This window comes from Paenibacillus sp. NPDC055715 (assembly GCF_053617595.1).
The window spans coordinates 57672-115342 of the sequence record NZ_JBSHGA010000010.1; the positions used below are offsets into that span (position 1 = coordinate 57672).

At 48.8% G+C, this 57671-nt stretch carries 40 protein-coding genes and 3 pseudogenes (2 of these 43 cut by a window edge); 40 read left to right on the forward strand and 3 right to left on the reverse strand.

The genetic code is table 11. The features are described 5' to 3' along the window. From ACWGOO_RS17220 to ACWGOO_RS17325, 22 genes and pseudogenes are all read left to right on the forward strand, one after another. Positions 1-2287: the 3' portion of a transcription initiation factor TFIID gene (locus ACWGOO_RS17220; protein ID WP_452485379.1), read on the forward strand. It extends 80 nt beyond the left edge of the window; only the last 2287 of its 2367 coding nucleotides appear in the window; its start codon lies beyond the left edge, outside the window; the stop codon is at positions 2285-2287. Positions 2288-2333: 46 nt separating this feature from the next. Continuing rightward, positions 2334-3623 carry a vWA domain-containing protein gene (locus ACWGOO_RS17225; protein ID WP_452485380.1) on the forward strand — a complete coding sequence of 430 codons (1290 nt, stop codon included), beginning with the start codon at positions 2334-2336 and terminating at the stop codon, positions 3621-3623. A gap of 17 nt (positions 3624-3640) precedes the next feature. Continuing rightward, on the forward strand, positions 3641-4294 hold the full coding sequence (locus tag ACWGOO_RS17230) for a beta-mannanase (RefSeq protein ID WP_452485381.1): 654 nt from the start codon (positions 3641-3643) through the stop codon (positions 4292-4294). A gap of 16 nt (positions 4295-4310) precedes the next feature. After that, entirely contained in the window at positions 4311-5576 is a 1266-nt protein-coding gene (locus tag ACWGOO_RS17235) for a TRAFAC clade GTPase domain-containing protein (RefSeq protein ID WP_452485383.1), read from the forward strand. Further along, entirely contained in the window at positions 5573-8383 is a 2811-nt protein-coding gene (locus ACWGOO_RS17240) for a GAP1-N2 domain-containing protein (RefSeq protein WP_452485385.1), read from the forward strand. The genes ACWGOO_RS17235 and ACWGOO_RS17240 overlap by 4 nt, the downstream gene beginning before the upstream one ends. Positions 8384-8612: 229 nt before the next feature. Next, on the forward strand, positions 8613-9080 hold the full coding sequence (locus ACWGOO_RS17245; protein ID WP_452485387.1) for a MarR family winged helix-turn-helix transcriptional regulator: 468 nt from the start codon (positions 8613-8615) through the stop codon (positions 9078-9080). 91 nt (positions 9081-9171) lie between these two features. Next, positions 9172-10554: an MFS transporter gene (locus ACWGOO_RS17250; protein ID WP_452485389.1), complete on the forward strand. Its 1383-nt coding sequence runs from the start codon at positions 9172-9174 to the stop codon at positions 10552-10554. A gap of 80 nt (positions 10555-10634) precedes the next feature. Then, positions 10635-11204: a hypothetical protein gene (locus ACWGOO_RS17255; protein WP_452485391.1), complete on the forward strand. Its 570-nt coding sequence runs from the start codon at positions 10635-10637 to the stop codon at positions 11202-11204. Between the two features lie 68 nt (positions 11205-11272). Next, positions 11273-11422 carry a 50S ribosomal protein L33 gene (rpmG, locus tag ACWGOO_RS17260; protein ID WP_007430271.1) on the forward strand — a complete coding sequence of 50 codons (150 nt, stop codon included), beginning with the start codon at positions 11273-11275 and terminating at the stop codon, positions 11420-11422. Between the two features lie 275 nt (positions 11423-11697). Beyond that, entirely contained in the window at positions 11698-11982 is a 285-nt protein-coding gene (locus tag ACWGOO_RS17265; RefSeq protein ID WP_452485394.1) for a hypothetical protein, read from the forward strand. A gap of 22 nt (positions 11983-12004) precedes the next feature. Next, entirely contained in the window at positions 12005-12247 is a 243-nt protein-coding gene (locus ACWGOO_RS17270) for a type B 50S ribosomal protein L31 (protein WP_452485396.1), read from the forward strand. A 160-nt stretch (positions 12248-12407) separates the two neighbouring features. Then, positions 12408-12680, forward strand: coding sequence for a hypothetical protein (locus ACWGOO_RS17275; protein ID WP_452485398.1), 273 nt, complete (start codon positions 12408-12410; stop codon positions 12678-12680). A gap of 238 nt (positions 12681-12918) precedes the next feature. Then, positions 12919-13626, forward strand: a complete 708-nt coding sequence (locus tag ACWGOO_RS17280) for a metal ABC transporter ATP-binding protein (RefSeq protein WP_452485400.1) — start codon at positions 12919-12921, stop codon at positions 13624-13626. After that, on the forward strand, positions 13572-14420 hold the full coding sequence (locus tag ACWGOO_RS17285; protein WP_452485402.1) for a metal ABC transporter permease: 849 nt from the start codon (positions 13572-13574) through the stop codon (positions 14418-14420). Before ACWGOO_RS17280 ends, ACWGOO_RS17285 begins: the two co-directional genes overlap by 55 nt. 50 nt (positions 14421-14470) lie before the next feature. Continuing rightward, complete coding sequence (locus ACWGOO_RS17290) at positions 14471-15460, forward strand: metal ABC transporter substrate-binding protein (protein WP_452485404.1); 990 nt, start codon at positions 14471-14473, stop codon at positions 15458-15460. 684 nt (positions 15461-16144) lie between these two features. Continuing rightward, on the forward strand, positions 16145-16507 hold the full coding sequence (locus tag ACWGOO_RS17295; RefSeq protein WP_452485406.1) for a response regulator: 363 nt from the start codon (positions 16145-16147) through the stop codon (positions 16505-16507). Between the two features lie 136 nt (positions 16508-16643). Then, complete coding sequence (locus tag ACWGOO_RS17300; protein ID WP_452485408.1) at positions 16644-16781, forward strand: hypothetical protein; 138 nt, start codon at positions 16644-16646, stop codon at positions 16779-16781. Positions 16782-16908: 127 nt separating this feature from the next. Continuing rightward, complete coding sequence (locus ACWGOO_RS17305; RefSeq protein WP_014281351.1) at positions 16909-17103, forward strand: hypothetical protein; 195 nt, start codon at positions 16909-16911, stop codon at positions 17101-17103. A gap of 12 nt (positions 17104-17115) precedes the next feature. Next, complete coding sequence (locus ACWGOO_RS17310) at positions 17116-17451, forward strand: YolD-like family protein (protein ID WP_452485410.1); 336 nt, start codon at positions 17116-17118, stop codon at positions 17449-17451. A 117-nt stretch (positions 17452-17568) separates the two neighbouring features. After that, a pseudogene (locus tag ACWGOO_RS17315) lies at positions 17569-17843 on the forward strand (cupin domain-containing protein). A gap of 64 nt (positions 17844-17907) precedes the next feature. After that, positions 17908-18489 (forward strand): TetR/AcrR family transcriptional regulator, encoded by a 582-nt coding sequence (locus ACWGOO_RS17320; protein WP_354451057.1) that lies wholly within the window; start codon positions 17908-17910, stop codon positions 18487-18489. Between the two features lie 58 nt (positions 18490-18547). Next, the gene (locus ACWGOO_RS17325; protein ID WP_452485412.1) at positions 18548-20404 is read left to right on the forward strand and encodes an alpha/beta fold hydrolase; all 1857 of its coding nucleotides are present in this window, start codon (positions 18548-18550) and stop codon (positions 20402-20404) included. A 23-nt stretch (positions 20405-20427) separates the two neighbouring features. Here the strand turns inward: ACWGOO_RS17325 and ACWGOO_RS17330 are convergent, their stop codons facing one another. Then, the gene (locus tag ACWGOO_RS17330) at positions 20428-20994 is read right to left on the reverse strand and encodes an aminoglycoside 6-adenylyltransferase (RefSeq protein ID WP_452485465.1); all 567 of its coding nucleotides are present in this window, start codon (positions 20992-20994) and stop codon (positions 20428-20430) included. A 67-nt stretch (positions 20995-21061) separates the two neighbouring features. Here ACWGOO_RS17330 and ACWGOO_RS17335 point away from each other — a divergent pair, with 67 nt between their 5' ends. The 4 genes from ACWGOO_RS17335 (at position 21062) to ACWGOO_RS17350 (ending at position 22121) form a co-directional block, all read left to right on the forward strand. Then, entirely contained in the window at positions 21062-21223 is a 162-nt protein-coding gene (locus ACWGOO_RS17335) for a hypothetical protein (RefSeq protein WP_452485414.1), read from the forward strand. A gap of 106 nt (positions 21224-21329) precedes the next feature. After that, positions 21330-21668, forward strand: coding sequence for an aminotransferase class III-fold pyridoxal phosphate-dependent enzyme (locus tag ACWGOO_RS17340; RefSeq protein WP_452485416.1), 339 nt, complete (start codon positions 21330-21332; stop codon positions 21666-21668). A 40-nt stretch (positions 21669-21708) separates the two neighbouring features. After that, positions 21709-22023 (forward strand): hypothetical protein, encoded by a 315-nt coding sequence (locus tag ACWGOO_RS17345; RefSeq protein WP_452485418.1) that lies wholly within the window; start codon positions 21709-21711, stop codon positions 22021-22023. A 41-nt stretch (positions 22024-22064) separates the two neighbouring features. Then, the gene (locus tag ACWGOO_RS17350; protein ID WP_452485467.1) at positions 22065-22121 is read left to right on the forward strand and encodes a hypothetical protein; all 57 of its coding nucleotides are present in this window, start codon (positions 22065-22067) and stop codon (positions 22119-22121) included. A 215-nt stretch (positions 22122-22336) separates the two neighbouring features. Here the strand turns inward: ACWGOO_RS17350 and ACWGOO_RS17355 are convergent, their stop codons facing one another. After that, positions 22337-22744, reverse strand: coding sequence for a CHRD domain-containing protein (locus ACWGOO_RS17355; protein WP_452485420.1), 408 nt, complete (start codon positions 22742-22744; stop codon positions 22337-22339). Between the two features lie 166 nt (positions 22745-22910). Between ACWGOO_RS17355 and ACWGOO_RS17360 the strand changes: the two are divergent. Continuing rightward, positions 22911-23310: pseudogene (locus tag ACWGOO_RS17360) on the forward strand (hypothetical protein). 175 nt (positions 23311-23485) lie between these two features. Further along, entirely contained in the window at positions 23486-23812 is a 327-nt protein-coding gene (locus ACWGOO_RS17365) for an MGMT family protein (protein WP_452485422.1), read from the forward strand. Between the two features lie 97 nt (positions 23813-23909). Here ACWGOO_RS17365 and ACWGOO_RS17370 read toward each other — a convergent pair whose 3' ends face one another. Further along, positions 23910-24098, reverse strand: a complete 189-nt coding sequence (locus ACWGOO_RS17370) for a hypothetical protein (RefSeq protein WP_452485424.1) — start codon at positions 24096-24098, stop codon at positions 23910-23912. Between the two features lie 319 nt (positions 24099-24417). Between ACWGOO_RS17370 and ACWGOO_RS17375 the strand changes: the two genes are divergently transcribed. The 12 genes and pseudogenes from ACWGOO_RS17375 to ACWGOO_RS17430 all read left to right on the forward strand — a co-directional run. Beyond that, entirely contained in the window at positions 24418-25581 is a 1164-nt protein-coding gene (locus ACWGOO_RS17375; protein WP_452485426.1) for a TolC family protein, read from the forward strand. Positions 25582-25594: 13 nt separating this feature from the next. Then, positions 25595-27055, forward strand: a complete 1461-nt coding sequence (locus ACWGOO_RS17380; protein WP_452485428.1) for an efflux RND transporter periplasmic adaptor subunit — start codon at positions 25595-25597, stop codon at positions 27053-27055. 6 nt (positions 27056-27061) lie between these two features. Continuing rightward, complete coding sequence (locus tag ACWGOO_RS17385; RefSeq protein WP_452485430.1) at positions 27062-27781, forward strand: ABC transporter ATP-binding protein; 720 nt, start codon at positions 27062-27064, stop codon at positions 27779-27781. Next, a complete protein-coding gene (locus ACWGOO_RS17390; RefSeq protein WP_452485432.1) occupies positions 27778-28989 on the forward strand; it encodes an ABC transporter permease in 1212 nt (403 codons plus the stop codon). Before ACWGOO_RS17385 ends, ACWGOO_RS17390 begins: the two co-directional genes overlap by 4 nt. Positions 28990-29223: 234 nt before the next feature. After that, on the forward strand, positions 29224-29844 hold the full coding sequence (locus ACWGOO_RS17395) for a helix-turn-helix transcriptional regulator (RefSeq protein WP_452485434.1): 621 nt from the start codon (positions 29224-29226) through the stop codon (positions 29842-29844). Between the two features lie 13 nt (positions 29845-29857). Beyond that, entirely contained in the window at positions 29858-30661 is an 804-nt protein-coding gene (locus tag ACWGOO_RS17400; protein WP_452485436.1) for a pyruvate, water dikinase regulatory protein, read from the forward strand. 140 nt (positions 30662-30801) lie between these two features. Then, the gene (gene glpX / locus ACWGOO_RS17405) at positions 30802-31779 is read left to right on the forward strand and encodes a class II fructose-bisphosphatase (RefSeq protein ID WP_452485437.1); all 978 of its coding nucleotides are present in this window, start codon (positions 30802-30804) and stop codon (positions 31777-31779) included. Positions 31780-32565: 786 nt separating this feature from the next. Beyond that, positions 32566-33390, forward strand: a complete 825-nt coding sequence (locus ACWGOO_RS17410; RefSeq protein WP_452485439.1) for a thioesterase II family protein — start codon at positions 32566-32568, stop codon at positions 33388-33390. Positions 33391-33676: 286 nt separating this feature from the next. Further along, positions 33677-34078 (forward strand): annotated as a pseudogene (locus ACWGOO_RS17415) (thioesterase II family protein); the annotation flags it as partial. A gap of 226 nt (positions 34079-34304) precedes the next feature. Then, a complete protein-coding gene (locus ACWGOO_RS17420; RefSeq protein ID WP_452485441.1) occupies positions 34305-36155 on the forward strand; it encodes an ABC transporter ATP-binding protein in 1851 nt (616 codons plus the stop codon). Beyond that, a complete protein-coding gene (locus ACWGOO_RS17425) occupies positions 36130-37995 on the forward strand; it encodes an ABC transporter ATP-binding protein (protein ID WP_452485469.1) in 1866 nt (621 codons plus the stop codon). The genes ACWGOO_RS17420 and ACWGOO_RS17425 overlap by 26 nt, the downstream gene beginning before the upstream one ends. 50 nt (positions 37996-38045) lie before the next feature. Beyond that, positions 38046-57671, forward strand: partial view of a non-ribosomal peptide synthase/polyketide synthase gene (locus ACWGOO_RS17430; protein ID WP_452485443.1) — the start only. It continues 22359 nt past the right edge of the window; the window shows 19626 of its 41985 coding nt (coding positions 1-19626); its start codon is at positions 38046-38048; the stop codon falls past the right edge of the window.

The window sequence follows — 57671 nt, forward strand, 5'->3', positions numbered from 1 at the left end:
CAGCATCCATTTCCCGTCCGTGTTTCTTTTTATCGGTGACCGTATGGGCCCGGTGATGAACACCATTGCAAATATCAACCGGACCAAGTGGGATAACAGTACGGGGGTAACGTACATCCACATCCGGTCGCAGGAGGATCATGCCGCTGTAGATCGTTCGGTGGATGCCATTGTCCATGCAGTAGCGGTACCGGAGGAAAGCAGCCACAAAACCGGACGCCGTGATTTGCATCAGGCTTTTTATACACATGAAGCGCAGTTGATTGAGCTTAATACCGCGTTGCGTCGGGCTAGTGGGAACTTGGCGGATTACGGTCGTTTGTATTCCTCGTTCGAGCGTGTCCATCTGTCCATCCTGACGACAGCCGATGATCCCATGAATGTATTGGTTCCCGAGATTACGTTGTTGGCGGAATACATTTTTGCGCAGTCCTTTAAGTCGGTACAGATGGATCTGTACGTATTGGTCAGCGAAAGCGATCAGACAGCCCAATTTGGCTATAGCAGCGCAGCGTCAGTTGCCTTTATGAGAGAGCTGGACTATATCCAAAGTCCGGATTATACGTTCACGGCGCCACTGCATATGACTGAGGACAAACTGACCATTCCAGTATCTCATGCTCCGTCGCCGTTGTTCGATCTCGTCTATGTGCTGTCCGACAAGAACGAACGTGGTGTAACGGTGATAAATAGCCTGCGAGAGAGCTGTGATATCATTTGCCATATTCAGCTTCTCAAAAACCGTTATCAGGCGGGAGATTCCTATCGGTCACAAGATGGGGGATACAACAATACATCGTTTAAAAACAACATTATGACGGAATCCGGGCGGCAGGGCTATGTGTCGGCTGGATTTTCCCGGGTCAAGCGCCCTAATGAGTCGATTGCGCTTACGGTGCTGCATCACTTTTATGTGAAACTGCTGGCGCGTATGAGAACAGAGCAGGAATGGGATATACGCGATAAGCTGGATTATTTCGGTTTGGATGCTGCCGGGCGTAGCCGTACACGAAATGACCTCGTTCCTGGTCATGAGGCCATTATAGACATGAGCAGTCTCATGACCAGCGGCGCCAGCTACGGCTCATTGAAGCGAATGACACTGCACGAGGCGGAGGAAGCCTTGTTCGGACAGGGCTGTGAAGCCTTTTTCCACGATAACTGTGAACGGGTCGTACACAAACGGTTGGCGGATTTTCAGGCGGAATTACGTCTGCAAACGGCTGTGAACGAAGCTGCCAAGGAGCACCCCGAGATCGGTTTGTTCGAGCTTACGGACTGGACGGATGAGAATAAGACTGGGAATGTGCTTACCGCTATTCGGGGACTGATTCGTGATTCGTCCAATGATTTGCAGATCAGCGCTGCTGAGATGGATGCCCTGTATAGCGGACGCGTGGAAGACCAGCCCTTTCAACGATTGCCGCTGATGGATAAACATAATGTGCGCAGCTTGATCCGTTACCTGACCGAGACGGTCTATGGGCACAAGCTGCACATGCTGCGGATTCAAACGGACCTGGAGCTACTTCGCCGTTATGAGCTGGCTCTTGAAAAATGGCATATGCAGGCGAAGCATATTACCGTACAGCTTGCCAATCTGGAGCGTGATCTGCATCAGGCTGCAACGGACAGCGTCCGTCAGGCCGACAGCTACACAGGTCAAAACCTGTTTGAGTATTACGAGCGTGTGACGGAAGATGTTATGCGGGAGCTGGAAACCAAGCGGGGAAAAGCTGTATTTTTTGATGCCCGGCATATGGGCCCTGTGTCCAGTTTGCTAGATGGAGGTCCGTCCAAGCTGGTGGATCGACTCACACAGACTTGTCGCACCCTGATCCTTAGCGCACAGCCGTTTAACCAGACATTCGAGGAAGAATTGCTGCGTCGGGCGAATGTGGCTGCTGCCTATGAAAATCGGCTGGTCGTTCCGAAGGATGAGCTGTTTAAAAAACTGTACCAGACGCTGGAGGAAAACGGAGGCATTAACGTGCGTTTGCTGGATTACACTCATGAGCATCGGTATGAGGAAAAGTATTTCTTTGGTGACTACGAAGGCGAATTTCTTCCTTATGCGGTGGACGTGGATATTACCTCACGCATTTACAAGCTGGGGTTTGTGCATGAGCGCCGCAGCAGCGGGGTAGAAAAGCTACATTTGATGGGTGGTTTCCATCTGGAGGATCTGATGGTCTACCGTAACGGCAAGACGTATTATGAGACATACATCGCGAATGGTTTCGTGTTTCACGGGATCAACGCGGATCGGCTGCCGGAACTGCGGTAGCAGCATGTTTATCCTACTTTAATTATGGAAGGAAGCAACGATTCTTATGAAGCAGCGTAAATTTAATGTTCTCCTGCTGCTGTTCGGCTTGCTGGGCGCTGTAGTGGGCTTCATCATTGGAGAGCTGGTTCTCAACAAACTGATAGGGCACTGGCCGCATATCATCGTGGTTGGGCTGTATTTTGGCATCATGGCGCTGTGTATTGGTCTGGGATGCCTGATCGGCGAATGGATTTCTCCACAACTGAACGGGCCTTCATGGAGGCAGCGGTACTCCGGGCTGTCCTGGAAGCTGCTGGTGCCTGCTACGCTGGTGATGCTGTTCGTGGCAGGGCTGCTGCTGGAGCTGGGCTATCAGGTGAACCCGGAAGGTCGCAAAAGCGTACAGGACCTCGTGCTGGTCATTGATAATTCCGGAAGTATGCAGCAAACAGATCCCGATAATGAACGCCTGACGGCCGCCAAGAGTCTGATCGGCCAAATGGATGGAGACAAGCGGGTAGCCATTGTTTCCTTTGAGTCCACTGCGCAGTTGGTTCAGCCGTTTACCCCGATTGGCACAGATGCGGAGAAGCAAGCCGTTTATGCCAAAATCGACAGCATGCAGACCTTAATGACAGGCGGCACAGAAATCGGTCTTGCTTTGGATGAAACCATCAAGGAAATCGAAACTCAGGGAAATGCAGAAAAGGGCTCTCTCGTTATTATGCTGTCTGACGGCTTTAGTGAGCTGGATACTCAGACGGTATTGGCTCCTTACATCGCCCGGCAGATTCCGATTAATACGATCGGTCTGAAGCTCGCTGAATCCGATGGTATAGCATTATTGCAAAATATTGCCCAAATGACGGGTGGAACTTACTCCAATGTAGCGAATGCACAAGGTCTTACTCAGGCGTTTGGTAAAATTTATGACAAAATCGGCGACCGTACACTGGTAACGGAGCGAACAGGTGAGTATGAGGATAGTGTGTATTTTGCCATTTACCGTGTAACCGCTCTGGTAATTATTGGGGTCCTGCTGGGATTGGCGCTCGGACTGATGTTCGATAACCGTTTTCTGGCGCGGAATTTCGCGATTGGCGGGGTTCCTGCCGGATTGCTGGCTGGCTTTATTTTGGAAAAGGGCCTGTCCGGCTCGCCCATCGGTGATTTGATGATTCGTTTGGTGGCAGCGCTCGTATTAGCGGCCCTGATCGCGGTCTTCTCGCTCGTGCTGCCGATTGCGGAAAATACTCGCCGTTCTTCCGGCGGAGGAAACCCCGGTGCGCCATCAGGTCGCAGGACAAGAGCGCCGGAAGGCCCGCCGCGTAATCGACGCAGCAGTGGATTTTAGAACGGGAGGCGGAACTTATGCAGTATAGGGATGCACAGCCCGGTGATCCTGTTATTTCGGAGCTGAGCCACAAAATTGACGACAACCGGGTTGTGCTTCGCTGGCAATGGCCGGAAGGAGCCGCCGTGGTATATATTGCGAAACAATTAGCCGATCCGGGTGTGAACGGGCAGGAAAATGCCGAAGCTTTGCCACCTTTTTCAAGCCTTAAACTCTTCACACGTGAGGAATACAAGGCTGCTGGCAGCTACCGTGACCGGATCGATGGCATTGGACGCGTTCGGTATACCGTGTATCCGGCTGTACGGGAGGAAGGAGATACTTTTGTGATCCGTCAGCAGGATGGAGCTAACCGACTGGAGCTGAGCACGGGTAAAGCTAGAATCAGATATGCGGTTCACCACAAAAAAAGCTGGCTTCGTAGCCGCAAAACGGTGCAGATTCAAGTGACGGCTGAAGTCCCTGTTCCGCAGGAGGCGCTTTGCTACGTGAAAAAGCGTGGTGGCTATCCGGCGAACCGGGAGGACGGAACCTTGTACCCGTTCACGGCACCATTTGCTGCGGGACGGAATGTGTTGCCCGCTGTCGAAGTAGGCGGAGATGAATATGTGCGGCTGTTTTTTACGGACGGCCAGAAATATGGCACGGTATATGAATTAGTCCCTGAATGAAAGGAGGCCACAACCGATGAGTTTTCTTAGCAATTTATTCAGAAGAAAGCCGCAGGCAGCGCCAAGGCCGTTATTTTATGATATTGTGTGCCCTTATTGCTTTAGTAAATTTTCCCCGGAGGAAGTTGTATTCCGTGCTTCTCATCACCGTGAGGATGACGAGAATTACGCTTTGGGCGAGGATGAGCTGCTGAACAAATACCGGGAGCGCTTTGGTTTGGACAGTGTGCATGATATGGAGGCCATTCTTCACCCCCTTGATGTTCCTGAGGAACATCGTTTGTACTCGGATCATGTACTGACAGGTCTGACGGATCGCTACGGCGAGCTGACACGTCGCAGATTGTGTCCGCATTGCCATAATGAGTTGCCTGTGACCGCAGGCAAGGTGCCGAGTAATATTATTTCAATTATTGGAGCTTCGCAGGCGGGGAAATCCGTCTATATGACCTCCCTGATCCATACGTTGCAGCATGTTACGGCCGATCATTTTGATGCGGCTTGCATGCCGCTCAATGCAGAGATCAGCCGCAAGTTCCGTACGATGTATGAGGAACCGTTGTTTGAGCGTGGGGATCTGCTGACCTCCACACAGAAAGAAAAGATGCAGGAGCCTTTTATCTTCCAGTTTGTGTTTAAGGATGAGGAAAAGCCGCCACTGACGCTGGTGTTTTTTGATGTCGCCGGTGAGGGGATGGTCGATCAGGACTATCTGGGTCTGCACGGGCAGCATATTAAAAACTCGGCGGGCATTTTGTTTATGGTTGATCCGCTGCAAATTCGCTCTATTCGGGAGCGTATCAAGATCAACATCGGCGACAAGCCGGGCGAATGGGTTTCGCAATATGATGAGCCGCGTGATGTCGTGCTTACGATGTTCGGTGATTTTATCGCGTATCAGGAAAAAGGGAAGACGGACATTCCAACCGCCATTGTCTTGACCAAAAGCGACATGCTCACTGCGCTGGCAGATGAAGAAGGCACGTACATCAAGACAAACAGCAATATTTTTAATCCAATGGAGCACCGGAAGTATATGGATTTGGATGAGTTTTCCAACATTGATGGCGAAGTTCGACGGTTCATTGAAAAGGTGGATAAGCCGTTTAAGGGCACGATGGATGTGTATTTTACAGATACGGCCTATTTTGCGGTTTCCGCCTTGGGTAGCAATCCGGTAGAGCAAAAGCTTCAAGGACTAGTTAGTCCGATCCGTGTAGATGAGCCATTCATCTGGTTGCTTTACAAGCTGAAGTACATTGAGGGGAGAGAATCACAGTGAGTTATTCTACCTCTCATTTGATACAACAGCAGATGTACACACGGGAACGGCGCGGTATTTTCCGTTCAACAGAAGGTTTCGATACGGTAGCCAATTCCAAGGGGCTGGACGCTTCTTTTATTAAAAAGGTGCTACATCCCTTGTGTGTGTATGATGCGCCTGCTGCTATAACAGCACGTGGTGAGAAGCAGGAGAGCGTCTACCCGGAAGCCATGCATCTGGTACGGACGGAGTCAGGGGACGTGGTGCTGGGACGCAGTATCTACAAGGCAGCGGATTTTACCGGGCTGCGGAGTGCCTTTTTTACGCACAATTATATGATTCCAGCTGGGCAGAGTGAATCTCCGTCTGATTATAAGCAGTGGCTGAACACTTCGTTTGTCGATGCTTATGATATTGAGCAAGGAACGGAATTGCCGGAATTGGAGCGTCTGCCGGGTGGGAGCATATTTCCATCTGTTGACCCGTCTGCGGTGCTGTCTCAATTGCAGATCGGCGAAGAAACGTTCAAGCAGCTTCTATATGCAGTCATGATGTCGGCCACGGGCCGTAAAAAGGTATATGTGGCATTGAATGTTCCCGCAGAAGGGGTAGCATCTTCAGCTAGGATGCTGCTGGGTGTGTTGTATGCGGCGCTGCCTTATGCATTTCGCAACAGGCTCGGATTTCTTACATATGCGAAGGAGCCACACAGCAGAAAAGGCATTCATTTGATGTTTGTTGAGCCTTTCAGTTTGCGTCCCGGTGATCGGAATGTGGAAAAGGATTTTGTATTTGACCTTACTAACAGTGGGCGGGTACTCAATGTGGATGCAGAGCAGGTGAGACAGCCATATTTTGACTGGATTGCTCGTACGCTGCTGAATGGTGGGACGCCGGACGATTTTTTCAAATTTGCCGAGCAAATGCTGACAGGCATGGAGGCGGGGCGTGATCTGACGCTATCTAGCTATCACGAGCTAATTACGTTGTACAAAATAGAGCAGGGAGAGCGCGGGCTATATAACGAACGGCGAATTTCCGTGCTAAGAAGCTTGACCGACTATTTGTCTTCTCCCGATGCGTTGCCACGTAAAATGCTGCTGAATGACTTGTTTCTGTCGTTTTTTGATCATGAATTTGATCGGGTGAAGGATGGATATATTCCTGACGTGGGTCTGGTCGACTGCTTCAAGGATTACTATAAAGTTCACGCGCGTAGCAGCGAGAATCGGTTGGTGGAGTATTTGATCCGCTCGCTGAATAACGCCTATACCGCCAAAAATACGGAAGCTGTCACTTATATTTATCATACAATTGAAGAAAATCCTTCATTGGGCAAGGCGTATTTCACGAAGGTGCTGGGTAATCCGGCGCTCACGAAGATGCTGTTTATTCCCTACATGGACAGTCAGATGAAAAGAACACCGGATGTGAAGGGTTTGTTGGCTGTCGTGCATGAATGGGGCAGCCGATATATTGAAGTATCGTCGAATGCTGATTTTCAGCTTTTGTCTGAGTCCGCATTAATGGGCAGACTGCGTGCCGAAAGAAATCCGGTAGAGGCTGTGGCTGCTATTCATCAAAGGTTGCAACAATGGAAAATTAGCTCTACGGGGGGCAAACTCTCTCCACTGGAGCAATCCAGGTTAACGGAACGCTTACAAGAAGCGTCGGATCGGTATTTGCTTACCGAAGTGGAGTTAAAGGAAATCTCACCTGATCAGGTCGTACAGATTCCGTTCTTTACTCGGTCTGATTTGGTGCAGTGGGTCGGGAAGCTGCCGGCTCCGCTCAAGGGACAAGCGGTGCGATTGATTGCGGCTTACGATTGGTTTAGCACGGAGAACCCAGAACCGTCAGTGCTGGAGGGTCTGGAGCCGGGCGAAGTGGAAAAGGTGCAGGACTGGGCTTACAGCTGGCTGCCCCAGCAGCTTGCGGAGGGCCATTTTGCCCGTCTGCTGCCTGCCTTCTATCGTTCTGACGGCACAGGCGAAGGAATATTGGATTTTGCCCGTCTGGTCAGCTCGATCCGTAAATGGGTGAAGGATAACGATACGATGTATCGTTTTATCCGCTGGTCGGAGGGACAGGCTGAATTTGCTACGCCACGGGGCGGTTATGAACCAGCCTACCGACGTGCGTTGCTTTTGTTCTTTCAAAATGAAGGACGCGAGGGGCTGCATAAAAAAACGCTGTGGCGTCAATATTTTGAACCCGCAAAGCCTGTCTTTAAAAATTTTTATCTGACAGCAAAGCGTGATACGGATACGTCTTTGGTCAAAACGCTTCGTCGTTTCCGCAAGGGTGGGGTGATTTCTGGGATCGTACTTGTCGTCATTGCTGGCACGCTAGGCGGCCTGAAGGCAGCAGGGATTATCGGCTCTGATGCCGCCGCACCTGTCACCACACCCAAGCCAGTGCAGCAGCCTGTAGTGAAGCCTAAAGTGCCCGTAAAGGAAGAGCCTGCGGCGATTGTGACTCATGTACCTAACACCAAGACGACTACGAAAATGATCAAGCTGTTGTTTGCTTTTCAAACATCGGCGGAGCAGGCAGCGTTTAAGCCTAAAAAGCTCGTCATTGTCGGTGCGGATCAACAGGAGCATTCATACGAAATTTTTACGCTTGCTGAACAGAACGACAAGGAAGCAGCCAGTAAAGCTAACACTAGACAGTCCGGTGACGCGCCAACCGAGTATGACTTGAAGCAGTATCCTTATCGCACACTGCTGACTATTTGGCAACGACTGGAGCTAGATGATGCTAGTACAGTTACGGTGGATGGAGAAGAGTACCCGCTGGTTCAAGTGAAAACTGCTGACTAAGTTGTTTTTCAATGCTTTTTCATGTACAAGCAATTATACTTGAACCAACAAGCAAAGAGACGGGCTTCCCTTACTGGGCTCGTCTTTTGCTATACATAAGATTTTAAATAAGCTTAACTAGAAAATGTACTTAAAAACGACTAAAGTATTGACATTAGTTAGGTGACTGTTTAAAATTAGTTGGAATTCAAACCAAAAAAAATAAATGATTATGGAGGTTAGTAACGACATGGGAAGTGAAGTGTATCCCGTTTGTCTTCCCTGGGAGGAAGAGAACATGATGTATTTAATTAAATGGATTTTCACTACAGTCCGGCGCGAAATTGAGACGGCGTTGCGTCCTTTGGGGCTTACCTCCTCGCAATCGCAGACGCTTTATGTACTGGCAATGTCGCCTGGAGTGACCAATACGGATTTGGAGAAGTTGCTGCTTATTGATAAATCAAGCGTGACCAGTCTGGTGAACGGGATCGTTAAGAAAAACTGGGCAGTACGCAAAAGTCACCCGCAAGATGCGCGCATGAAGCAGATTTATTTGACTGAGGAAGGTTTGAAAATTCACAAGGTAGTTGAGCATACAGTTGAGCAGATTAAAAGCTCGGTAGGCGAAACCTTATCTGTGGGGGAGTCAGAGACTCTTCGGGGTCTGTTGAAAAAAATACTTCACGATTACCGTCCTGCGACTGAACACGTTTGAACAGATATATATAAGTTTGCCCGGATAGGGGTACTCAAAACTTGAGTTATTGCAGCATAGATAAGATTTTTACAGGAGAGGGAGAGACCAGATGATAAAAGGACAAACTTATTCCAATGCGGATAAGCTTATGCGTGTGTTGGCCTTCACACTTGTTTTTTCAGTAATGAACGCCTTTATGTTTAATGTAGTCATGCCTGTGATTCGTGAGGAGTTTCATATTAGTGCTTCCGATGTGAGCTGGCTGCTGACTGGTTATATGATTGTGTATGCGGTTGGCTCCGTGACCTACGGTAAGCTGGCGGACAAATACCGTCTCAAGGATTTATTGACGTTTGGGATTATCTTTTTTGCGTTAGGTTCGCTTATTGGTCTGTTGTCCAATCAATTTTGGATACTGATTGTAGCCCGCTTGCTTCAGGCCGCAGGGGCTGCTGTTATTCCGGCGACAGCTATGATCATTCCTGTCCGCTATTTCTCTGCTGAAAAAAGAGGACGCGCCTTGGGCATTACTGCAATCGGATTGGCACTGGGTACGGCGCTGGCTCCGATTGTTTCCGGTTTGATTACAGGCTTTGCAAGCTGGCGTTTTCTGTTCGTTATTTCCATGCTGCCGCTTATCGCCTTGCCGTTCTTTCGCAAATATTTGGACGACCAGCGTGGAGAGAATCAGAAATTTGATTTTCTCGGTGGATTGCTGCTGGGCGGAACGGTAGCATTCTTACTGCTTTCCATTTCGCAAAGCAATATTATATTTTTTCTAGTTGGTATTGTGCTGTTTGCTCTGTTTATATGGCGGATCACTACTGCTAAAGATCCATTCATTCAGCCCAAGCTGTTCCGGAACAAGCAATATTCTTACGGATTGTTTATAGCCTTTTTGGGAGCAGGGGTCAGCTTTGGGCTGCCGTACCTGGCGCCGCAGTTTCTGAACAGTCTCAATCAGCTTACGCCTGCAATGATTGGATTGATTATGTTCCCGGCTGCCATTGCGTCGGCGTTGCTTGGTAAAAGCGGTGGGCGTTTGGCCGATAGCAAAGGAAATTCATTTCTAGTCTACACGGCAGTTACGCTTATGTTTATCTGCTTTATCAGCTTGTCTACCTTTGTGGGCGCGTCTCCGTATCTCATTTTATTTTTGCTCATTTTCGGCAACGTAGGTCAAACCTTTATGCAGATTGCCATGTCTAACACGATTTCCCGTACCTTGTCGAGGGATCAGATTGGTGTTGGAATGGGGCTGCTGTCTCTGCTGAATTTTATTTCCGGTGCAGTGACGACAAATATTTTGGGTAAAACGCTAGACACCTCGTCCAGCTTTCATCTGAATCCTGTCGTATCCAACGTGCAAGTGTTCAATTTTAGCAATATATTTACGGTTCTTGCGCTGATTGCGCTCGCGACCATAGGTCTTTACGCTTTGCAGTTTCGCCGGGGCCCACGCCGCAATACGACTGCTGCCCAGCAAGGATAAACATTTTATGCAAACTCATGCTAAAACAAGGGTATAATATAGAAGGAAAAGTTCATCTATGGAAGGATGGAGTGTCCGGCATGACAAGAAACCTTCAATATGTACCCTATGGCTATGAGCCTCCAGTCGAGACGCATAAAGGCACTGTGATCTATTATGATACGTTTGAGCAGATTACAGCTGGAGAGCTGGAGCTTTTTGCTGAAACGGGAGCTGCGTTATCTTTTAAAAAACGGGTACTATACCCGTTACATGAGGAAACAGTCAGAAGAATGTGGAAGCAGCCGGTTCGCTCGTATTACAAGCGGGTGGACGACCTTGGGGAGTGGCAGCGGGAGCAGGCTTTGAGTACTGTTGTAATCGAGAGCTGGGAAGGTAAACGCAAAAAGTATACGCCGATTGAAGCAGCAATCCGTTTTCTGGCCGAAAAATATCCTCCCCCGCTTTTTCTGTATATGAGTCCTGAAACTGCAAATTTGTGTGCATCCTATGCCTCGTTCGATGAATGGATCAGAAACGTCAGATTGGTGCTTTCCACCGAGCCATTGGAACTTCATCCGAAGCTGGCACAGTACCGTAATCGCTGGAATACAGTAGAAGAAGCGATAAACCGTCAGTCAAAGGTTGACAAAGAGCACCATGAATTATAAAATAGAACTAATCGTAAAAATTACTATTGTAATTGTATACCATGTATTCCATTTAAGGAGGAAGAGAAATGCGCGTAATTGTTACCTTGGCATGCACTGAATCTGGTGACCGCAACTATACAACAACCAAGAACAAAAGAAACCACCCGGAGCGTCTTGAAATGAAAAAATACTCTCCGCGTCTGAAAAAGTATACGATCCATCGTGAAACTAGATAATTTAGGTTTGCTACATAGCAACCTGAATTGTTTTGCATCTTGAACGGAGCCTGTATTCTAATGAATTTAGGGCTTCATGAAAGGAACTGCGGCATGATCTCTCCAGTGAACGATGAAGAAATCGTGTTAAGTTTGCGAAAGCCTGCGTTATGGAACCGGCGAAAACTTGAATTAGTCCAGTGGACAGAGCGTCCAAAGTTAAAGCTTGCATCTAAGCGAACGGCCTTTTTTCATGGCTCACGATAGATGCGGAGCTGCATGGTACGCTTTGCCTTTTGAATCGAAAGCACGTGGCTACCGAGTTCTCCTGTGCTGGTGTCAGCATTTGGGACGAGCCGGAGGACCATTTACTATATGCTTATATAACGATGAAGGCTGACGAAAGATCCGGAGCGTTCGTGCAATGGGCGATGCGATATATGCGGCATCGTTTGCTTGTCGTTTACGAACCTGAGCGCAACCGTTACGATCTGTCGTCTTTTTTTCTGGGACATAACCGTTTCTTTTGCCAACTGATGGAGTATTGCGCCAGCACGTTTGAGTTTGAACCAATAAAATGATATGAAAGCTTAGGTGAATAATATGAAAAAAGATCTTCATCCAACATTGAACAAAGTTATCTTTTTGGACCCTAGCTGTGGATTCTCTTTCCTGAGTGCTACCACTAAGTATTCCCAAGAAACGATGGAATGGGAAGACGGCAACACATACCCGGTTATCCGTGTAGATACCAGCTCTGCTTCCCACCCGTTCTTCACTGGTAAACAAAGAAACGTGGATATCGGTGGACGTGTGGATCGCTTTAACAAAAAATATAACCTTTAAAACAAGACAAGCGTTATGTTCACGGATTATACAAATAATTCGTGAACATCGCTTTTTTATTATCTACAGATAGATACATCCACAAATAAGAACAACAAACCATTTTTCACAAGTCTCATACAGGACACTATAACTATAGCGTTAGATACAAATAGATTTCATGGTTGAAGCATCAAGTGAACATGAAAACGATATGCTTTTTATGCGGGAGGGATATTTATCGCCCCCTGTTCAGCATTTCATCATAAATCAGGAAGAGTGTACAAGAATACATATCGCCTCCGGTCAATCAAAGAATCGTCGAAGAGTTCATTCTGCTTTCGAGATCGAAGAACGGTTGAGAAAGCTGGAAGCGGCCGGAAAGCCTGCTTTCGGTACTGTAGAAAAGGCCAAAATATTTTTAATGACATTGACAAAAGCTTTGCTGAGGTAAGCTGGGAAAAAAGTTGTGAAGCCAAACAAAAGAGTTGCCAATGCATTGACGAACCTTGCCTAAACTGTTAAACTTGCTAATGCGTAAAGGTTACGTTTATCAAACGCTTGTTTTTTTATTATCAAATCGTAATAATTACGGTAGATGGTTTAATGAGAATAAACGACCTGGAGAATCTGCGCGGAGGTATATCGTTTAGATGGCTCCAGGCTTTTTAAAGGAAAGGAAGATTTGCGTCATGTTATTAGCCTCACTGGAACAAGTTACATTTGGCTACGGGGACGTTCCTAATCTGGTGGATGCCAATGTTGAAATTTTTTCTGGCGAATTTGTGGCCATTACCGGGCCGAATGGGGCTTCCAAATCAACAATGCTCAAGTTGTTGCTCGGTTTGCTTCAACCTTGGAAGGGCAAAGTGTTTATGTCCGACCGCACAGGTGAGGGCAAGAAGCTTGTTGTTGGATTCGTATCGCAGCAAATTGCTGCTTTTAATGGCGGATTTCCAAGTACCATCCTGGAATTTGTCCGTTCAGGAAGATACACTCATGGCTCGTGGTTGCGCCGTATGCGGCACGAGGATCATGATCGGACAGAGCAGGCGCTTCGTCAGGTAGATATGTGGGATTTGCGTCATCGTAAAATTGGCGAGCTGTCCGGTGGACAGAAGCAGCGCATTTGTGTGGCGCGAGCGCTCGCTCAGGAATCGGATTTGCTCATTTTGGATGAGCCCACGACCGGAATGGACCAGGAAAGCCGCCATCACTTCTACGATCTGATGAATCAGCAGGTTAAGGAATATGGAAGAACCGTAGTCATGGTTACCCATGGACTATCGGAAGTGCAACATTATCTGGATCGTATTATTGAGCTTGAGAGAAAGGAAGATGGCGGATGGAAATGCTGCACTACGACTTCATGCAGCGGGCATTTTGTGCCGGTGGGGTAATTGCACTGCTGGCCTCGGTGCTTGGAGTGTACCTGATGCTGCGGCGTCAGGCTCTGATGGCGGACATGCTGTCGCATGTATCGCTGGCAGGGGTAGCAGCGGGTGCCTATCTGGGCATTAATCCGACGATAACTGGTTTTATCGTAGCTATAATCGGAGCGATTATCGTTGAATACGTCCGCAGGTCTTATAAAACGTACAGTGAGATTTCTGTGGCCATTATTATGGTCGGCGGCCTGTCGACGGCTGTGATTTTAATGAACCTGAATCAGAGTATTAATAAAGGATTTTCCGCTTATTTGTTCGGTTCAGTGGTGGCGGTCAATCAGACAGAGCTGATGTTGATGATCGCAGTCGCTGTGATCGGGGGTATTTTCTTTTTCGTATTTCGGCGTCCTTTGTATCAGATTACCTTTGATGAAGAGACGGCGAAGACAAACGGTCTTCCTGTCAAATCCATTTCATTTGCGTTTAGCATTTTGACAGGAATGATTGTAGCCGCTGCCATGCCGATTGTCGGTGTGTTGCTCGTCTCCTCGCTGATCGTGTTGCCGGCTGCATTGGCGATTCGAATTGCACCGAGCTTTGCCGCAGCCATCTGGATATCTATGGTGACCGCATTGGTCGGGGTATTTTCGGGTTTAACTGCATCGTATGAACTGAGTACACCCCCAGGGGGGACGATTGCCATGGTGCTGTTATTATTCCTGATCGTGGGAATCGGTATTCAAAAGCTGGTCCGCAAGCTGGGTAAGCAGCAGGCTTCCCGGCAGAAGAATGCAGCACGTCAGTAAATGAAACAGTTCGTATTCTGAAAAACCAAACAAATAAAGGAGTTATGAATATGAATACGTGGTTCAAAAAATCATTCGTATTGTCTGCGGGGCTGGCACTTATTTTGTCCGGCTGCGGAGCCAAATCTGATAATACAGCTACAAACACTCCCCAAACCGAGCCGAATCAGGCACAAACGACGGACAGCGGCAAGAAGCTGAACGTGGTTACCACTTTTTATTCGATGTATGAATTTACAAAGCAGGTCGCTGGAGATCATGCTGATGTAACCGCGTTGATTCCTGCTGGTGCGGAGCCGCATGACTGGGAGCCAAGCGCCAAAGATATGGCACAGGTGAAGGATGCTGACGTTTTTGTATATAACGGTATCGTCGAGGGCTGGGTAGAGCAGGCTTTGAGCAGTGCGTCTAACGACAAGCGTGTTGTGGTTGAAGCAAGCAAAGGGCTAAACCTGATGGAAGGTACTGCTGAGGAGAAAGAAGGAGAAGCACACACAGAGGAAGGTCACGATCATGTGTTGGACCCTCACGTATGGCTTGATCCGGTATTGGCCCAAAAGGAAGTAGAGTCCATTAAAGCGGGTCTTATCTCTGCAGATTCTGCGAACAAAGCAGATTATGAAAAAAATGCTGATGCTTACATCGCTAAATTGAAAGAGCTGGATACCGAGTTTAAAACAGGTCTTAAAGATGTAAAACGTAAAGACTTTATTACCCAGCATACTGCTTTTGGTTACTTGGCCAAGCAATATGGCCTGACCCAAATGCCGATTGCCGGACTATCTCCGGAGCAAGAGCCTACACCGGACAAGCTGGCGGGTATTATCAAATTTGCCAAAGAGAATAATGTTAAAACGATTTTCTTTGAAACCCTTGTTGATCCAAAGGTCGCTGAGACCGTAGCTACTGAAATCGGTGCAAAAACCGATGTACTGAATCCGCTCGAAGGACTGACGGATGAAGACAAGCAGAAGAACCTCGACTACCTTGGCGTTATGAAAAACAACCTAGAGGCTTTGAAAAAGGCTCTAAATGAATAAGATTGTAAACTGACATTGGAACGACTCCGGTGTCAGTTTTTTATGTCTATATAAGCTGAACTCAAAAGCGTGCCACTGCGCATCTGGATGGTGCTTCCCATCACTCCCGCCCCTCGATTTCTTGAATAAAACTATAATTAGGGGAGAAATCCGGGGACAAAAGCGACCGCTTTGCTTGTATAGCATCATAAAGAAAGAAAGGACTACCACCATTTAATCGAGGAATTAACTGCACGTCTGTATTTTTTACAAGCTTATTCCGACTTGAACTTTGAGTAGGAGTAAGTTTTTTGTGCCAAAATCACCAGTCAGATCATGTTTGACGATCAGCATCTTATGTAACAGGAGACATATCTGTAATGATACAAGAAATCGAATGGTACGATAGGTACCTTTTAAGTTCTGCTTAATAGTGCTAAGGTTCCAGCGGATACCTAGTACTTTATGATCTTCACCCTACAGAAATAATTTACGTCATTATGAAAACCTGTTTTGAAAACTAATTCAATAGTATCTAGTTTGAAATTCCGTTTGTAATCCAATGGTAGTGTTTTTGTTTTTACAGATTTTTTCTATTAACTTCAGTTATTATTTCACCGATATTGAAACTTGAATATGCATTTTGTTCAGCAGTCAGCATCTGAATGAAGAAGTACGATATATAAAACGACAGGAGAGATTAACTTGGCAACAATTATAATCGTCGACGATTCTTTGTTTATGCGATCTGTGCTTAAGGACATTTTTTTGGATTTGGGCCACTCTGTTATTGCGGAGGCGGAAAATGGGTATGACGCTGTTTTGAAATACTCGAACCTTCGTCCTGATCTAATCACCATGGATATCAATATGCCCAAGATGGATGGACTTGAGGCTGTTGGAAAGATTATAGGACTTGATCCCGAGGCTAAAATTTTAATGTGCTCTGCTTTGGGTCAGCAAGAAGCGATTATCAAAGCATTTCAGGCAGGTGCAAAGGATTTCATTGTTAAACCATTTGAAATGGAGAGAGTTGTGAATGCAATCACAAAAATATTTGGTAGTTGATTAATCGGGTTAACCGTACCTATTCATGATGATGGCTGCAATCCATAAGTTGAACAAGAGAGCACTTCTATCATAAGATTTTAATTTACATAAATATGAAGCATCTTGAAAAAGCTCATACCAGCTTCCGCATTTGTTGCCTGAATTATCTCTTATTTTACAAGAGCATAGTGCTAACGAGCCTGTTGATTTTCTGACTTATTGGAATGGCCCAGCCTATCCGCTAAAAGATTTGAATAAAAAGGATATCAAGCTGTCCAGCTACGAATTTTAAAGTGAGATCGGGTGCATGTGAAAATCCCTTGAGAAATCCAAATCTTCTCAGGGGATTTTTTTACATTGATAATCAAACGCATGTTCGCATATAATACAAACAAACGTTCTGACAAGGAGTGAGGAGCATGCTGGAAAAATACGTGGGACAGATCGTGGAAATCGTGTATATGGACCGGAAGGGCAAGCTGTCTCAGCGGCGCATTGAGGTGCATCGTGTGCGGAATGGTTTGATACGGGCCACCTGTTTACAAACAGGCCAGCCACGCGTTTTTCGATTAGATCAGGTACTGGCATGGCATCCGGTAACGAGAACAGCATAGGAGGCGTTTACGATGGGGAAAAAGCTTGAAGGGAACGGCATATGGGAAAGCTCGCGCATGATCTTACCTGAGCATCGGGATGCTTATTTGCGACTGATGAAGGAGCAGGGGAGACGCGGCAAGCCGACACTGGACGATCAGGAAATGCAGCAGATTGAGCGGGCGATCATTGTTTCCTATAACGAGCGGAAGCCCATTGCGCTGCGGGTATTCAATCCATTTGATGACGAGGAGTTGTACGGGTTTGTGACGGTGATTAACACGAGTCGGCGGGAAGTGAAGCTGTCCCGTGGGGAAGAGGATTTTAGCTGGATTAGGCTGGAGGAAATTATAGAGGCAGATATATAAAAAATAGCCCGATAAGTCGGACTTTTTTTTACGTCGCCCTGTTGGATGAAAATAAGATTGTAGCCGTAGAAATACAGGCTTAAAATGAATCAGTAATCGCAAAAGGAGGGGTTCATTTTGAAAATAAGTAAAAACAATGCCGAACATTACATATGGGGAGATCAATGTGATGGTTGGCGTTTGGTGAAAAATAAAGATTTGAGTATTATTTTTTATCAGGTACAGCCATACTTGAAGTGGATGGTGAACGAATCCAATTAGGATCTCAGGAAGGCTGTGAGGTTCCTCCTTTGGTTCCTCATCAAATGTTTAACGAAACGAATGAGGATGTTGAATTTTTGATGATCTCTCAGCCTGCGAGCAGAGGTGACCGGGTCTTGACTGAAAAATAATATTTCGGCAGACCTATTCAAGCGAAGTTTGACAAGTATGCATTAGTACTGTATAGTGCTAAATATGATAAAAAAAAATAAAACGACTAATCGGGATGTTGTTCTGCACACTGCCACTTCATTGTTCCTGACCCAAGGCTATCATACAACAAGTATGGATGAAATCGTGGCTGTAAGCAACGTATCCAAAACGAACATTTACTACTATTTTAATAGTAAGGAAGAGTTGCTTTCAGCCATTCTGGATCAACTCATTCAAACGTATAACGAGATGATTTATGAGGTTGTTTCGCGTAAGAATCAGTCTGTTCAGGAACGTTTTGAAATCCTTCTTCAACTGCTGACGCAACAAGAGACAGATTATTTGGGCGGCTGTCCATTTATTACTCTTTATACGCAGATGCCCCAGGATAACCCCTTGTTTCGGGATAAAGTCAGCCCATTTTTCCAAAGCCAAATCACCACCGTAGAGATGTTGCTGAACGAGGGAATGGAGAAATCAGAGATTCAGACTGAACTCCCTGCCAGGCCGACTGCCCAATTCATCGTCTCGGCCATCGAGGGGGCACTTTTTCTGCAACATGCAAGCCAGGACCCGAGCATACTAGAAAATTTAAAATTTACTTTAGCGTTTCTGCTAAAGTGATTTTTTTAATCATCATTAGCACTGATTGGTACTAAATTATAGAAAGCAGGTTATATTCATGGCACATATTTTCATCACGGGTGGTACGGGGTTTATTGGCATGCATACGCTACAGCAGCTTTCCCGGGAGGAACATACCGTTACCGTCCTTGTTCGTTCGCAGCAGAAGTGGGAACGAGTGTGCAGGCAAATGGGTTTGGAGACAGCGTGGCATACCGGGAAATTAACGCCGGTTATTGGTGATTTAAGCATACCCGCTCTGGGGCTGAATCCTTCTGACAGAAAGCGGGTTGAGACCGCAGATGTGGTGATTCACGCAGGAGGTCCGATGGATATTTTGCTGGGAGAGGAAGAAGCGAGAGCGGCTTTTCTACAAGCGGCAGAAGAAATGCTAACTTTGGCTACACATATTCATGCGAGCAAGGGGCTGCAACATTTTATCCATTTGGTTGGGTTCAAAAGCCCTTTTAATGATCATAACTGGAATGCCCCGGAGCCTGTCATCGCTCAATTGGAACAAGTACCTCCATACGAGCGTATGAAGTTTCTGGCTGATTTGCATATTCGGCAGGGGGCGCACAGGGAAGGGTTTCCGCTTTCGGTTATCCATTTGAGCACTGTCATTGGTGACTCTGAGCATGGGGATACGCCTCAAACCGTTGGAATCGGCATTCTCGTGGCTTCTACAGCACGCAAGCTCACGGGTCTCGTTCCCGGGGGGAAGTCTCATTGGCTTCCACAGGTTCACGTAGATCATGCGGCCGAATTTATCAGCGCTCTTGCGAAGGAACCGCGCCCTGCCAATGAGACATACTACTTGATGGATGAAAGGCAACAGAGCCCGACGATGCTAGAGCTGGGAACGAATATGGCGAAGGAGCTTCGAGTCCGTAAACCGTTAGGTTCGATTTCACCCGCTTGGCTATCCAAGATACTGGGTACTCGACTTGGTCGAAAGTTGGGTATCCCGAAGGAATCACTCGATTTTATCGTGGACGTGGACTACCCATTAGATACAACGCGGCGGATTCATCATAAATACGGGCTGACACATGCGGTGAATACCAGCACTTTCCCATTTGTTATTACCGATCTTGATTTTAGAATTATCCATTCCCATGCCGAAACAGATGGATATGTCCGCAGTAGGCGCGGGCCTTTAGCTACACTGGAGCGAAAGGTGGAAAAGGTGAGAAATGAAAATCCAACGATAGTGTTTGTTCACGGTACTTTAAGCGGGGCGGATTGCTTGATACCGCTGGCTGAACAATTTCCTGAATCCTCGGTTTGCCTGGTGGATCTTCCCGGCTTTGGACGCTCTCCATACCATCATAAGGAGGATGTACTGGAAGGCCATATTGAATCGTTAGTACAAGCCATTCAGGCTTTTGAAACGCCGATCCGCCTTGTAGGTCATTCTTTCGGCGGACTGCTGGCTGCTAAAGTATGGGAACGCGTACCTGAGCGCATCAGCAGCTTGCATCTGTTGCAGCCTGTATTGCATACCGCTCCGCCTAGATATCGGAGTGCACGAATGACGGAGAGTGTGCTGGGCAGGCTCAGCGATCCAGGCTTACGAAAGCAATTGCTTTCGCAGACATGTTTTGAAAGCATGGGAGATATCCCGCCAGCATACGTCACGTATGTTCTTGAAGAAATGCGTTCCCCGCGCGTAAGAAAGACGACTGCGGAAACGATGGCCATGTTAACGAGGTCGGATAGCTTCCAATTCGCTCCCCAAATATACGAAGCACGGTCCAAGGAGAAGGTTTCGATTCTGTGGGGGATGAAGGATCAGATTTATACGCTGCCTGAGCCATTCCGTTCCTTGCACACGCTGGATATTCCCGCAGCCCATCATTTTCCGATCTCGCAACCGGAACGAACAGCGCAATTGCTAAAGCAGCACATATAAATTATGTCTGACTGGTCTTTTCATTAAAAGATATCCTTCGCCTTTGCTGGCAGAGCTTTTACGTGGTAGGGAAGCTCCTGTCGCCATAATCCTTTAGCCACATAAGTACTGACCCACCAGAACTCGTTACAGGAGTTTGCAAAGGTTTGGAATGTTGGAGGTAATGTCATATAGTCTTGAAGGCTTGGCGGCGGGAAAGGCTCTACAAGTCCGTCTTTATCCAGCAGCAGCACACTTAAGCTGTCTCGCTCCAAATTGGCGATGTTATCCGCAGGATAGAGTGTAAGATCAATACGGTTGCCGTCCGTGAATAACATGAGGAAAGCAAAGCGATCATGAGAAATCGGAACGGGCTTCATGTTTTCATCGGTCGTTTGCATAATGATCAATTCTCCAAAACTGTTGATCCAGCGACGATCCTGAACAAAGCTGTCTACGGAGGATACGAGAAAGACGACGTCATAATCCTGAAATATATCCTGTGGAGCATGTGGATTGGCACGTGAACCATTCATAATCACGGCACGTACCTGTTCGTCCTCTTGGGCAAATTGGAGAATGGTATGAAGCATTTCATGTTCACTTCTCAGGGAAACAACCTCCTGTAGGTTCGTTTTTTATCCGGAAAAAAAGTTCTACCCTCACATTAGCTCATGAATGAGCGCTATTCAACTGTGTTGCCGTGAGGGGGGCCAGTCAATTGCTGGAGCAGTTTACCTCCATGATCAAGGAGGGACAGAGCCGGATGAAGATGTGCTGGAGGATGCCGTTTCCTTGTCGGGTGTTCACAGCTCAGAGGACGTCATAACTGTGCCTTGATGGGCTGGCAGGCTTTGCAAAAATCGCTAGGAGTCATTAATGTAAGAGAAGAGAGAGTAACCCCGGAACTGCCTTCCAAGGCAGATATCATCGGCCGTTCGGCTCAGTGGACCCTATCCCGGGAGATAAAGCGCCACTGTCGGTTGTCATTTATAACGAAGCGCTGGATGTATGGAATTCAGGCGCGTATATTGGTACTTTTCGTGGCAATCAGATGGCCATGGCTGCCGGGCTTGCCACGCTGAAATATATCAAGGAGCACCGTATACCCGACCATATCACCGCCAGAGGCGAACAACTAATGGGACGACTGAACGTCTTGAAGCAGCAGGCAGGCTGCATCGGAGATGTCCACGGCCGGGGGCTTATGATCGGAGTAGAAATTGTGGACGACCGACAGCCTGTAGATCCGTTGGGGCATCATCCGGTCTATAAGCAGTGGTGAACAAGCTCCAATCAAACAGTATGATCTACCTGCGGTCGATTTGCTGAATGCAGCTCAATGCGCCATGTATCTGGATCGGCTGGCAGGGCTGCATAATTTTTCTTCACGTAAGGTAACGGCCTCTGTCTTGACCAAGCGGTACGGTTTTTTGATCGTGTCCCCGGCTTTGTATGCCATGTCGGTGTATAACGAAATGCTGGAAGTTCAGATTGCTGATTGTACAATTCAATCTGCTTTTGTCAAGGATACCTGGCTTCCAAGGTTGCACTTGAACAGACTGCTGGTTAAGGAATGTCACAGCGGAAAGGGGTGTCTGCGATGGCATCGCTATCTGCCGCGTCCACTGCGGCTGTGAAAGCTGTACGTGTTCGCAAAACATGTTGCTATTTTTATCAGATGAAGGAAAAGGGTAGCTATTGTCCTACCTGCCCGAAGATACATTGTACGAGCTAAGTATGAGCTACGAAGTTTGGGCTACAGAAGGAACTGCTGAAGCTCTATCAGCATGTTAGTGCTTCTACCCTTGGGCATTTCACGGATTTTGGATGTATTTGTTAAGAAGTGAGGGGGAATAGAAAAAAAGAACTCTCAATCCACATGAAAGGTGCATGTAAGCACTTCAAGGTGGCTATGAAAGTTCTTCTTATTTAATTGTCGTCATACGAAGGCTACTTGCAACGTCTGATCTGTCCGCGAATGGCTCCATCTGGATGCCGAACGGTGTGGACATTAACGTAAGCATTGCCTTCTCTGATTTGGCAAACTAAATCATAAATGGTTCTGCCTCTGAGTGGACCGACGAGGTCACATGCACGCAGTATGCCGCTAACAACGCCTCTTTTGACCGTGATTCCAAATTTTGAAGGGCCGAACAAGACAGCTACGACCGGACCATTTTCACCTCTGCGTCCCAGATGAATATCTGCTTGGGTTACCCGTGAAATATTGCGTACAGTAAGTTCGAATTTTAATTGCCGCCGTTCCTTATGGTAATGAAACTCCGCGTTTCCCGTGGCATTTGTTCTGACAGGAGGTACTTCATGACTCCCCCTTAAAGTGGCTTTAAACGTAGACATTACATCGCTCCTTTTCCCAGTGTTGGTTTAGTGTATTCATGGGGCCAGGGAAAGGGTTGTATATTTGCCTATAAAGAAAGTTGTGTGTTTAGCAAATTATTTAGTCCAAGCATATAAGTCATCTTTTCATAGACGATGAGTATCTGGTAGAGAAAAGGGGGAAAACATGGGAACCTTTATAGATGGAAGAACATCTCAAAATGCTTCGACCGCTAACTCTATCTCCATTCCAATTACCGTTTTGAATACGCCGCAGTTGTTTGGGCAGATCGGATTAAACACACTAGGAATTACAGGCACGCCGCGGGTTCTACTTAAGGGTGCTCTGTCGGTTCAACTGCCACTGGCTTTAGTAGGAATTACGGTCAGTATTGTAAGAGGTTCCTTGCCAACTGATCCTATCGTTTACTCGGCAACGTCTACGTTTAGCTTAAGTTTATTGGCTCCGCAGGTCATCGCGTTCTCTGAAGATGATTTCAATCCGCCGATTACGTCACAACTGGAACCTGCTGAGTAGGATACGAGTAGGTCCAGAGAGCTTTGACGGTATTTTGGTTGGAGATTGATGTAATGTTATAACGGGGCTAAGCGGATTCTAGCCTTCGCCAACCGAAGACTGTGGGTGCTATAATGATAGAAAAACAGCACGAGAGCCGGAATGGTTTTGTTGTATAGTGTCAGCACTGTTCTGAGACGTGAAGGCCACAGTTTACGGCTAGGGAAAGGAGATCCGACGATAACATGCAGCCTTTTACAGCTTGTGTATTAAAAATAATCCAGCTCATTCCTGAGGGGAAAATCATGACCTACGGACAAATTGCATCGGAAGCAGGAAGTCCGAGAGGGGCGCGTCAGGTGGTGCGTATTTTGTATACGCTTAGCAGCAAGCACCGCTTGCCCTGGCACAGGGTCGTAAATCGATTGGGAGAAATTGCGCTACAGGACGATGAAGGAGCTTCTTTACAAAGGCTGCTTTTGGAAGCGGAAGGTATACAGTTTATGGAGAACGGACGAATTCCGCTAAAAAAATATCTGTATGATTCTCAAGCGATGACAGAAGATGAATAGATAGAAACAACCTAAAAATGCCGATCACGTACGCATCCAAGCGACGTTGATCGGCATTTTAGGTTAGAAGCGAGATTCATCTCTATTAAAATCATCCCTAGCTGATCACATGCTGCTGATTCCGTTGGGCAAGGTGGAAAGAAATACTGTTTATAAGCGGTATATCGTTATTTTTCTGGGCTTCCCGAACCAGTTGTTTCTTTTTTTGTTCTGATTCACGTAAAAATCGGGTCATCCATAAATCAGACGGTTCGTTCATAGTTGTCATGCGAGATTCTTTTATCATCTATTAACCCTCCCAGTGAGCGGCTGTTATTCTTTTTCTAGTATATATTCCAAACCTTAATAGATGCTGTTGGTTTCCTTAAAATTAGCTGAAAATTAGGTAAAGTTCAGGTAAAAACAGATTAAATCTATATCTAGTTGGCCGAAAAGTAATAAAGAATGAGTCATCTGGTAGTAAAGGTTACAAAAATGTATTGTTTTGACACCTTGTACCAAACTAAGCCGAAAAGTACAATTAGATTGCGAATAGATAGTGGAAATTTATGTCGAAAAGGGTGGAAATGATTCGAAGAATGCACCGAAAAGGGAGAGATTCATCTATGAAGCAAAAAGCGGCTGCCGTGCTGCTTGTGTTGTCCTTATCATTAGGCTTGGTCTCGATTGTACAGGCTGACAGTTCATCAGGAAGTGCAGCAGCAAGTACGTCAGTTACTTCATCTGCTGCGGCTACATCGAAGACCGCCTCCGTAACGGGTCAGGCTTTACCTCCATTAACGCTCAAGCAGGCAGCGGAATGGGCACAGACGAATAGCTACAACAAGCGTACCGCCGAGCGGGACGTGGAGCGTCGTAGAATAGAACTGAAAAATGCGGAAAAGGATCTGGGAAATGAATTCGTCGATTTTATAGATGGTAAATATGTTGGCAGTGAATCATCCTGGAGAAATTATAACTCTTCGACGTTATCCTATTTAGCCAGCAAAAAGCAGGCCCAGTTCGCCAAAGATCAGATTTATTTTAACGTGATGAAAAGCTATCAGAGCGTGTTTGTAGCAGAGAATAAGGTGGAAAATGATCTGGAAGCGCTTGGAATTGCACAAGCGGAGGAAAAGATTGCACTCGCCAAATTTGCGCGCGGCAAGCTGTCTGGGTATGCGAAAAACGAGAGTACACAGGCCAGAAGCCAGGCGGAGCAGACGGTCGAGCAGGGGAAAATTGCTCTGCAAAAATCGCGTGACGCTCTTAATTTTCTGATGGGCCAGCCTAACGGAACAGCCTATGAAATGGTGGATCGACCAGTGTACAAGGAACCGAAGAATCTGGATATCGAAATACATATACAACAGCTGATGGATATGAATCCGAACTTGTGGAAGCTGGAGGATGGCATCAAGACTTCAGAACTCAATGTGAGGAATTTCGATTTTAACAGCGGTCCAGGTGCTTACGATCTAGCCAAAATGGACGTGGATACAGCCAAGGAGGAACTGGGTAAGGCTCAGCAGGATTTTGCCGAATCGCTCCGCAATTTATATGCCACGGTCAAGGAAAACCAAAAAAAATACGCTCAGCTCGAAGAAAGCCTGCGCACGGCGAAAGAGGGGCTGGAGCTGTCCCGCAAAAAGTGGGCTAGAGGCTTAATTATCGAGCTGGAGCTGAAAAACAGTCAGTTGAAGGTAGACCAAATTGAACGGCAAATGGAAGAACTGGCGATTGAGCTGAGTCAGAATCAATACACGTTGAGCAAGCCATGGAGCACATAAGGAGGAAACAAAGTTGGCAGAAGCGGTTTTAAACGATGCCTTGTTAAAGTTACGAAGAAAACGGAGAAAAAAGTGGATCTGGACTGCGGTTGTGCTACTGGTTATAGGCGGGGGCGGAACAGCAGTATATTGGAAGCTGCCCAAAGAGCAGGCTGTACCATTAGTTCAAGACGAGACGCTTAAAGTGGAGCGCGGGGATGTGAGCGAGAAGCTGGATATGTCTGGTACCGTGCAGGCTTCCAAGGAAGTAAAGCTGAATTTCACAAGTGCAGGCGAAAATAAGCTGGCGGTGGTAAATGTGAAGGCCGGAGACAAGGTGAAAAAAGGACAAGTCCTGGCTCTTCTGGACAGTTCTGAAATTAAGTTGCAAATCCAGAGCGCATCCGATAATTTGGAAATATCCAAATCCAAGCTGATTGAATTGGAGAAGGGGCCAAAGGCGGAGGATATTGAAATTCAGAAGACGAACGTGCTTCGGGCTAAAATGGCTGTCGATAGAGCGCAGGAATCATTTGAGCTGGAAGAAGCGGAAAGTCAGAAGAAGGCTTCCAAAAAGCAGCTGGAGCAGGCGCAAAAGGCATATGAAGATCAAAAGTTTTTACATGATGCCGGGGCGGTGTCCAACAGTGAAATGGAGCAGGCAGAGCAAGCACTGGATAAGGTACAGACAGATTATAACGGTTTGGATTTACAATTTCGCAAAATCATGTCTCAAAAACGTCATGCCATCGCAGACGCTGAAATTGGCTATCAATCGGCTATGGCTGAGCTTCGCAAAACTGAGATTCCGGCCGATGCCTCCAATATCCAATCCGCACGGATTGAGGTTAGAAGACTGACCACCGAGCTGGAGCAGAAAAAAAATGACCTGAACAAACTTCAGGTCACGGCACCGTGGGACGGAGTCATTTTAAAGGTGGACGGGGATGTCGGAACCAGTCCGACAGCTCCTTTTATCGTCATGAATAACTCGGATTCCAACGATCTTAAGGTGGTTGTGAAGGTTAGTCAGACCGACATTGTCAAGGTGAAAAAAGGACTTTCAGCGGTGTTATCCACCAATGCTTATCCGGGTGAGTCGTTCCCTGGGAAGGTGCAATTCGTCTCGCCGGAAGCCTCCACAGATGAAGGCATGACGACTTATCTGATGGAGCTGTCCGTTCATGATCCGAAGGGCAAATTGAAAACGGGCATGATTATGAATGTCGCTGTTATTATGGGGGTACACAAAAATGTGTTGTTCGTACCAGCGACTGCGCTAAGATCAGAGGGGGGACAGGACGGCGTGTATGTTCCCTCTAATAACTCTGCAAATCCAGGGGCGCGCACATTCAAGCCCGTAGAACTCGGATTTTACACGCCAGATCGAGTCGAGCTCAAGTCGGGTGTAAAGGAGAGTGACACTATTATTGTGCCTGCTCCTGAACCTCCGCCGGACCCTTCCGCTATGGGCGACATGCAGGGAGGCTTTTAAACGGGTATGAGATACGTCATTCAGATTGAGGATTTGAAAAAAGTGTACCAGGTCGGAGATCAGGAAATTCATGCCCTGCGTGAGGTACAACTTGATATTGCTGACGGTGATTTTGTTGCGATCATGGGACCGTCTGGATCAGGCAAGTCCACGATGATGAATGTCATCGGTTGTCTGGATCTGCCTACCTCGGGACAATTTTATTTGGACGGTTATTCCATACTGGATGCACGTGAGGATGAGCTGGCTATTATCCGTAATCAGAAAATCGGATTTGTATTTCAAAAATTTCATTTGCTTCCGAGGGCAACGGCATTGGATAATGTAGAGTTGCCCATGATCTATGCCGGGATATCAGCCAAGGAGCGGCGCCTGCGGGCCATTGAGGCGCTAACCCGTGTGGGGCTGGGCGATCGGATGAACAACAAGCCGAACGAGCTGTCAGGCGGTCAGCAGCAGCGGGTATCTATTGCGCGCGCACTTGTGAACAATCCGGTCATCCTTTTGGCGGATGAACCGACAGGCTCATTGGACTCCAAAACAAGCATTGAAATTATGGGGATTTTTCAGCGTCTGAACGACCAGGGCAAAACGGTTGTGCTCGTTACTCATGATCAGGAGATTGCAGAATACGCCAAGCGTCTGATTCATTTTCGCGATGGGCAGATTGAAGAGGATCAGCCTGTTGGGAAACGAAGGATGGCGGCAGAGGAAGTGAAGGCATGAAATTTCGGGAAATTATCCGGGTATCGCTCAACAGTTTGCGAACCAATATGCTGCGATCCTTGCTGACCATGGTGGGCATTATTATCGGAGTGGCCGCTGTGATCATGATTGTAGCCATCGGTAAAGGATCAACGGCTACGATTACGTCGCAGATCAACAGTATGGGAAATAATCTGCTAATAATCTATCCTTATGCCCCATATGATGGGTCCAGCTCCATATCGTTCAGTCAGGAGAAGGGAATATCTCTGGAGGATATCGGTGTGCTAGAGCAGCAAAAAGCCGTAGCCGAGGTAGCTCCAAGTGCCATGACCAGTGCGGGTATTACGTGGAGTCGCAATAAGGTCGACGGGCAAATTGAGGGGACTTCGCTGGCATTCGTTCATGTGAGAAAGCTGTCGCTCGCTCAGGGCAGGTCGTTTACCCACTATGAAGTAGATAAACGAATGAATGTGGCCGTACTTGGGAGTGATGCGGCCCGTAATATTTTTGGCCCGGATGCTTCCAGGGCGGTCGGTGAGACGATCATGATCAAGCAGCTTCCTTTTAAAGTGGTCGGTGTGCTGACAAATTCCAATACCAATATGAGTAACAGCGGGCAGCAGGTGTATGTGCCGATTACAACGGGGATGGAACAGCTGGGCGATATGAGCATTCAGCAGGTGAATGCCTCTGCAACAACGGAGGAGAAGATTGATCAGGCAAGTGCTGAAATCCGGCAGGTGCTGCGTGCCAGGCATGAGCTGAAGCCATCAGAGGGCGATGATTTTCAGATCATGACCCAGACGGGAATCTTAAAAACAGTGTCCGGGGTTGATCGGATTATGAATATGCTGCTGGCCGGTGTAGCTGCAATTGCGCTTGGCGTTGGTGGTGTTGGCATAATGAATATTATGCTGGTGTCCGTCACGGAACGGACGAGGGAGATCGGGATTCGCAAGGCGATTGGCGCGCAGCGCAGTGATATTATGCTGCAATTTCTGACCGAGGCTGTTTTTCTCAGTCTGATGGGCGGACTGGTTGGCGTTATGGCGGGTCTTGGGGGCGCGAAGCTGCTGGAGAAATTTGTCCATATGCCGATTGTGTATACGATGGAACCGGTGCTGTACTCTTTTCTGTGCTGCATGGGGGTTGGTGTGCTGTTTGGAGTGTACCCGGCGCGGAAGGCGTCCAAGCTGCATCCGATTGATGCTTTAAGATTCGAATAAAGGAGCGGATACTTCATCTAACTCGAAATAGCAGGGTGTGAAGTATCCGTTTTTTGTGTGTGGTATAAGTGCTTTAAACGATAAAAAACTATCAATAACCGTTTTAATTTTATATATGTGATGTTTTATATGCTTTTATAGGTTGATTTATAATCATATATGACGTATTATATTTAATATCAGATAGCAAGGAAAAAAGGAGGGGCGTTCATCATCGATCTTACGGCGAGACAAGTGGAAATTTTAAACATTGTACAAAAGCATGCCCCGATTACCGGTGATCAGATTGCGGAAATGCTCAATCTCAGCAAGGCGACCATTCGGACCGATCTGTCCAAGCTGGGCATTCTGAATTATATAGATGCGAAACCCAAGGTTGGTTACTTTGTCGGAAAATGGGGCACGCCGAATCGGGAGGAAAAATTCCGACTCATGCAAATGAAGGTCGGCGATCTTCACGGGGTTCCAGTCATCGTACGTGAAACAACAACGATTCAGGAAGCTGTGGTTGCTCTTTTTCTGGAGAATGTGAGTAACCTGATCGTTACCGATGAAGATGGGGATTTGGCGGGGATAGCTTCCCGCAAGGATCTGCTCAAGGTTACGTTAGGCAATCCGAATGCGGCGACCATCCCTGTTAGCCTCGTGATGACCCGTCAGGCAAATATCGTCACCGTTTCCCCGGAGGACACGGTTCTTAAGGCAGCGCGCAAAATTATTGCCCGTCAAATCGACAGCTTGCCTGTCGTCGTCCCTTCCGATTCCGACAAACCAGGGGAGCACTGGAAAGTCGTGGGACGCATTACGAAAACGAATATTATTAAAATGTTGCTCGATATGGTAGCAGAGGATTAGTGGGAGGAATCGAATGGTTCAGGCGCGCAGTTATTTTATAGCGATCTGTTCAGACTCGATTGGCGAGACGGCGGAAGCCGTCGTTCAGGCGACCATGCGCCAATTTGAGCTACCGGACACAGAGATCAAGAGATTTATGAATGTAAGAGATGAAGACGAATTGAGCCGGGTGATGGAAGAGGTGGCCGAGCGTAAAGGTTTTGTAGCCTATACATTGGTACAGCCGGAGTTGAGAGAAGCAATGAAAGAGGAAGCTGTCCGGCTGAATGTGCGGGCCGTCGATATCATGGGCCCGATGATGCAAGCGTTTGCCGATACGTTCCATGATGATCCGAAGGAAAAACCCGGTCTGCTGCATCGGATGGACGAAAATTATTTCCGCCGTGTGGAAGCCATGGATTTTGCGGTTCAATATGATGATGGCAAAGATGTGAGCGCCATTCTCAAAGCAGATATTGTACTGCTTGGCGTATCCCGTATTTCCAAAACCCCTTTGTCGATGTTTCTGGCCCATAAAGGCTTTAAAACGGTCAACATTCCCATTGTACCGGAGCTGACCCCACCCGCACAGTTAAAGGATGTACAGCATGGTCGGGTGTTTGGGTTGACGATCCAGCCGGAGTTGCTGTTAAAAATACGCAGTGAGCGACTCAAGGTGATGGGATTGCCCAACAATGTGCAATATGCTACAGCGACGCGGGTGGAGGAAGAGATTGCGTATGCGCAATCCCTGTTTACGGAATTAGGTTGCCCGATCATTGATGTCACGGATAAAGCGATTGAAGAAACAGCGGGTTTGATTATCAAGATGGTATAGAAGCGTAACTGCTTTATAGATAATAGTTGCCGTAGGATATAGGAGATTAATAGATAAATAAAGATAGAAGTAAAGCTGCTCTAAAAATAATGATTTGCCTAAGGGTAACAATAATTTTTAGAAGAGGTGGAGGGATAGGTATGGAGAGTCAACTGGCATTGGAATTCGTTCGGGTTACAGAGGCAGCAGCGTTGCAATCGGCGCAATGGATAGGACGTGGAGATAAGAACAGCGCGGACGAGGCGGCTACGGTAGCCATCCGCACTCATTTTAACACAGTATCTATGGACGGTACGGTCGTCATTGGCGAAGGAGAAATGGATGAGGCTCCGATGCTGTATATCGGGGAAAGAGTAGGCAATCGCAGAGGGCCGGCCATAGACATCGCTGTCGACCCGCTGGAGGGAACCGAAGCGGTGGCGAATGGATTGAACAACTCCCTCTCGGTCATTGCTGCTGCCCCCCGTGGCAGTCTGCTCCATGCTCCGGATATGTATATGCAAAAAATGGCCGTAGGCCCGGCACTGGCTGGAAAGCTGTTGCTGGATGATCAGATTCCGGCTACTCTGTCAAAGGCCGCACGGATATTGGGTAAATCCTTGTCCGAACTTACTGTGTCCATTCTGGATCGTACACGTCACGCCGCAATCATCAAGCTGCTGCGGGAAAGCGGCGTTCGGATCAAGCTGCTTGGGCATGGAGATGTAATGGGTGCAATTGAAACATGCCTGGATAGCGGCGTTGATCTGCATATCGGATCCGGTGGAGCGCCTGAAGGTGTGTTGGCTGCGGCAGCACTGAAATGCATGGGTGGAGAGATTCAAGGTCGTTTGTTGCCTCATGGTGAAGAAGAGATCGAGCGGTGCAAACGTATGGGCATTGCTGATCCGGGGGCTTTATTGTCCATGGAGGATATGATCGGACGTAAAGACGTAGTGTTTGTGGCTACTGGCGTGACACCGGGCGAGTGGCTGCAAGGGGTTCGTTCCCTTCCGGGTCATAGAGCGGAAACCCATTCGGTCGTGATGAACTCGGAATCGAAAACGATCCGCTTTGTACGGAGTATTCACCATACGGCTGACTCTTCAGGAACGCTCGCGGCAGCCGCATCCTCTTAAGTCTTCACAGCTACTTCAAAGGCCAAGTCAAAATAAGCTTAAAAACAGCAAGCCTCTCACCACATAGAGACTTGCTGTTTGCTGTTTCCGGTTCGTTTGCCGATTGCAGAAGAGCCAGAACCAAAGATATAAATTTCCTTAAAATTTACACTTTTGAAGGAAGATGAAAACGTTTCTATAAATGTTTGACAAGCAAATTCATAGCTTCAGGGAAGAAAAATTTAATCTGAACTGAAATATTTAGACGGAGAGTCAAAAAAAAATCATAAAAATTAGTTCTATAGAACTATAAAACAGTATTACTTATTAAAAGATTAGAAAGTTAATAATTTGGATTGATGAAATTCAATCACATAAAATAGGAATTTAAGGATTGTTGCAGAAAAAGGCGAAATTTGTCGGATGATATCAGACTGAATTTGTTACATTTATGTTAATGCCATGTAAAGGTAAAATTGTTGTAGCACAAGGCTTTCGGACTCTATTGCAATCATAATAATTTAAAATTTATGAAAATCTAAAGCTTCGTTTTGAATCAAATTACATCATAATCAGCAGGCAACTCATGCAAAAAAGTGAAATTATTGCTTTTAAAGCCTGAAAATAAATAGCATAATATGGGTTTTATTTTATTTTTATGAACTCTATCAATTTAGCTCTTTTGTCCCATGTCAAGTGGTTTTAAAGTTTGTATATTTAAAAATGGATAGAAAGTGTTGGAAGAAAAAAAGAGATATAAGGATTTAATGTAAAATTCAGAACTATATAGAGGATGGAGGAATTCATATGACAACTCGGTCACAATCTTGGTTTGCGAAAACCGCGTTCCATCCGGCTGAGAAGCTCCAACTATTTTGCTTCCCTTATGCCGGTGGTGGCGCTTCTATATTTAATTCTTGGAAGTCTAGACTTGCGCCCGACATTACGGTGTTGCCTGTACAGCTTCCAGGACGTGAAAGCCGCTCAACAGAGGCTCCAATGGACACCATTCAGGACATCGTGCAATCGTTGATTCCCGCTATGGCTCCATACGTACATAAGCCGTTTGCTTTTTTCGGACATAGTATGGGAGCACTGATTGCATTTGAAACAGCACGGCAGTTGTATAGCAAAACCGGGATATTGCCTGTCCATATCATCATATCCGGTAAATCTGCACCACATCTTCCGTATTCCAAAAAACAACTTCATGATTTAGCAGACCAACCTTTCACCGAGGAGCTTCGTTTGATGCAGGGAACACCCGAAGAAGTACTACAAAATGCAGAGTTAATGCAAATTATTATGCCCCGTCTGCGTGCGGATTTTAAGGTGTGCGAAACGTATGCTTATCAGTTAGGGGATCCATTGGCCTGTACGATGACCATTTTCGGCGGCATGAAGGATTATCAGGTGACCACGGATTCACTCCATGCCTGGCAGCAGCACACCACATCATCCATAGATGTGCGAATGTTCGAAGGTAATCACTTTTTCATCCATGAACAAGAGCAAGAAGTGATCAGCGCAGTCGTAAATATTTTATCCGCATCTTCAGCTCTGAACCACGCTGTCGCAGCACATACATCTTACAGCACCAATACCCTACAACCACGATTCAGGCAGAGCTAAATGTCCCACACATCACGATACACTACGTTATTAACATCTCGGCAACCATTCGACAGCGAACCCACCACCATGATGCATTCTCAGCATAATTCAAGAACGATTTCATTCCATGAAAACACCCCTACATCCAGAGCCAGAGTTTATCTAACGGTGTCCATTGCAACTTAAAAAAGTTCGCACTGCGAAAGTGTGAGCAGTGAAAAAGAGGGATGTCCTTGTTTCGATCTAATTCTGCTTTTCGGAGACTCGTACGTTATGTAAGACCGTAGATTTAGCGGATCAACCTTTCACCGAGGAGCTTCGTTTGATGCAGGGAACACCCGAAGAAGTACTACAAAATGCAGAGTTAATGCAAATTATTATGCCCCGTCTGCGTGCGGATTTTAAGGTGTGCGAAACGTATGCTTATCAGTTGGGGGATCCATTGGCCTGTACGATGACCATTTTCGGCGGCATGAAGGATTATCAGGTGACCACGGATTCACTCCATGCCTGGCAGCAGCACACCACATCGCCCATAGATGTGCGAATGTTCGAAGGCAATCACTTTTTCATCCATGAACAAGAGCAAGAAGTGATCAGCGCAGTCGTGAATATTTTGTCCGCATCTTCAGCTCCGAACCACGCTGCCGCAGCACATACATCTTACAGCACCAATACCCTACAACCACGATTCAGACAGAGTTAAATGACCCACACATCACGATACACCACGATACACAACATGATTAACATCTCGGTAACAATCCGACAGCGAACCTACCCCCATGATGCAATACCCAGCATAATTCAAGAACGATTTCATTCCATGAAAACACTCCTACATCCAGAGCCAGAGTTTATCTAACCGTGTCCATTGCAACTTAAAAAAGTTCGCACTGCGAAAGTGTGAGCAGCGAAAAAGAGGGATGTCCTTGTTTCGATCTAATTCTGCTTTTCGGAGACTCGCACGCTATGTAAGACCGTACAATCTATGGGTCCTCATAACGGTGATCGCCTCCTTATGTTTGGCAGCCATAGACATTATTTTGGGTAAGGCCATTGAGCAAATGGCACAGGGGACATTCTCCTCCGCCCAGAACATGATCTATCTGGTTGTTGGTATGACGCTAATTGGAATGCCCTGTAAGTTTGTGATGAGGTACGCTTCAGCGCGATTTAGCGTTAGCGCTCTGCGCGACCTGAGAGGCGACCTCGTACATAAGTTTTGCGGTTTGCCGGTTTCAAGTGTGGAGAGGAAGTTCACCGGAGATTTAGTATCCCGTCTTACGAACAATACGGCGGTGTTACAGAACTTTTTTATCCAGCAGTTTGCCAATCTGTTTTATTTACCGCTTGTGTTTACGGCATCATTAACGTTGCTTTTACTGACAAGCTGGAAACTGATTTTGGCAAGTCTTGCGCTTATGCCTGTAGGAATGATCATAACATCATTGATGAGTAAGCCGATTGAAAAATATTCTGAGCAGCTTCAGGAGAAAATGGCTCATTTGAACGCAGTGGGGCAGGATGCGATCGGAGGAATTCCGATCGTCAAGGCATTCAATATGCAGGCTGTGCTGTTGAAGAAGTATATGGTGATTATGGAGGAGGTCGTCAAGCGTGGTTTGCGGCTGGAAAAACGCTATGCTTTCATTACTCCAGTAGGTGTGATGATGCTGGCAACACCGATTATTTTGGTCATTGTGTACGGAGGATACCTGATTCAACATGGAGAGCTGAATGCTGGAGGCATTGTCCTATTTTTATATCTGATTTCGTTCATATTGCAGCCCATTTCCATGCTTCCGACGATCATCTCGCAAATGAAGGAAGCAGGGGGAGCGGCGAAGCATTTGTTTGAGCTAATGGATTGGCCGGATGAACGTCAAGGTGGCGAAATCACTACAGTTGGTCAAGATGGAGGGGATAAGGCCCGTCGTTTGGAAGACGATGCAAAAACCAACGATGACGCTGCTGTGGTCAGCTTTGAGCATTTGACCTTTGGCTACAACGAAGGGAGCACAGTGCTGAAGGATATCAGCTTTCAGGTAGGACAAGGTGAAACGGTAGCGATTGTCGGAGCCAGCGGTGGCGGCAAAAGCACGATTTTCAAACTGCTTTGCGGATTTAATGAGCCGGGAGAGCATGCTGGAACCGTTCAACTATTTGGAAAGAGTTTGACAGATTGGAATTTAACAAGCCTGCGCAGCCATATTTCGATGGTATCTCAGGAGCCGTCGCTTTTTCCGGCCACCATTGCAGAAAATATCGGATATGGACGTCTGGAGGCGACCCGGGAAGAAATTGTCGAGGCGGCGAAAGCGGCACATGCGCATGATTTTATTGTTCAGCTTCCCGAGGGCTATGAAACCCTTTTGAGCGAGCGGGGAGGCGGATTGTCCGGCGGACAAAAGCAGCGTATTTCCATAGCAAGAGCATTGCTGAAAAATGCTCCGCTGCTTCTACTGGACGAGCCAACTTCAGCGCTCGATAGCCAGTCGGAGGCTCAGGTGCAGATCGCGATGAATGCGGCCATGCAAAACCGGACGGTACTGGTCATTGCTCATCGACTGTCAACCGTGCGTCAGGCGAACCGGATTATTGTACTCGATCAGGGGAGCATTGTGGAATCGGGGACCCATGACGAATTGCTAGGCCGTGATGGTGTGTACCGAAAGCTGTATTTGCAAAATTTCGAAGAAGAACAGCATACGGTGGAAAACGGCAATTCAATGCCGGAGGAAAGGAGTGAGCATCGTGACCTTCAAGCAGGGGTTTTATGAGTTAAAGCAGTTGATGTCCCTGATGAAGCCGCACCGGAAATGGTATTTTACCGGGCTGATTGGCAACAGTCTAACCAATGCGAGCATCACGATTTTACTTTCCTTTGTGGTGCATTATTTGCTGAATTTTGCGGTTAATGGCGATGTGCAGGAGCTATATCGGGCGGTTTATTTGGTCAGCGGTACATTTTTGGCATTAAGTTTTATTTCCCCGCTGTGCAGCTACATGTATAAGCGATGTGTGAAGCTGGCGATTGCCGACGTACGGATGAGACTATTCGGGCATATCGTCAAGCTATCGTATGAAAAGGCCGAAAAACGACATTCGGGTGATCTTGTATCCCGCATGACGAACGATGTACAGGCGTTGGAGCAGGCTTACACCGTTCATATTCGCTCGATTATACTGGAAGTTTCGCTTTTCTTTGGCTCACTGGTCATTATGATGGCGCTGGATTGGCGATTTGGAATTATGGCGGTTTTACTGGGGCTGGCCTCAGCTTGGGTAAATTCTCATTTCGCGAAGAAGATGCGACAGACGAGTGAAGAGTTACAGGGACGGATGAGCAGCTTCACGGAACGGTTGAGTGATTTGCTTTTTGGTTTGCAGACGGTGAAGCTGTTTGGATTGCGGAAAAAGGTAGGCGGACTTTGTAACGATGCAAGCGAGGACATAAACAGCATCAGCATCCGGCAGGGACGCCATATGGGCTTGCAGGATATGTGCAATTTTATCATTGAATTCATTACGCTGGGCGGTGTGCTTGTCGCCGGACTGATTCTGGTTTCGCAGAAGCAAATGGAGCTGGGAGCGCTGGGACAGATTGTGCAGCTGCAAAGCGGTATTTCCATGGTGTTTTTGCAACTGGGGGCGGCTGTATCATTGTTGCAAAACTCTCTGGCGGGTTTGGCGCGTATCCGCGAAATTCTGGATGAGTCGAAGGAAGAGGAGCACTTTCCAGCGGTGAAACAGAAGGAATCGCGGGCTGCGCTTATCGGCCCGGAGGAGGCAACTTTATCGACCAGTGAAACTAAGGGACCCGATGGTGATGTTGAGACCGTGGGCTCAGGCCACGCCATTGAACAAGTTCCGGCTGCTCTGGAGCTGCACGACATCACCTTTGGCTATCAGCCGGACCGTCCAACGCTGCGAAAACTGAACCTGATCGTGCCGGAAGGGCAGGTAACTGCGCTTGTCGGGCCGAGTGGTGGTGGCAAAAGCACAGTTATGAAGCTGTTGCTGGGCTTTTACCCACCGGATGAGGGTGTGCTGTGGGTCCGTGGTCGTTCGGCAGGAGAATTTCGGTTGGATGAGGTCAGGGATTTGATGGCCTATGTACCACAGGAGGCTACGCTGTTCCACGGTACAGTAGCGGATAATATCCGTTTTGGCTCACCGGATGCCACGGATGAGGAAGTAGAGGCTGCGGCCAAAACGGCCTATGCCAGCGGCTTCATAGCCGAGCTGCCGGAGGGTTACGACACCATTGTCGGTGAACGCGGAGCCAACTTGTCCGGCGGTCAAAGACAGCGGATTGCGATTGCCCGTGCTTTGCTCAAAAATGCACCGATTTTGCTGCTGGATGAAGCGACCTCTGCTCTGGATGCAGAATCGGAATACGAAGTCCAGCAGGGCTTGAATGAGCTGATGAAGGATCGTACGACATTAGTCATTGCCCATCGATTGTCTACAATTGAGCGGGCGGATACGATCTGTGTCCTTGCCGATGGCGAGTTGAAAGAGCAGGGATCTCATGACCAACTCCTTGCCGAGGGCGGTCATTATGCGGAGCTGTATGAGCTTCAGTTTCAAAAGCATCCCGAGGAACAAACTGCATAAATATGCGTTGTTTCTTTTTACCCATATCTAGTTTGCGAGGAGAGAGAAGTATGACTCAGCACGATGTTCAATTGTTTTCATTAAGCCAGCCCCAGCAACGCATTTGGTATACAGAGCTTTTATATTCCAATCGCAACACGTCCACGATTATTGCAACGGTTAAAATTAAGGGAACGGTTCGTATAGATGTATTGCAGCAGGCGATGAACCAGGTGATTGCGCAAAATGATTCTTTTCGTATCCAAATCACGGCTCAGGATGGTATTCCATATCAATATGTAGAGCCATTTGCCGTTCAAAGCATAGAAACGCTCCAAGTCACCCCGGAGGAAGCGGAGCTTTGGTTAAGTCGTCACAATCCACATCCATTCTCCTTGTTGGATTCGCAGCTGTACCGATTTGTGATTTTACAGTTGGGGACAGAAGAAACCTGGTTTAATTTCAAAATGCACCATATTATTTCAGACGGTGTGTCCATGAATCAGGCCATTAATGAAATTACCGCGCATTACATGGATATCGTGCATGGTACGGGTCAAGATACGCCGACCAAAGCCAATCCATATCTGGATTTTATTCAGGTAGAGCATAGCTATGAGCAATCGGACCGCTATCAAAAGGACAAGACGTACTGGACGGAAAAGTTTGCCGATTTGCCGGAGACTACAGGTTTAAAATCATACAATCCGCTCACGTTGAGCACGGCTGCACGCCGGGAAAGCTTCACGTTGGACCATGAATTGTATCGTGGTGTTACGGCTTTTTGCGAGGAACATAAAATCAGTATATTTACGTTCTTCCTGGCCGCCCTGTATATTTATTTGCATAAAGTGACGGGGGAACAGGATTTAACCGTGGGGACACTCTATGCCAATCGTACGTCTAAGAAGGAAAAGGATACCATCGGCATGTTCGTCAGCACCGTGGCTACGCGTCTGCTGGTCGAACCGGAATCCGAGTTGCTGACCTTCCTGCAAGGTGTGGGTAAGGAACAGGCGTCCATTTTGCGGCATCAGCGTTACCCGTACAACAAAATTATTCAGGATTTGCGTGAACAGCAAAGCAGTCTGGACATTCAGCGTCTGTTTGGCGCTTCCATTCAGTACCGTACACTGAGTTTCTCCCGCTTTGATGAAGCGATTCAGCAGGTGGATAACGATTTCTGCGGAGATACGGTGAACGACTTCGATATTCACATGGTCGAAATGCTGGATGACGATCGTCTTGTGTTGTACCTGGATTATCGTACCGAGCTGTTTAGTGAGCAGGAGATTGCTCGAATGATTCGACAATTTTTGAGTGTGGCGGAGCATATGGTGCAGGGTCCACAGAAGCGGATACAGGAATTGTCGCTGATCAGTGAGGAAGAACGGGCGCAAATCGTGGACGTATTCAATGCTACAGCGGTGGAATATCCACATGAAGCAGGCATTCATGAGCTGTTCGAGGAACAGGCAGAGCGTACACCGGATCAGACAGCGGTTGTGTTTGAAAACAGCCGTTTAACCTACGGCGAACTGAATGTAAAAGCCAATCGACTGGCTCACACGCTGCGCGGGTACGGTGTTACTGCCGAGCGAACTGTGGGTATTGTTGCTGAGCGTTCCACGGATATGATCGTCGGCATGCTGGCGATTCTCAAGGCGGGCGGCGCCTATGTGCCAATTGACCCGGATTATCCGTCCGAGCGTGTACGTTATCTACTGGAGGATTCAGGTGCGAAGCTACTGCTGGTGCAGCGTGCGGAGCAGCAGCCGGAGGATTTCAGCGGAAACGTGCTGGATCTCAGCGATGCCAGCGTATATGGGGCAGAGGATTCTCAAGACATAAATACCGTACAATGGGAGCAAAACGAGGCTCATCATGCGGATTATACTCATTATACAAATCCGAAAAATGAGATTTTACAAGCAGGTACATTCGGGAATCGACTGGCCTATCTCATGTACACTTCAGGCACGACCGGACAGCCCAAGGGGGTTATGGTAGAGCATCGTAATGTCGTGCGTCTGGTGAAGAATACAAACTATGCACGATTCGATGCTGACACGCGCATTTTGCAAACCGGGGCGGTTGTGTTTGACGCGTCCACCTTCGAAATTTGGGGTGCGTTACTGAATGGCGGACAGCTCGTACTGGTGAGTCAGGATGTCATTTTGGACGCGCCGAAGCTTAAAGAAGCCGTGCGTAGCCACGGTATTACGACGATGTGGCTGACTGCGCCGCTCTTTAACCAGCTATCCCAGCAGGATCTGGAGCTGTTCGAGGGGGTACAAGAGTTGCTGGTCGGTGGTGATGTGCTGTCCGTACCGCACATCAACCGGGTGCTGGAGGCTCATCCGTCCCTGCGGATGATCAACGGCTATGGCCCGACGGAAAATACAACCTTTTCCACAACGCATGCAATTGCCAGTGTGCAGTCGGAAGCGGTGCCAATTGGTCGTCCGATTCACAACTCGACGGCGTATGTCGTAGACCGTTCGATGCAGCTCCAGCCTGTCGGGGCATGGGGTGAGCTGCTCGTCGGCGGTGACGGGGTGGCCCGTGGCTACCGCAACCGCCCTGACCTGACGGCTGAAAAATTCGTAGACAGTCCGTTCCGCAGCGGAGAACGCTGCTATCGCACAGGGGATCTGGTGCGCTGGAATGCGGACGGGACGCTGGAATACAAGGGACGGATCGACGCACAGGTGAAAATCCGGGGCTACCGGATTGAGCTGGGCGAGGTGGAAGCTCAGCTGTTGAAGCTGGAAGCGGTGCGTGAAGCCGTCGTCATTGCACGTGAGGATGAGCAGGGTCAAAAGCAGCTCTGCGCGTATGTGGTGACCCATGCGGATATCGCGGCAAGTGAGCTGCGCAGCGCCTTGAGCCAAGAATTGCCGGGCTATATGGTGCCGTCGTATTTCGTGCAGATGGAGCAATTGCCACTGACGCCCAACGGCAAGGTGGATCGCCGGGCGTTGCCACAGCCGGAGGGAAGTGTGGATTCCGGCGAGGATTATGTAGCCGCCCGAAATGATGTGGAGCGTACGCTGGTATCGGTATGGCAATCCGTACTTGGCATCGAGCACATGGGCGTACTGGATAACTTTTTCCATCTGGGAGGCGACTCGATCAAGGCCATTCAGGTGTCTTCAAGACTGCTGCAAAATGGGTACAAGCTGGAAATGAGGGAGCTGTTCCAATATCCGACGATTGCTGAGCTGAATGGACGGGTGCAACGGGTGAGCCGCGTTTCCCATCAAGGAGAAGTCAGTGGAGCTGTGGCGTTGACGCCGATTCAGCAATGGTTCATTGAGCAGCAGCCGTCCAAGCCTGAACACTATAATCAGGCGTTGATGCTGCACCGTGAGGAACGTATGGACGAAACGGCGCTTCGTCAGGCATTGCAGCGCATAGTTGAGCATCATGACGCCCTGCGTACTGTATTCCGCCAGAATACAGAGGGCGGGTATGAAGCATGGAACCGTGGCGCGCAGGAAGGCGAGCTCTACAGTCTCGAAGTGGTGGATTTGACGAACGAGCCTGATTTTGCTCATATGTTGGAGAACAAAGCCAGCGAGATTCAAAGCAGTATCCGTCTGGATGAAGGCCCTCTGGTGAAGCTGGGTCTGTTCCGTTGCACCGATGGAGATCATTTGCTGATAGCCATCCACCATTTTGTGGTCGATGGTGTGTCCTGGCGTATTTTGCTGGAGGATTTGGCCTCCGGCTATGAGCAGGCTTTACGGGGCGAGTTTGTCCGTTTACCAAACAAGACGGATTCGTTCCAATTGTGGGCGGATCAACTGTCAGCTTATGCGAGCAGCACAGCATTGGAGAATGAACGTGCGTACTGGCAACAGCTGGAGGAAGCAGGAGCCAGCCAAGCAGCTTTGCCTAAGGATTACACGCGCAAATCTCAGGGCAAGCCGCAGCTTCGCGATGATCGGACGCTTACCATAGCGTGGACGGTCGAAGAAACGGAGCAATTTTTGAAGCAGGCGCATCGTGCCTATAATACCGAAGCCAACGATCTGCTGCTGACCGCGCTGGCAACCGCCGTTTACGAGTGGGCAGGCATCCGTCAGGTGCTGGTGAATCTGGAGGGGCATGGACGGGAAGCGATTTTGCCGGATGTGGATGTGACGCGTACGATCGGTTGGTTTACCAGCCAATTCCCGGTTGTACTCGATATGGGTGAGGACCAGAATGTGGGACAGTGTGTCAAGAACGTCAAGGAAGGACTGCGCCGCTTACCGCATAAAGGGATTGGATACGGAATTTTGAGATATCTGTCTGCTGGTGGGGAAGGGGAAGCGTCTTTTATCACCGAGCCAGAAATCAGCTTTAACTATCTCGGCCAATTCGATCAGGATTTGAAAAATAATGCATTCCGCATGTCCCCTTATTCCATCGGGGCATCCATTAGCGACACACTGACCAAGCGGTATGCCCTTGATATGAACAGCATGATCACGAACGGTGCATTGGAGCTGACCATCAGCTACAGCAACAAAACGTTCATGAAAAAATCAATCAAAAAGCTGGCTGATCTGCTTCAGGAGAGCTTGCGTCAGGTATTGGCTCATTGCGTGGCAAAAGAGATGCCGGAGCTGACGCCAAGCGATTTGTCCTTCCAAGGACTGACGGCTGGAGAGCTGGAGCATATCGTAGAGCAAACAGCTACGGCTGGAGAGCTGGAAAACATTTATTCGTTAACGCCGATGCAAAAAGGCATCCTGTTCCATGGCTTGATGGAGCCGCAATCGGGAGCGTATTTTGAGCAGGCGACATTTGATCTGCAAGGCAGCTTTGAGGTGGAGGCTTTTGCTGAAAGCTTGAATCAGCTGGTAGCTCGCCATTCCATTTTCAGAACGAATTTTTATAGCGGATGGAATGAGCAGCCTTTACAGGTGGTGTACCGTCATAAAGCTGCCGGATTCCATTTTGAAGATGTGCGTTCGATGGAGCAAGGAGAGCTGGACGCGTACATGGCTGATTTTGCTGAGCGTGACAAAGCGGAAGGGTTTCATTTCAGCTCAGGCGAGCTGATGAGAGTATCTATATTACGTACGGGCGAAGAGTCATACCGTTTTGTGTGGAGCTTCCATCATATTTTGATGGACGGATGGTGCTTGTTCCTGGTGGTCGGTGAAGCCTTCAATACGTACTTTGCTTTGCTCGAAGACCGCAAGCCGGAGCTTGCCCCGGTAACGCCATACAGCGAATATATTGAATGGCTGGAACGGCAGGACAACGCGGAGGCTGAACAGTTCTGGAGTGACTATTTTGCTGGCTTCGAGCAGCAGACGGTATTGCCGCAGGCCAAACAGCTGGACGGTCACGCTAAAGCATATGAAGCGGACAAGCTTTCGTTTACGCTGGGCCGTGAAGTGACGGGACGGATGAACCAACTGGTCAAGCAGAAGCAAGTGACGGTCAACACACTGCTGCAAGCGGCGTGGGGCGTTGTGCTGCAACGGTATAACAACAGTCGGGATGTTGTATTTGGCAGTGTCGTTTCCGGTCGATCAGCGGATATTCCGGGCATCGATAAAATGATTGGATTGTTCATTAATACGGTTCCGGTACGGATTCACAGTGAGAAAGATATTACGTTCACTGAACTGATGAAACAGACCCAGGAGCAGGCGCTTGCTTCCCGTGCCTATGAAACCTATCCATTGTATGAAATTCAGGCCCTGACCGAGCAGAAGCAGGATCTGGTGAACCATATTATGGTGTTTGAAAACTACCCGGTGGAACAGCGCATGGAGCAAATGGGTAGCCGTGGCACGAATGGCTTTACGATTGCAAATGCTTCCGTGTCGGAGCAAACGAACTATGATTTCAACATTACGGTTGTGCCGGGCGATGAAATCGGTGTTCATTTGGAGTACAACGCGCAGGTGTTTGAACGCGCAGCTGTAGAGCAAATCCGCGAGCATTTGCTGCATATAATTGAGGAAGCAATTGACAGACCGGATGCGCTGGTAGATGAGCTAGAGCTAGTGACTGCTGCGGAAAAAGCGAAAATTATCGACGGCTTTGGTTCCGTTGGTGTGTCTGCCTGGAGTGATGCGAAGGAAGCAGCCATGTTGTTCCACGTCTATGTGGAAGAACAGGTGCAGCTTGTGCCGGATCATGTAGCGGTTGTGTATGAGGAGCGTCAGCTTACGTACCGCGAGCTGAACGAGCGTGCGAACCAACTGGCCCGTAGACTGCGGAATGAAGGCATTGGGCGCGAGTCGATTGTCGGCATTCTGAGTGAGCGCTCGGTGGACATGCTGGTAGGCGTCTTGGCGGTATGGAAGGCCGGAGGTGCATATGTACCGCTGGACGCGGATTATCCGTCCGAGCGTATCCGTTTTATGCTGGAGGACAGCGGTGCGACGGTGCTGCTGACGCAAACAGGCTTGCAGGAGCGTGCACAGGGCTGGCTGGAGGAAAGCCGATGGACTTTGACCGAGGGGCAGTCTGAGGGCCAACTGGAAACGGCGGTTAGCGCGGAGACGATGGAAGCAGATACTCTCCATGAAGACTTGAGTTTACAAGTACATTCGCCAGCTAACAGCGAAGCAGCATCCGAGCCAGTTACTGGACTGCGTCTGAAAACTGTACTGGCGCTGGACGATGAGTCGCTGTACACCGGGGATAGCACGGATGTCGAACACATCAACGAGCCGCAGGATGTGGCGTATGTGATCTATACTTCCGGTACAACGGGACGTCCGAAGGGGGTCATGATTGAGCATCGCAGCTTGGTGAATACGGCTGCGGCGTATCGCCGGGATTACCGTCTGAACCAGTTCCCGGTACGGTTGCTGCAATTGGCGAGCTTCTCCTTCGACGTATTCGTCGGCGATATCGCACGGACGCTCTATAATGGCGGCACGATGGTCATCTGCCCGAAAGACGACCGGATTGATCCAAGCCGTCTGTATGGCTGGATTCGCGATGTTCAGATTACGGTGTTCGAATCGACACCGGCCTTGATCATACCGTTCATGCAGCATGTATATGAGCATGGACTGGACATGAGCAGTCTGGAATTGATCATCACCAGTTCGGACAGTTGCAGTGTGACAGATTATCGGATGCTGCAAGAACGGTTTGGTACAGACATTCGCATTATTAACAGCTACGGTGTGACGGAAGCGGCGATTGACTCCAGCTTCTATGACGAAGAACTGTCGAAGCTGCCGGACAGCGGTAGTGTGCCAATTGGTCAGGCGTGGCTGAACGCACGGTTTTACATCGTGGACAGCCAGTTGAATCCGGTGCCTATCGGCGTACTGGGCGAGCTATGCATTGGCGGTGCCGGGGTAGCACGGGGATACCTGAACCGTGCAGACTTGACGGCGGAAAAATTCGTAGCGAATCCGTACGTGCCAGGTGAACGATTGTACCGTACAGGCGACTTGGCGCGGTGGATGCCGGACGGGAATGTGGACTTTATCGGCCGGATGGATTATCAAGTCAAAATCCGGGGCTACCGGATTGAGCTGGGCGAGATCGAAACGGCGATCCAGCGGGTGCCGGGTGTACGTCAAGCGGTGGTGATCGACCGGACGGATGAGCGTGGACATAAGTATTTGTGTGGGTACATCACGGGAGAAGCAGAGCTGCGAATCGAGGAGGTACAGGCACAACTGGAAGCAGGGCTGCCAGCCCACATGGTGCCTGCACGGCTGATGCGACTGGAGACGTTACCGCTGACCAGCAATGGCAAAATCGACCGTAAGGCCTTGCCGGAGCCGGAAGGAAGTATCCATACGGGTGCAGCCTATGTGGCACCACGTACAACGGTCGAGCAGGTATTGGCTTCGGTATGGGCCGGGGTGCTCGGAGTCGAAGCGGTAGGAACGCAGGATAACTTCTTCGAACTGGGCGGCGATTCGATCAAGGCGCTGCAAGTATCGTCCCGATTGCTGCAAGCAGGCTACAAACTGGACATGAAGGACTTGTTCAGCTATCCAACGGTAGCTTCACTCAGTCCTTTGCTTCGCACAGACGGCAAAATCGCCAGTCAGGAAGCGGCCGTAGGGAAGGTGGAACTGACACCGATTCAACGGTGGTTTTTCGAGCAGCAACCGGTTGACCTGCATCACAGCAACCAGGCGATGATGCTGTATCGAGCTGGGCGCTTTGACGAAGATGCGCTGCGCCATACCATGGAACGCATGGTCCAACATCATGACGCATTGCGTACTGTATTCCGCGAGACGGAGCATGGCTACACCGCTTGGAACCGCAGTGTGGAGGAAGGCGAGCTATACACGCTGGAAATCGTAGATTTTAGCGGAATTGAAGACGAATCTACCGCTGTGGAAGCCAAGGCGAGCGAAATTCAAGCCAGCATTGACTTGAATGAGGGTCCGCTTGTGAAGCTTGGTTTGTTCCAATGCGCTCAGGGCGATCATTTGTTAATCGTCATTCACCATTTGGTCGTGGACGGCGTATCGTGGCGTATTTTGCTGGAGGATTTGGCATCCGGTTATGAGCAGGCCGTTGCAGGTAAAACGGGCAAAGCCATTCGACTGCCGCATAAAACAGATTCGTTCCAGACATGGGCCAAACAGCTGTCAGCCTATGCGAACCGTGCGACGATGGAGCGGGAGCTTGCTTACTGGCAACATATCGACCAAGCAGAAGCAAGCCTGGCGAAGCCATTGCCGAAGGATTTTGCCAACGATAATGCTTTGCTTGGAGACAGTGAAGTTGTTACTGTCCGTTGGACGAAGCAGGAAACGGATCTGTTACTCAAGCAGGCTCACCGCGCGTATAGCACGGAAATGAATGACCTGTTGCTGGCTGCACTCGGCAAAGCCGTGTATGACTGGTCTGGTTCCGAACGGGTGCTGGTCAACTTGGAGGGCCATGGACGGGAGGCCATTTTACCGGATGTGGATATTACGCGGACGGTCGGCTGGTTTACGAGCCAGTTCCCGGTTGTACTGGATGGAAGTCTGGGACAAGGTGGAAATACCGCTCGTTTGATCAAACGGGTGAAGGAAGGGCTGCGTCATATTCCGCAAAAAGGCATCGGCTACGGTATTTTGCGATACCTTTCGGCTACGGATGTTCTGGAGAAAGCAGGCGTGCAGCTTCAGGCGCAGCCAGAGATCAGCTTTAACTATCTGGGTCAGTTTGATCAGGATTATAAAGGAAATGATCTGGAGCCTTCTTCCTATTCCATTGGTGTGCCCGTCAGCATAAACGCGATCATGGATTTTATGCTGGATATCAATGGAGTGATCGAGGATGGCGAGCTGATCTTCACCATTCGTTACGGCACAACGCAATTCCGTCATGAAACGATTGCACGGCTCGGAGAGCTGCTGGCATCCGGCTTGCGTGAGGTCATTAGCCATTGTGTCGCCCAGGAAAGAACGGTATTGACACCAAGTGATGTTCTGTTAAATAACGTAACACTGGACGAACTGGAACAATTGGTGGAAGATACGCGAGATATGGGTGAGCTGGAAAATGTGTATGCCTTAACGCCGATGCAAAAGGGCATGCTCTTCTACAGTCTGATGGATGAGGATTCGGCGGCTTATTTTGAGCAGGCCACCTTTGAGTTGAACGGACGTTTTGATGTGGTCGCTTTCGGCAAAAGCTTTGATCTGCTCGTACAGCGTCATGAGGCGTTGCGGACGAACTTTATCAGTTCATGGAAAGATGAGCCTGTACAGGTTGTCTTACGCAATCGCGGCGGAGAATTGTACTATGAAGACTTGCGCGGATTAGAAAAAGAGGAACGTGAAGCACGTGTTCAAGCCTTTATTATTGCGGATAAAGCCAAAGGATTCCGTCTGGCAGAGGATGCACTCATTCGTGTCTCTATTCTGCAAACCGGGGATGAAGCGTATCAATTTATTTGGAGCTTCCATCATATTTTGATGGATGGCTGGTGCTTGTCCTTTATGACACAGGAGGTATTTGGCAGCTATCTGGCACTTCGTGCGGGTCAAGAGCCAGTGCTGGAGCCTGTCACGCCGTTCAGTCGATTTATTGAATGGCTGGAGCGTCAGGACCGTGAGGCGGCCCTTCAATACTGGAGCGGATATCTGGCGGACTATGAGCAGCAAATTACACTTCCGCAGCAAAAAACACAGCCTAAATCCATGCAAGTCGGGGAATATGTCGCCGGAGAACTGGAATGCGACTTCCAGCCAGAGCTGGTCGCTCAGATCGAACGGGTGGCGAAGCAAAATCAGGTGACGATCAACACGCTGATTCAGACGGTATGGGGCGTTTTGTTACAAAAATATAACAACAGTCCGGATGTCGTGTTTGGCAGCGTTGTGTCCGGTCGACCAGGCGATATTCCGGGTGTGGAGCACATGATCGGGTTGTTCATTAATACGATTCCAGTGCGCGTTCAGTCTGAACGAGGCGAAGCCTTTGTCGAGCTGATGAAACGAACACAGCGGCAGGCGCTGGCCTCCAATGCCTATGACGCGTTCCCGCTGTATGAAATTCAGGCACTGACCGAGCAGAAGCAGGATTTGATCAACCATATTATGGTATTCGAAAATTATCCGGTGGAGCAGCAGGTAGAGCAACTGGGAAGTGATGGGCAGGATAAATTTACGATTTCGAACGTGGTGGCTATAGAGCAAACCAACTACGATCTGAACGTAGTCGTTATGCCGGGAGAAGGCATAAAGATTCGTTTTATGTATAACGCGTCGAGCTTTGATCAAACAGGCATTGAGCGTCTGCATGGACATTTTGCGCGTCTGCTGGAGCAAATTTCGCTCAACCCGAATGTTCGCGTTGAAGAGCTGGAATTGGTCACAGCGGCGGAAAAACAACAGATTACAGGAGAGTTTAATGATACGGCTTCTGTATATCCGCGCAATCAGACAATCCAAAAACTGTTTGAGGAGCAAGCTGAGCGCACGCCGGATCATGTTGCCGTGGCTTTGGGCCATCAATCATTGACCTATCGGGAACTCAATGAGAAGGCTAACCGATTAGCGCATACGCTGCGCGCCGCTGGGGCGAAGGCCGATGAGCCTATCGGTATTCTGACGGAGCGTTCGCTGGATATGATTACAGGAACGCTGGCTATTTTGAAGGCTGGAGGCGCGTATGTGCCGGTAGATCCTCAATATCCGGAAGACCGTATCCGTTATATGCTGGAGGATTCGGGAGCCAAACTGTTGCTGGCTCAGCAGGATTTATTGGACCGTTGCTATTTTGACGGACAGATTGTCAATCTGAATGATGATGATTCTTACAGCACGGATCATTCCAATCTGGGGATAGATGGAGCGGGCAATTATGCTGCTTATGTTATCTATACCTCAGGTTCAACAGGCAAGCCTAAGGGCGTCGTAGTTGAGCATCAAAGTGTCGTGCGCTTGGTGCGCAATACGGATTATGTGCCGTTCGATGAATCGATTCGAATGTTGCAGACTTGCGCGTTTGTATTTGATGTGTCTACGTTTGAAATTTGGGGCGCGTTGCTAAACGGCGGTCAGCTTGTACTCGTGCATAAGGATGATCTTTTGGACGCAGCCAAGCTCAAGGAGACCATACGGGATCATCGCATCACCATGATGTGGCTGACCACACCGCTATTTAATCAGCTTTCGCAGCAGGACAGTCAATTGTTCGGAGATGTGAAGTATTTGCTGGTCGGAGGCGACGTGCTGTCTGCACCGCATATTAACCGGGTACTGCGTGATAATCCGGACATGAACATGATTAACGGCTATGGGCCAACGGAAAATACAACTTTCTCGACGGCTTATCCTATTACGGAAGAGCAGCTTGATTCTGTGCCGATTGGACGTCCTATCCGCAATTCAACGGCGTATGTTGTGGATACAGCGTTTAATCTCCAGCCGGTCGGAGCTTGGGGTGAGCTGGTTGTCGGCGGAGACGGAGTCGCACGTGGTTACCTGAACCGTCCTGAGCTGACGGCTGAGAAATTTCTTTCCAATCCATGGGTGGACGGAGATCGCCTGTACTGCACGGGAGATCTTGTTCGCTGGCGTGAAGACGGCACATTGGACTACGCTGGACGGATGGATCAACAAGTCAAAATTCGCGGTTACCGGATCGAGTTGGGCGAAGTGGAGACTCAGTTGTTAAATATGGATTCCATTCGGGAAGCTGTTGTGTTGGCACGTGAAGATGAATTTGGACAAAAGGTACTGTGCGCGTATTACACCTCTGATCGGGAATGGAATACAGGGGAGCTGAGAAATCAGCTTGCTCAGGAAATTCCTGGTTATATGGTACCGTCTTATTTCCTTCAACTGGAGCAGATTCCACTGACGGTGAACGGCAAGGTGGATCGTAAAGCACTTCCTGCACCGGAAGGCGGACTTCAGACCGGAATCGAGTATGTGGCGCCGCAAACAGTGGCAGAACAGGCGCTGGCAGATGTTTGGCAAACGGTGCTCGGTGCTGGACCAATCAGCATGCTGGATAATTTCTTCGATCTGGGCGGTGACTCGATCAAGGCGATTCAGTTCTCCTCCCGTTTGCTTCAAGCCGGATACAAGATGGACATGAAAGATTTGTTCAAATATCCGAGCGTAAAGGAGTTGGCTCCGCATCTGCGTTTGGCGGGTAAGAGAACAGCCGAGCAAGGCGAAGTTACGGGGAAAGTGGCGCTAACTCCAATACAATACTGGTTTGCAGAACAGGAGCAATTGGACGCGCATCACTTTAATCAGGCGGTCATGCTGCACCGGGAGCAGGGCTTTGACGAATCCGCTCTGCGTCAGGCGCTCATCAAGCTGACGGAGCACCATGATGCACTACGGATGGTGTTCAGCAAGACAGAACAAGGCTATGAAACATGGAACCGTGGATTACAGGAAGGCGAGCTGTATCACCTGGACGTGCTGGACTTTAGGGATTTGACGGATGAAGCCATGCTCAGTGCAGCGATGGAGGCGAAAGCTAGCGAAATTCAAAGCAGTATTCATCTGCATGAAGGGCCGCTTTTTAAAGCTGGTTTGTTCCACTGTGCAGATGGCGATCATTTGCTGATGGCGATTCACCATTTGGTGGTCGACGGGGTATCGTGGCGCATTTTGTTTGAGGATTTGGCTACAGCCTATGAACAAGCCGTCCATCAAGAAGTGCTTCAATTGCCAGACAAAACGGATTCCTTCCGTTCCTGGTCTGAACGACTGTCCACGTATGCGAATAGCCCGGCCATGGAAAGTGAACACGCCTACTGGGAGCAATTGAATACATCCGCTTTGGCTGATCAAGCACGGTTGCCTGAGGATCAAGCGCAGGCTAGTCCATTTACCTTGGCTGACACGGATACAGTTGTCGTCAAGCTTACGGAAGAAGAGACAGAACGGCTATTGAAGCAGGCGCACCGCGCATATAACACGGAAGTGAACGATCTGCTTCTGACTGCTTTGGGTATGATGCTATACACATGGACCGGTCATGAACGTAGCCTGATCAATTTGGAGGGACACGGACGTGAGGACATTTTAGCGGATACGGACATTTCTCGTACGGTGGGTTGGTTTACGAGTCAATATCCGGTGCTGCTGGACATCGGTCGTGATCATATTTTGTCGGGACGCATCAAACAGGTCAAAGAGAGCCTGCGTCATATTCCGAATAAAGGAATTGGATATGGTATTTGGAGACATCTCAGTGAATCCGGCCAGGCCGTTGGTCAAACAGTTGGAGGTTACGCCGAGCCACAAGTGAGCTTTAACTATCTCGGACAATTTGACCAGGATTTGCAAAACAGCGATATTCGCATGTCTCCTTACCCCATCGGATCGGCCGTTAGTGACCGGACGGAGATGAAATATGCTCTCGATGTGGGCGGGATCGTAACGAACGGCATACTGGAACTGGACATTCGTTATAACGGCAAGGCCTTCCGTCAAGACACAGTCCAAATGCTGGCTGACCTGCTACAAGCAAACTTGCTTGAAATTATCGAGCATTGTGTCACACGGGAGCGGTCCGAATTGACCCCAAGCGATGTACTGTTAAAAGGTCTGACACTGGAGCAATTAGACACGATTATGGAGCAGACACAGGCGGTTGGGGAATTGGAGAATGTGTATCCGTTAACGCCAATGCAAAAGGGTATGCTGTTCCATAGTCTGATGAACGCAGAATCAGGAGTGTATTTTGAGCAGGCGACGTTTGATCTTGAGGGCCATTTTGAGCCGAGCGTATTCGAGTCAAGCCTGAATTTGCTGGCAAGCCGACATGCTATATTCCGCACGAATTTCTACAGCGGCTGGCATGGTCAACCGTTGCAGGTCGTATATCGCCATAAAAATCCGGGCTTCCGTTATGAGGATGTCAGAGGACAGGAAGAAGCTGTAGCTGAATTTGTGGCCCGGGATAAGAATCAAAACTTTGATTTAGGCAAGGATGCGCTCATGCGCGTAACTGTCTTCCGTACAGGGGATAGCTCATACCGTTTTGTATGGAGCTTCCATCATATCGTGATGGACGGCTGGTGCCTGTCACTGGTGACGGACGAAGTATTCGGTGCATATTTTGCCTTGCTGGAGCACAAGCAGCCTGTGTTCGCATCCGTCAAGCCGTACAGTGACTATATTGAATGGCTGGAACGGCAGGAAGCGCAGGAAGCGACCCGCTATTGGAGCGACTATTTGGCGGGCTTTGAGCAGCAGACCTTGTTGCCTGGCGAGAACGCACAATCTTCCGTGATTGCAAAGGTTGAGAGCACAGACGGAATCGGTGTAGTTTCAAATTCCGGATATGTTTCGGAAAAGCTGTCATTTGGGCTAGGTAATGAACGGAGCGCGGTATTGAACCGAATTGCGAAGCAGCAACAGGTAACGATTAATACATTGCTGCAAAGCGTTTGGGGCGTTATTTTACAAAAATACAATAATAATCAGGATGTCGTGTTTGGTAGTGTTGTATCCGGGCGTCCGGCAGAAATTCCGGGTGTGGAAGACATGATCGGTTTGTTCATCAATACGATTCCGGTTCGCATTTACAGTGAGCGGAATGCTACGTTTGCTGAAATATTGCAACGCACACAGGAGCAGGCTTTGGCCTCCGGCGCGTATGACACGTTCCCGTTGTACGACATTCAGGCGCTGACTGAACAAAAGCAAGACCTGGTTAATCACATTATGGTCTTTGAAAACTATCCGATCGGGCAGCAGATGAAGCAGGTGGGCGGTTCCGGTGAGGCAGGCGTACAGGCTGGCTTCTCCATTACCAACGTGGCAATTGCAGAGCAAACCAACTACGATTTTAACCTGATTGTCGTGCCTGACGAAGATATCTCCATTTTGCTGGATTACAATGCTCTTGTTTATAACCGATCTGCCATGCAACGTATTCAAGGCCATATCAACCATGTCATCGGGCAAATTGTGAACAATCCGCATATTCGTCTCGATGAGCTGGAATTGGCAACCTCGGAAGAACAAGTCCAAATTCTGAAGGTTTGGGGAGATACGGCGGCAGCTTATCCGCACGATCAGACGCTGAGCGCACTGTTCGAGAAACAGGTGAAGCGGACCCCGGATCAGGTAGCATTGCTGTTTGGAACGCAGACGTTGACGTACCGGGAGCTGAACGAGCGGGCGAACCGTCTGGCGCGGACGTTGCGTGCAGAGGGAGTCGGACCGGAACAACCCGTGGGTATTCTCGTACGGCGTTCATTGGAGATGATGGTAGGCATTTATGCGATTCTCAAAGCAGGTGGGGCTTATGTACCGATTGACCCGGATTATCCTGCGGAGCGCATCCGTTATATGCTGGAGGACTCGGGAGCGAGGCTGGTACTGACACAATCGCATCTGGCAGAGCAAACGAGCCTGAGCTTTGACGGTAAGGTACTGGTGCTGGATAGCGAAGGCATTTACCATGAAAATGGTTCGAATCTGGAACCGTTAGCAGGGCCACACCATATGGCCTATGTCATCTATACCTCCGGTTCCACGGGGAAACCGAAGGGAGTTATGGTCGAACATCATTCGGTCATTAACCGGATTATGTGGATGCATGACCGTTATGGCTTGAGTGCGGAGAATACGATCCTGCAAAAGACCGCCTTCACATTCGACGTGTCGGTGTGGGAGTTGTTCTGGTGGTCGATGATCGGCTCGAAGGTGAGCCTGTTGTCGGTTGGCGGAGAAAAGAATCCGGAGGACATCGTCGAAACGATTGCTCGCGATGGAGTCACTACGATGCACTTTGTACCCGCCATGCTGCACGCGTTCCTGGAGTATGTGGAGCAGCAGCCACGGGAAGTGATGCAAGCAAAGCTGGGAACGCTGCGACATGTATTTGCCAGTGGGGAAGCGTTGCCGCCACAGCATGTCGCACGGTTCCAACGGCTCGTGGCAGGTATCACTGGAGCGAAGCTGATCAACCTGTATGGTCCAACCGAAGCGACGGTGGACGTATCGTACTTCGATTGCGAGCCGAATGAACAGTATTCAGTCATTCCGATTGGGAAACCGATTCAGAACATTCGTCTGTACATCGTCAAGGAAGGCACGGAGCAATTGCAGCCGATTGGGGTTGCGGGTGAGCTGTGCATCGGCGGTGTAGGCGTTGCACGCGGTTACTTGAACCGTCCGGAGCTGACGGCAGAGAAATTCGTGGCCGATCCATTTGCCGGTGGCGAAGCAGGCTATGAACGGATGTACCGTACAGGTGACTTGGCGAGATGGATGCCGGATGGCAACATTGAATATCTGGGGCGGATCGACCATCAGGTCAAAATCCGGGGCTACCGGATCGAACTGGGCGAAGTCGAGTCGCAGCTGCTAAAAGTGGAATCGGTACGAGAAGCCATAGTCATAGCTCGTGCGGATGAATCGGGACAAAAACAAATGGTGGCGTATTACGTCGCCAGACAAGAGATCGGTGCCAGCGAGCTGAGAAGTGAGTTGGGCCGGGAGCTGCCAAGCTACATGGTACCATCGTACTTTGTGCAGCTGGAGCAGATGCCGTTGAGTCCGAATGGCAAAATTGACCGCAAGGCACTGCCAGCACCGGAAGGCAGTCTGCAAACCGGAGCGGATTATGCAGAACCGCGTACCGAGCCAGAACGGGCCTTGGTAGGGGTCTGGCAGTCGGTACTGGGCGTGCAGACCGTCGGTATTTTGGACAATTTCTTTGATCTGGGCGGCGACTCGATCAAGGCAATTCAAATCGCTTCCCGTGTATTCCAGGCAGGCTACAAGCTGGATATGAAGGATTTGTTCCAGTATCCAACGGTTGCAACTCTGGCACCGCATATGCACGAGGTGAGCCGTATTGCAGATCAAGGAGAAGTGAGCGGGGAAACCGCTTTGCTTCCGATCCAACACTGGTTCTTTGCACAGGAGCGCGAGCGTCCGCAGCACTTTAACCAGGCGGTCATGCTCTATAGCGCCGTGGGCTTTGATGAGACGGCGGTTCGCCGGGCAATGGATCATATCGTGAAGCATCACGATGCGCTGCGTACGGTTTTCCGTCAGGCTCTGTCCGGTTACGAGGCTTGGACACGCAGCGTAGAGGAAGGCGCGCTATATACGCTGGAAACGGTGGATTACCGTGAACAGGCAATCGATACGGAGGCGCTGGAAACAAAGGCAACTGAAATTCAAAGCAGCATGGATTTATCCGAAGGACCTCTCGTGAAGCTGGGATTGTTCCGCACAGCAGAGGGCGATCATTTGCTGATAGCCATTCACCATTTGGTGATGGACGGGGTGTCATGGCGAATTCTGTTTGAAGATTTCTCCACAGGCTACGAGCAAGCGATGAAAGGCGAGCCTGTACGATTGCCATATAAAACGGATTCCTTCCAAACGTGGGCACGGGAGTTGTCCTCCTACGCCAACCGTCCTGAGGCTGCATCGGATGAATCCTACTGGCAGCAGGTGGAACAGGCTAAAGCCAAAGCCGCACCATTGCCTAAGGATTTTGCCTATGAGAGCTCCCTTAATGCAGACAGCGAAGTGCTGACGGTGGAGTGGACCGAAGCTGAAACCCGGCAGCTCTTGAAGCAGGCACATCGCGCCTACAACACCGAGGTCAATGATTTACTGCTGACTGCGCTAGGATTGGCAATACACAACTGGACAGGCGCGGGACAGGTCCTGGTTAATCTGGAGGGACATGGCCGGGAAGCGATCCTTCCAGAGGTGGATATTACGCGTACGGTAGGCTGGTTTACGAGCTTGTATCCGGTGCTTTTGGAAACGGGCAAGGGAATGACACTGGCACAGCGGATCAAGGAAACGAAGGAAGGTCTGCGCGGGATTCCGCATAAAGGGCTGACGTATGGTACATGGCGTTACTTGTCCCATGCGTCCGCAGCAGATGAAGAGCGTACGATTGTAGCAGAACCGGAAATCAGCTTTAACTATTTGGGACAAGTGGATCAGGATTTGCAAAATAGCGGCATCACACTGTCGTCCTGTGGTGTGGGTGAGACTGACGATGCGAATTCACCATTGCCGCACACGCTGGATTTGAACGCGATGATCTCGGAGGGTACGCTGCGATTGACGATCGCTTACAGCGGTAAGCAGTATCGCAAGGAAACGTTGGAAGGGGTGGCGGGACTACTCCAATCCGCTTTGCAAGAGGTGATTGCGCATTGCATCGCTCAGGAACGGCCGGAGTTAACCCCGAGTGATGTGTCTTTCAAGGACCTGACGAATAGTGAGCTGGAGGAAATAGCGGCGCAGGCTGCACATACTGGTGAACTGGAAAATGTATACGCACTGACGCCGATGCAGAAGGGCATGCTGTTCTACAATCTGATGGATTCGCAATCGGGAGCTTATTTTGAACAAGCATCTTTTGATCTGCAAGGAAACTTTAATGTTGCTGCATTTGCGGCAAGTTTGGATGTATTGGTGCAGCGGCATACGGCATTGCGCACGAATTTCTACAGTGGCTGGAAGGATGAGCCGCTTCAAGTTGTGTACCGCAATAAGCGCAGTGAACTGTATGTAGAGGACCTGCGGGATATGGAGGAAGAGAAGCAAAACGAGTACATCCTCGACTATACGCACAAAGACAAGCAGAAAGGCTTTGATCTGGCACATGATGCTTTGATGCGTGTCGCTGTTTTGCGCACGGGTGAGGAGTCATACCGTTTTGTATGGAGCTTCCATCATATCGTGATGGACGGCTGGTGCTTGTCGCTGGTGACCAACGAAGTGTTTGCGAGCTATTTTGCGATATTGGCCCAGAAGCAGCCAGATCTGGCACCTGTAACGCCGTACAGTCAGTATATCGAATGGCTGGAGCAGCAGGATCGTCAGGCCGCAGCAGGTTACTGGAGTAAGTATCTGGAAGGGTATGAGGAACAGTCCCGCTTGCCACAGGCAAAAACCCAGGGCAAAACGGGGTATCAGGCGGAGCGTCTGGACTTTGACCTCGGCGCGGATCTAACGGCAGCCATTCAGCGAATAGCCAAGCGTTATCAGGTAACCATCAATACGTTGATGCAGACCGTTTGGGGCCTTTTGCTGCAAAAATATAACGGCATGGATGATGTAGTGTTTGGCAGCGTCGTATCCGGACGTCCGGCAGATATTCCAAATGTGGAGCACATCATTGGCCTGTTTATTAATACGATCCCTGTACGCATCCGCAGTCATGAGGATAGCTTATTCTCAGACGTGATGAAGCAAAACCAGGAGCAATCTATCGCTTCCCATGCCTATGATACGTATCCGCTG

Excerpts from the sequence above, each read along its gene's own strand:
- ACWGOO_RS17225 (WP_452485380.1), top strand. The coding sequence starts at position 2,334 with ATGAAGCAGCGTAAATTTAATGTTCTCCTGCTGCTGTTCGGCTTGCTG.
- ACWGOO_RS17230 (WP_452485381.1), top strand. The coding sequence starts at position 3,641 with ATGCAGTATAGGGATGCACAGCCCGGTGATCCTGTTATTTCGGAGCTG.
- ACWGOO_RS17235 (WP_452485383.1), top strand. The coding sequence starts at position 4,311 with ATGAGTTTTCTTAGCAATTTATTCAGAAGAAAGCCGCAGGCAGCGCCA.
- ACWGOO_RS17245 (WP_452485387.1), top strand. The coding sequence starts at position 8,613 with ATGGGAAGTGAAGTGTATCCCGTTTGTCTTCCCTGGGAGGAAGAGAAC.
- ACWGOO_RS17250 (WP_452485389.1), top strand. The coding sequence starts at position 9,172 with ATGATAAAAGGACAAACTTATTCCAATGCGGATAAGCTTATGCGTGTG.
- ACWGOO_RS17255 (WP_452485391.1), top strand. The coding sequence starts at position 10,635 with ATGACAAGAAACCTTCAATATGTACCCTATGGCTATGAGCCTCCAGTC.
- rpmG (WP_007430271.1), top strand. The coding sequence starts at position 11,273 with ATGCGCGTAATTGTTACCTTGGCATGCACTGAATCTGGTGACCGCAAC.
- ACWGOO_RS17270 (WP_452485396.1), top strand. The coding sequence starts at position 12,005 with ATGAAAAAAGATCTTCATCCAACATTGAACAAAGTTATCTTTTTGGAC.
- ACWGOO_RS17275 (WP_452485398.1), top strand. The coding sequence starts at position 12,408 with ATGGTTGAAGCATCAAGTGAACATGAAAACGATATGCTTTTTATGCGG.
- ACWGOO_RS17280 (WP_452485400.1), top strand. The coding sequence starts at position 12,919 with ATGTTATTAGCCTCACTGGAACAAGTTACATTTGGCTACGGGGACGTT.
- ACWGOO_RS17285 (WP_452485402.1), top strand. The coding sequence starts at position 13,572 with ATGGAAATGCTGCACTACGACTTCATGCAGCGGGCATTTTGTGCCGGT.
- ACWGOO_RS17290 (WP_452485404.1), top strand. The coding sequence starts at position 14,471 with ATGAATACGTGGTTCAAAAAATCATTCGTATTGTCTGCGGGGCTGGCA.
- ACWGOO_RS17305 (WP_014281351.1), top strand. The coding sequence starts at position 16,909 with ATGCTGGAAAAATACGTGGGACAGATCGTGGAAATCGTGTATATGGAC.
- ACWGOO_RS17310 (WP_452485410.1), top strand. The coding sequence starts at position 17,116 with ATGGGGAAAAAGCTTGAAGGGAACGGCATATGGGAAAGCTCGCGCATG.
- ACWGOO_RS17320 (WP_354451057.1), top strand. The coding sequence starts at position 17,908 with ATGATAAAAAAAAATAAAACGACTAATCGGGATGTTGTTCTGCACACT.
- ACWGOO_RS17325 (WP_452485412.1), top strand. The coding sequence starts at position 18,548 with ATGGCACATATTTTCATCACGGGTGGTACGGGGTTTATTGGCATGCAT.
- ACWGOO_RS17335 (WP_452485414.1), top strand. The coding sequence starts at position 21,062 with ATGAGCGCTATTCAACTGTGTTGCCGTGAGGGGGGCCAGTCAATTGCT.
- ACWGOO_RS17355 (WP_452485420.1), bottom strand. The coding sequence starts at position 22,744 with ATGTCTACGTTTAAAGCCACTTTAAGGGGGAGTCATGAAGTACCTCCT.
- ACWGOO_RS17365 (WP_452485422.1), top strand. The coding sequence starts at position 23,486 with ATGCAGCCTTTTACAGCTTGTGTATTAAAAATAATCCAGCTCATTCCT.
- ACWGOO_RS17370 (WP_452485424.1), bottom strand. The coding sequence starts at position 24,098 with ATGATAAAAGAATCTCGCATGACAACTATGAACGAACCGTCTGATTTA.
- ACWGOO_RS17375 (WP_452485426.1), top strand. The coding sequence starts at position 24,418 with ATGAAGCAAAAAGCGGCTGCCGTGCTGCTTGTGTTGTCCTTATCATTA.
- ACWGOO_RS17385 (WP_452485430.1), top strand. The coding sequence starts at position 27,062 with ATGAGATACGTCATTCAGATTGAGGATTTGAAAAAAGTGTACCAGGTC.
- ACWGOO_RS17390 (WP_452485432.1), top strand. The coding sequence starts at position 27,778 with ATGAAATTTCGGGAAATTATCCGGGTATCGCTCAACAGTTTGCGAACC.
- ACWGOO_RS17400 (WP_452485436.1), top strand. The coding sequence starts at position 29,858 with ATGGTTCAGGCGCGCAGTTATTTTATAGCGATCTGTTCAGACTCGATT.
- glpX (WP_452485437.1), top strand. The coding sequence starts at position 30,802 with ATGGAGAGTCAACTGGCATTGGAATTCGTTCGGGTTACAGAGGCAGCA.
- ACWGOO_RS17410 (WP_452485439.1), top strand. The coding sequence starts at position 32,566 with ATGACAACTCGGTCACAATCTTGGTTTGCGAAAACCGCGTTCCATCCG.